General features: G+C 73.1%; 48 protein-coding genes, 1 tRNA gene and 1 pseudogene (2 of these 50 only partly in view). 27 read left to right on the top strand and 23 right to left on the bottom strand.

The genetic code is table 11. The features are described from left to right. Positions 1-93, bottom strand: partial view of an ATP-binding cassette domain-containing protein gene (locus tag Plo01_RS28965; RefSeq protein ID WP_203893882.1) — the start only. The gene continues 852 nt to the left of window position 1, outside the view; the window shows 93 of its 945 coding nt (coding positions 1-93); its start codon is at positions 91-93; the stop codon falls past the left edge of the window. A 122-nt stretch (positions 94-215) separates the two neighbouring features. Here Plo01_RS28965 and Plo01_RS28960 point away from each other — a divergent pair, with 122 nt between their 5' ends. The 3 genes from Plo01_RS28960 to Plo01_RS28950 all read left to right on the top strand — a co-directional run bounded on the left by Plo01_RS28960 (position 216) and on the right by Plo01_RS28950 (position 3,134). Continuing rightward, on the top strand, positions 216-428 hold the full coding sequence (locus Plo01_RS28960; protein ID WP_203893881.1) for a PaaX family transcriptional regulator C-terminal domain-containing protein: 213 nt from the start codon (positions 216-218) through the stop codon (positions 426-428). A 37-nt stretch (positions 429-465) separates the two neighbouring features. After that, entirely contained in the window at positions 466-1,944 is a 1,479-nt protein-coding gene (locus tag Plo01_RS28955; RefSeq protein ID WP_203893880.1) for an acyl-CoA synthetase, read from the top strand. Positions 1,945-2,018: 74 nt separating this feature from the next. Next, positions 2,019-3,134 carry a 5-methyltetrahydropteroyltriglutamate--homocysteine S-methyltransferase gene (locus Plo01_RS28950; RefSeq protein ID WP_239317264.1) on the top strand — a complete coding sequence of 372 codons (1,116 nt, stop codon included), beginning with the start codon at positions 2,019-2,021 and terminating at the stop codon, positions 3,132-3,134. Positions 3,135-3,179: 45 nt separating this feature from the next. On the opposite strand, the gene Plo01_RS28945 is transcribed toward Plo01_RS28950, so the two are convergent. Continuing rightward, entirely contained in the window at positions 3,180-4,499 is a 1,320-nt protein-coding gene (locus Plo01_RS28945; RefSeq protein WP_203893878.1) for an MFS transporter, read from the bottom strand. A gap of 229 nt (positions 4,500-4,728) precedes the next feature. On the opposite strand from Plo01_RS28945, the gene Plo01_RS28940 reads away from it, so the two are divergent. The 3 genes from Plo01_RS28940 (at position 4,729) to Plo01_RS28930 (ending at position 6,453) form a co-directional block, all read left to right on the top strand. After that, on the top strand, positions 4,729-5,247 hold the full coding sequence (locus Plo01_RS28940; protein ID WP_203893877.1) for a pyridoxamine 5'-phosphate oxidase family protein: 519 nt from the start codon (positions 4,729-4,731) through the stop codon (positions 5,245-5,247). Positions 5,248-5,363: 116 nt separating this feature from the next. Further along, positions 5,364-6,035 carry a response regulator transcription factor gene (locus Plo01_RS28935; protein WP_203893876.1) on the top strand — a complete coding sequence of 224 codons (672 nt, stop codon included), beginning with the start codon at positions 5,364-5,366 and terminating at the stop codon, positions 6,033-6,035. 58 nt (positions 6,036-6,093) lie between these two features. Further along, on the top strand, positions 6,094-6,453 hold the full coding sequence (locus Plo01_RS28930; RefSeq protein ID WP_203893875.1) for a response regulator: 360 nt from the start codon (positions 6,094-6,096) through the stop codon (positions 6,451-6,453). A gap of 86 nt (positions 6,454-6,539) precedes the next feature. Here Plo01_RS28930 and Plo01_RS28925 read toward each other — a convergent pair whose 3' ends face one another. The 6 genes from Plo01_RS28925 to Plo01_RS28900 all read right to left on the bottom strand — a co-directional run bounded on the left by Plo01_RS28925 (position 6,540) and on the right by Plo01_RS28900 (position 16,962). After that, a complete protein-coding gene (locus Plo01_RS28925) occupies positions 6,540-8,021 on the bottom strand; it encodes a phytoene desaturase family protein (RefSeq protein WP_239317262.1) in 1,482 nt (493 codons plus the stop codon). Continuing rightward, complete coding sequence (locus tag Plo01_RS28920; RefSeq protein WP_203893874.1) at positions 8,018-9,958, bottom strand: sensor histidine kinase; 1,941 nt, start codon at positions 9,956-9,958, stop codon at positions 8,018-8,020. Before Plo01_RS28920 ends, Plo01_RS28925 begins: the two co-directional genes overlap by 4 nt. 45 nt (positions 9,959-10,003) lie before the next feature. Then, positions 10,004-12,397 carry an ABC transporter permease gene (locus Plo01_RS28915; RefSeq protein WP_203893873.1) on the bottom strand — a complete coding sequence of 798 codons (2,394 nt, stop codon included), beginning with the start codon at positions 12,395-12,397 and terminating at the stop codon, positions 10,004-10,006. Continuing rightward, positions 12,398-14,785 carry an ABC transporter permease gene (locus Plo01_RS28910; RefSeq protein ID WP_203893872.1) on the bottom strand — a complete coding sequence of 796 codons (2,388 nt, stop codon included), beginning with the start codon at positions 14,783-14,785 and terminating at the stop codon, positions 12,398-12,400. Between the two features lie 61 nt (positions 14,786-14,846). Continuing rightward, positions 14,847-15,665 (bottom strand): ABC transporter ATP-binding protein, encoded by an 819-nt coding sequence (locus tag Plo01_RS28905; protein ID WP_239317259.1) that lies wholly within the window; start codon positions 15,663-15,665, stop codon positions 14,847-14,849. Next, positions 15,625-16,962 (bottom strand): adenylate/guanylate cyclase domain-containing protein, encoded by a 1,338-nt coding sequence (locus Plo01_RS28900; RefSeq protein WP_203893871.1) that lies wholly within the window; start codon positions 16,960-16,962, stop codon positions 15,625-15,627. Before Plo01_RS28900 ends, Plo01_RS28905 begins: the two co-directional genes overlap by 41 nt. A 228-nt stretch (positions 16,963-17,190) precedes the next feature. Between Plo01_RS28900 and Plo01_RS28895 the strand changes: the two genes are divergently transcribed. From Plo01_RS28895 to Plo01_RS28885, 3 genes are all read left to right on the top strand, one after another. Beyond that, entirely contained in the window at positions 17,191-18,108 is a 918-nt protein-coding gene (locus Plo01_RS28895; RefSeq protein ID WP_203893870.1) for a cyclic nucleotide-binding domain-containing protein, read from the top strand. Further along, positions 18,105-19,046 carry an MBL fold metallo-hydrolase gene (locus tag Plo01_RS28890; protein WP_203893869.1) on the top strand — a complete coding sequence of 314 codons (942 nt, stop codon included), beginning with the start codon at positions 18,105-18,107 and terminating at the stop codon, positions 19,044-19,046. The genes Plo01_RS28895 and Plo01_RS28890 overlap by 4 nt, the downstream gene beginning before the upstream one ends. A 74-nt stretch (positions 19,047-19,120) precedes the next feature. Beyond that, complete coding sequence (locus Plo01_RS28885; protein ID WP_203893868.1) at positions 19,121-20,104, top strand: diacylglycerol/lipid kinase family protein; 984 nt, start codon at positions 19,121-19,123, stop codon at positions 20,102-20,104. Between the two features lie 50 nt (positions 20,105-20,154). Here the strand turns inward: Plo01_RS28885 and Plo01_RS28880 are convergent, their stop codons facing one another. Then, positions 20,155-20,973, bottom strand: a complete 819-nt coding sequence (locus tag Plo01_RS28880) for a MerR family transcriptional regulator (RefSeq protein WP_203893867.1) — start codon at positions 20,971-20,973, stop codon at positions 20,155-20,157. Between the two features lie 129 nt (positions 20,974-21,102). Between Plo01_RS28880 and Plo01_RS28875 the strand changes: the two genes are divergently transcribed. Further along, positions 21,103-21,843 (top strand): SAM-dependent methyltransferase, encoded by a 741-nt coding sequence (locus tag Plo01_RS28875; protein WP_239317257.1) that lies wholly within the window; start codon positions 21,103-21,105, stop codon positions 21,841-21,843. Between the two features lie 68 nt (positions 21,844-21,911). Then, positions 21,912-22,751 (top strand): SCO6745 family protein, encoded by an 840-nt coding sequence (locus Plo01_RS28870; RefSeq protein ID WP_203893865.1) that lies wholly within the window; start codon positions 21,912-21,914, stop codon positions 22,749-22,751. 103 nt (positions 22,752-22,854) lie between these two features. Here Plo01_RS28870 and Plo01_RS28865 read toward each other — a convergent pair whose 3' ends face one another. Both Plo01_RS28865 and Plo01_RS28860 read right to left on the bottom strand, forming a co-directional pair. Then, on the bottom strand, positions 22,855-24,117 hold the full coding sequence (locus Plo01_RS28865; protein ID WP_203893864.1) for a serpin family protein: 1,263 nt from the start codon (positions 24,115-24,117) through the stop codon (positions 22,855-22,857). Between the two features lie 184 nt (positions 24,118-24,301). Continuing rightward, entirely contained in the window at positions 24,302-24,856 is a 555-nt protein-coding gene (locus tag Plo01_RS28860) for a class I SAM-dependent methyltransferase (RefSeq protein WP_203893863.1), read from the bottom strand. Between the two features lie 56 nt (positions 24,857-24,912). Here Plo01_RS28860 and Plo01_RS28855 point away from each other — a divergent pair, with 56 nt between their 5' ends. Continuing rightward, positions 24,913-25,338 carry a MerR family transcriptional regulator gene (locus tag Plo01_RS28855; protein ID WP_203893862.1) on the top strand — a complete coding sequence of 142 codons (426 nt, stop codon included), beginning with the start codon at positions 24,913-24,915 and terminating at the stop codon, positions 25,336-25,338. Between the two features lie 2 nt (positions 25,339-25,340). Here the strand turns inward: Plo01_RS28855 and Plo01_RS28850 are convergent, their stop codons facing one another. Together Plo01_RS28850 and Plo01_RS28845 are read right to left on the bottom strand one after the other, a co-directional pair. Continuing rightward, positions 25,341-26,426 carry an FUSC family protein gene (locus Plo01_RS28850; RefSeq protein WP_203893861.1) on the bottom strand — a complete coding sequence of 362 codons (1,086 nt, stop codon included), beginning with the start codon at positions 26,424-26,426 and terminating at the stop codon, positions 25,341-25,343. Positions 26,427-26,525: 99 nt separating this feature from the next. After that, complete coding sequence (locus Plo01_RS28845) at positions 26,526-27,332, bottom strand: TetR/AcrR family transcriptional regulator (protein WP_203893860.1); 807 nt, start codon at positions 27,330-27,332, stop codon at positions 26,526-26,528. Positions 27,333-27,403: 71 nt separating this feature from the next. Between Plo01_RS28845 and Plo01_RS28840 the strand changes: the two genes are divergently transcribed. The 5 genes from Plo01_RS28840 to Plo01_RS28820 all read left to right on the top strand — a co-directional run bounded on the left by Plo01_RS28840 (position 27,404) and on the right by Plo01_RS28820 (position 33,064). After that, positions 27,404-28,516 (top strand): ATP-binding cassette domain-containing protein, encoded by a 1,113-nt coding sequence (locus Plo01_RS28840; RefSeq protein ID WP_203893859.1) that lies wholly within the window; start codon positions 27,404-27,406, stop codon positions 28,514-28,516. Beyond that, positions 28,513-29,355 carry an ABC transporter permease gene (locus Plo01_RS28835; RefSeq protein WP_203893858.1) on the top strand — a complete coding sequence of 281 codons (843 nt, stop codon included), beginning with the start codon at positions 28,513-28,515 and terminating at the stop codon, positions 29,353-29,355. The genes Plo01_RS28840 and Plo01_RS28835 overlap by 4 nt, the downstream gene beginning before the upstream one ends. Before the next feature lie 72 nt (positions 29,356-29,427). After that, positions 29,428-31,104 (top strand): RecQ family ATP-dependent DNA helicase, encoded by a 1,677-nt coding sequence (locus Plo01_RS28830; RefSeq protein WP_203893857.1) that lies wholly within the window; start codon positions 29,428-29,430, stop codon positions 31,102-31,104. A gap of 151 nt (positions 31,105-31,255) precedes the next feature. After that, positions 31,256-32,194, top strand: coding sequence for a helix-turn-helix domain-containing protein (locus tag Plo01_RS28825; RefSeq protein WP_203893856.1), 939 nt, complete (start codon positions 31,256-31,258; stop codon positions 32,192-32,194). A gap of 105 nt (positions 32,195-32,299) precedes the next feature. Then, positions 32,300-33,064, top strand: coding sequence for a DNA polymerase subunit beta (locus Plo01_RS28820; RefSeq protein WP_203893855.1), 765 nt, complete (start codon positions 32,300-32,302; stop codon positions 33,062-33,064). Positions 33,065-33,074: 10 nt separating this feature from the next. Here the strand turns inward: Plo01_RS28820 and Plo01_RS28815 are convergent, their stop codons facing one another. After that, positions 33,075-34,061: a helix-turn-helix domain-containing protein gene (locus Plo01_RS28815; protein WP_203893854.1), complete on the bottom strand. Its 987-nt coding sequence runs from the start codon at positions 34,059-34,061 to the stop codon at positions 33,075-33,077. Positions 34,062-34,306: 245 nt separating this feature from the next. On the opposite strand from Plo01_RS28815, the gene Plo01_RS28810 reads away from it, so the two are divergent. Next, positions 34,307-34,840, top strand: coding sequence for a rhodanese-like domain-containing protein (locus tag Plo01_RS28810; RefSeq protein ID WP_203893853.1), 534 nt, complete (start codon positions 34,307-34,309; stop codon positions 34,838-34,840). Positions 34,841-34,891: 51 nt separating this feature from the next. On the opposite strand, the gene Plo01_RS28805 is transcribed toward Plo01_RS28810, so the two are convergent. Continuing rightward, entirely contained in the window at positions 34,892-36,667 is a 1,776-nt protein-coding gene (locus Plo01_RS28805; RefSeq protein ID WP_203893852.1) for an asparagine synthase-related protein, read from the bottom strand. Between the two features lie 64 nt (positions 36,668-36,731). Here Plo01_RS28805 and Plo01_RS28800 point away from each other — a divergent pair, with 64 nt between their 5' ends. From Plo01_RS28800 to Plo01_RS28790, 3 genes are all read left to right on the top strand, one after another. Then, positions 36,732-37,265, top strand: coding sequence for a TIGR03086 family metal-binding protein (locus tag Plo01_RS28800; protein WP_203893851.1), 534 nt, complete (start codon positions 36,732-36,734; stop codon positions 37,263-37,265). A gap of 200 nt (positions 37,266-37,465) precedes the next feature. After that, on the top strand, positions 37,466-38,992 hold the full coding sequence (locus Plo01_RS28795) for a vWA domain-containing protein (RefSeq protein ID WP_239317255.1): 1,527 nt from the start codon (positions 37,466-37,468) through the stop codon (positions 38,990-38,992). Between the two features lie 202 nt (positions 38,993-39,194). Next, positions 39,195-39,267, top strand: a tRNA-Ala gene (locus Plo01_RS28790). A 147-nt stretch (positions 39,268-39,414) separates the two neighbouring features. Here the strand turns inward: Plo01_RS28790 and Plo01_RS28785 are convergent. Together Plo01_RS28785 and Plo01_RS28780 are read right to left on the bottom strand one after the other, a co-directional pair. Beyond that, positions 39,415-40,743: an extracellular catalytic domain type 1 short-chain-length polyhydroxyalkanoate depolymerase gene (locus Plo01_RS28785; protein ID WP_203893849.1), complete on the bottom strand. Its 1,329-nt coding sequence runs from the start codon at positions 40,741-40,743 to the stop codon at positions 39,415-39,417. Positions 40,744-40,754: 11 nt separating this feature from the next. Continuing rightward, on the bottom strand, positions 40,755-42,119 hold the full coding sequence (locus Plo01_RS28780; protein WP_239317253.1) for an endo-1,4-beta-xylanase: 1,365 nt from the start codon (positions 42,117-42,119) through the stop codon (positions 40,755-40,757). A 938-nt stretch (positions 42,120-43,057) separates the two neighbouring features. Between Plo01_RS28780 and Plo01_RS28775 the strand changes: the two genes are divergently transcribed. The 4 genes and pseudogenes from Plo01_RS28775 (at position 43,058) to Plo01_RS28760 (ending at position 47,014) form a co-directional block, all read left to right on the top strand. Beyond that, positions 43,058-43,291, top strand: a complete 234-nt coding sequence (locus tag Plo01_RS28775) for a hypothetical protein (protein ID WP_203893847.1) — start codon at positions 43,058-43,060, stop codon at positions 43,289-43,291. After that, positions 43,288-45,315, top strand: coding sequence for a family 43 glycosylhydrolase (locus Plo01_RS28770; protein ID WP_203893846.1), 2,028 nt, complete (start codon positions 43,288-43,290; stop codon positions 45,313-45,315). Before Plo01_RS28775 ends, Plo01_RS28770 begins: the two co-directional genes overlap by 4 nt. Positions 45,316-45,423: 108 nt before the next feature. Beyond that, positions 45,424-45,540: pseudogene (locus Plo01_RS41420) on the top strand (endo-1,4-beta-xylanase); the annotation flags it as partial. A gap of 88 nt (positions 45,541-45,628) precedes the next feature. Further along, the gene (locus Plo01_RS28760) at positions 45,629-47,014 is read left to right on the top strand and encodes a non-reducing end alpha-L-arabinofuranosidase family hydrolase (protein WP_203893935.1); all 1,386 of its coding nucleotides are present in this window, start codon (positions 45,629-45,631) and stop codon (positions 47,012-47,014) included. A 157-nt stretch (positions 47,015-47,171) separates the two neighbouring features. On the opposite strand, the gene Plo01_RS28755 is transcribed toward Plo01_RS28760, so the two are convergent. Further along, positions 47,172-48,017 (bottom strand): MerR family transcriptional regulator, encoded by an 846-nt coding sequence (locus tag Plo01_RS28755; RefSeq protein ID WP_203893844.1) that lies wholly within the window; start codon positions 48,015-48,017, stop codon positions 47,172-47,174. 162 nt (positions 48,018-48,179) lie between these two features. Next, positions 48,180-48,326, bottom strand: a complete 147-nt coding sequence (locus tag Plo01_RS28750; protein WP_203893843.1) for a hypothetical protein — start codon at positions 48,324-48,326, stop codon at positions 48,180-48,182. A 211-nt stretch (positions 48,327-48,537) separates the two neighbouring features. Here Plo01_RS28750 and Plo01_RS28745 point away from each other — a divergent pair, with 211 nt between their 5' ends. Beyond that, complete coding sequence (locus Plo01_RS28745) at positions 48,538-48,936, top strand: response regulator transcription factor (protein WP_203893842.1); 399 nt, start codon at positions 48,538-48,540, stop codon at positions 48,934-48,936. A 44-nt stretch (positions 48,937-48,980) separates the two neighbouring features. Here the strand turns inward: Plo01_RS28745 and Plo01_RS28740 are convergent, their stop codons facing one another. Then, complete coding sequence (locus Plo01_RS28740) at positions 48,981-50,510, bottom strand: MFS transporter (protein WP_203893841.1); 1,530 nt, start codon at positions 50,508-50,510, stop codon at positions 48,981-48,983. 30 nt (positions 50,511-50,540) lie between these two features. Next, positions 50,541-53,831, bottom strand: a complete 3,291-nt coding sequence (locus tag Plo01_RS28735) for an AfsR/SARP family transcriptional regulator (protein WP_203893840.1) — start codon at positions 53,829-53,831, stop codon at positions 50,541-50,543. 142 nt (positions 53,832-53,973) lie between these two features. Here Plo01_RS28735 and Plo01_RS28730 point away from each other — a divergent pair, with 142 nt between their 5' ends. Further along, on the top strand, positions 53,974-54,612 hold the full coding sequence (locus tag Plo01_RS28730; RefSeq protein ID WP_239317251.1) for a TetR/AcrR family transcriptional regulator: 639 nt from the start codon (positions 53,974-53,976) through the stop codon (positions 54,610-54,612). A gap of 76 nt (positions 54,613-54,688) precedes the next feature. Here Plo01_RS28730 and Plo01_RS41245 read toward each other — a convergent pair whose 3' ends face one another. Next, positions 54,689-55,723, bottom strand: coding sequence for an ABC transporter ATP-binding protein (locus tag Plo01_RS41245; RefSeq protein ID WP_203893838.1), 1,035 nt, complete (start codon positions 55,721-55,723; stop codon positions 54,689-54,691). Then, positions 55,720-56,383 carry the 3' portion of an ABC transporter ATP-binding protein gene (locus tag Plo01_RS41240; protein WP_203893837.1) on the bottom strand. The gene runs 512 nt beyond the window's last position, so only the last 664 of its 1,176 coding nucleotides appear in the window; the start codon falls outside the window, past its right edge; it ends in the stop codon at positions 55,720-55,722. Before Plo01_RS41240 ends, Plo01_RS41245 begins: the two co-directional genes overlap by 4 nt.

The raw sequence follows: 56,383 nt of genomic DNA, 5'->3' as shown, positions 1-56,383 counted from the left end.
GCCGGTCCGGACGTCCAGATCGATGCCGTCGAGCACGGGCTTGTCTTTGTAGGCCTTCCGCAGCCCCGAGGCCGCAATGGCTGAACCGTTCATGGCATTCACGATCGCCGGGCGCGCTGATACCGGGCCGTCGCCGTGCTGACACGGCCGCTGACACGGCCTCCGGCCGCTTTCTCCACCGGATCCAGGCGTGCGACCTGGCCCGCTCGCTGCCCATGCTCACCGAGTGGTTGCGGATCATCAGGACCGATCCGCGGCTGCCCGTCCGCCACCTTCCGCGCGGCTGGCCCGCCGAGAAGGCGCAGCGGGTGTGCCACGCCCTGCACGAGCGGTTCCGCCCGGGGGCCGCGGAGGTCGTGGCCGGTCTGCTCGACGTCGTCCCGGACAATGTTCGGCACAATGGTGACAGCGGTGAGACATTGGCCTAACTTGAGGGCGGGATGACTCGTCCGTCGAGGAGCGCCGATGCGCAATCAGGGACTCGGCTCGTGGCCGGCGCGCAGGGCGAGGATGACGCCGGACCGGACGGCGCTGAGCCATCGCGGCGGCCGGACGACCTACCGGGAGCTGCACGCGGGGGTGAACCGGCTCGCCTCGGCCCTGCGCGATCTGGGCGTACGGCGCGGCGACCGCGTCGCGTACCTCGGGGCGAACCATCCGGCGCTGGTGGAGACCTTCTTCGCGGCCGGGACGCTGGGCGCGGTGTTCGTGCCGCTCAACACCCGCCTGGCCGTACCGGAGCTCGACTACATCCTGCGGGACGCCGGGGCCGCCGTCCTCCTGGCGGGGGCCGAGCACGCGGAGCTCGCCGCGGGTCTCTCCGCCCGGCCGGCCGACCACGGGGAGCTGGCGGCGGCGGGCGACCCCGCCCCGATCGACGAGCCCGTGGACCGGGACGAGGTGTGCCTGATCATGTACACCTCGGGCACCACGGGCCGCCCCAAGGGCGCGATGCTGACCCACGCCAACCTCACGTGGAACACCTTCAATCTGCTGGTCGACGTCCCGCTGGCGCACGACGAGGTCACCCTGATCAGCGCCCCGCTCTTCCACATCGCCGCGCTGGCCCAGACGTTGATCCCCACCGTGCTCAAGGGCGGCACGGCCGTGCTGGAGCCGGCCTTCGACGTGGGGCGGACCTTCGACCTGATCGAGTCGGAGCGGGTCACGGTCATGTTCGGCGTCCCGGCGATGTTCACCTTCCTCGCCCAGTCCCCGCGCTGGCCCGGGGCCGACCTGTCCAGCCTGCGCTACCTGCTGTGCGGGGGAGCGCCGGTCCCCGAGCCGCTGATCAGGATCTACCAGGAGCGCGGCCTGACGTTCCTGCAGGGGTACGGGATGACCGAGACGTCGCCGGGAGCGCTGTTCCTGGGGGCCGAGCACTCCGTCGCCAAGGCCGGCACGGCCGGCGTGCCGTGCTTCTTCTCCGACGTGCGGCTGGTGAGGCCCGACGGCGCGCCCGCGGCCCCGGGGGAGCCGGGGGAGGTCCACGTGCAGGGGCCGAACGTGACGCCGGGCTACTGGCGCCGTCCCGAGGAGACCGCGAAGGCGCTGTCGGACGACGGCTGGTTCCGCTCGGGCGACGTCGGCGTCGCCGACGACGACGGGTACGTCCGCATCTCCGACCGGATCGACGACATGATCATCTCTGGCGGGGAGAACGTCTACCCCGCCGAGGTGGAGGGCGCGCTGTACGGGCACCCGGCGGTGGCGGAGTGCGCGGTGATCGGCGTGCCCGACGGCACGTGGGGCGAGGTCGGCAAGGCCCTGGTCGTCCTGCGCCCGGAGGTGAAGATCGAGCACGCCGACCTGCTGGCCTACCTGGACGGCCGGCTGGCCCGCTTCAAGATCCCGAAATATGTGGAATTCGTCCCCCAATTACCCAGGAACGCCGCGGGCAAGGTGCTGAAGGGACAGCTCAGAACGGTGTACGGAGCACCGTGATCGCCTTCGGCGGGCCCGTCGCGACCGCGGCCGTCCGATGTGGGAGAAGTTCCGATGTGGGAGAAGTGATGCAGATGCGTACCAGACCCCCCTTCCGCGCCGACCACGTCGGCAGCCTGCTGCGCCCGGAGCGGCTGCTGCGGGCCCGGGACGACCACGCCGCCGGGAGGCTCCCCGCCGGACGGCTGCGCGAGATCGAGGACGAGGCGATCCGCGAGGCGGTGCGCAGGCAGGAGGAGATCGGCCTGCGGTCGGCCACCGACGGCGAGTTCCGCCGCGCGTCCTGGCACATGGACTTCATCTACCGGCTGGGCGGCGTCGCCCCGAACCCCGACGAGCGCATCGCCGTGAAGTTCGTCAACGCGCGGGGAGGGCTCGAGTTCACCTCCGCCGCGCTGCGGGTCCACGACCGGATCCGGCTCGACGAGACGATCTTCGCCGACGACTTCGCCTTCCTGCGCGACACGGTCACCACGGCCACCCCCAAGCTGACCATCCCCTCGCCCAGCATGGTCCACTACCGCGGCGGCCCCGCCTCGATCGACCCCGGCGTCTATCCCGACGTCGAGGAGTTCTGGACGGACCTCAGCGCCGCCTACGCCGAGCAGGTCCGCCGGATCGGCGAGCTGGGCTGCGCCTACCTGCAGTTCGACGACACCAGCCTGGCCTACCTCAACGACCCCGCGCAGCGGGCCGGGATCGCCGCGCGCGGCGACGACGCCGAGCACCTGCACCTGCGGTACATCAAGCAGATCAACGCCGCGCTGGCCGCCAGGCCGGAGGGCATGACGGTCACCACCCACATGTGCCGGGGCAACTTCCGGTCCTCCTGGGCCGCGGCGGGCGGCTACGACTTCGTCGCCGAGGCGCTCTTCGGCGAGCTGGCCGTGGACGGCTTCTTCCTGGAGTACGACGACGAGCGGTCCGGCGGGTTCGAGCCGCTGCGCTTCGTCCCGCCCGGCAAGACGGTGGTGCTCGGGCTGGTCACCACCAAGAGCGGCGCGCTGGAGTCCAAGGACGCCCTCAAGCGCCGCATCGAGGAGGCGGCCAAGTTCGTCGACGGCGACCGGCTGTGCCTGTCGCCGCAGTGCGGCTTCTCCTCCACGGTCGAGGGCAACGTGCTCGGTGAGGAGGAGCAGTTCGCCAAACTGGCCCTCATCGCCGAGACCGCCCGGGAGGTCTGGGGCTGACCGGGCGGTCCCACGCGGTCGCCGGCGGGCGGTTCCGCGCCGCCGTCAGGAGGCCGTCCGCGCCGTGGCGGGCTCCTCACTGAGATCCGCCCGGTGGCTCTCCCGCGTCACGAGGATGGACACCGCCGTGACCAGGCAGCACGCGGCCATCACGGCGGAGATGATCACGGTGGAGCCGCCCGACTCCAGGATGGCGGCGAAGGCGAGCGGGGCGAACCCGGCCCCGGTGGCCGCGATCTGGTAGCCGAGCGAGGCGCCGGTGTAGCGGGTCCTGGTGGCGAACATCTCGGCGTAGAGGGCGGCCAGCGGGCCGTACATGGCGGGGTGCGCGAGTGACTGGCCGAGCACGACCGCGACCGTGAGCAGGGCGGCCGATCCGCTGCTGATCAGGGGGAAGAGCGCGAAGCTCAGCAGGGCCATGGCGACCGCGCCGCCGAGCACCACCGGGCGCCGGCCGACGCGGTCGGACAGGGCGGCGAAGGCCAGGATGGCGACCACCGCGAGGGCGGAGGACAGGGTGAGGGCGTTCAGCACCGTCGGCCGGGTGAATCCCGCCTCCTCCACCGCGAAGGAGATGACGAAGGTGGTGATGGTGGCCTGCGTGACGAAGGCCGCGAAGCCCACGCCGACCGCGAGCGCGAGGGTCCCGGGCCGGCGGCGGAACACCTCCACCACCGGCATGCGCTCGACCCCGCCCCGCCGGGCGCGGGCGAACACCGGGGTCTCCTCGACCTTCAGCCGCACGAACAGGCCCAGCGCCAGCAGCAGGATGCTGAGCAGGAACGGCACCCGCCAGCCCCAGGACAGGAACTGCTCCTCGGTGGTGACCGCGGCCATGAGGGCCAGGACCAGCGAGGAGACCACCATGCCGCTGGGGGCCCCGGCGTTGGTGAACCCGGCCCACAGGCCGCGCCGCGAGGTCGCGTGCTCCGCCGAGATCAACACCGCGCCGCCCCACTCGCCGCCGATCGCGATGCCCTGCACGATCCTCAGGAGCACCAGGAGGACCGGCGCCAGGAGGCCGACCTGGCCGTAGGTCGGGAGCAGGCCGATGAGCGTGCTGGCCACCCCCATCATGGTCATGGTGATCACCAGCATCCGCTTGCGGCCCAGCCGGTCGCCGAAGTGGCCGAACAGGATGCCGCCCAGCGGCCTGGCCAGGTAGCCCGTGGTGAAGGTGCCCAGTGCGGCGACGGTCCCGACGCGCGGATCGAGGTTGGAGAAGAAGACCTGGCGGAAGAAGGTCGCCGCCGCGGTGGCGTACAGCAGGAAGTCGTAGAACTCGATCAGGCTGCCGAGGTAGCTGGACAGTACGGCCCGCCTGAGCTGGGTGGCTGACGGCTGGAGTGCGTGAGTGTCTGACATGGCGGTGCCCTGTCTGTCAGGTGGCCGGCGCCGGACGGCCACGCGTATGGCGCACATCACAATGTTGCCCAGAAAGTTAAGCAATTTAGTGACTGCCGTCAATGGAGTGCCGAACATGCGGTGCCGTCAGAAACATGACACAGGGTGTCGGGTTTCAGGTGGAGCATGGCTCCACCGGCCGGCGCCGACGGCAGACGCGGGCCGGGCGTACGGATAGACAAGGAACCCCATGCGCGAAACGCCAGAAGAGCTCGAAGAGCTCCAGACCCTTCTCGACGCCTCCCTCTCCCGCTCCACCCCGCACCTCCGCTCGATCGTCGGCGGGCGCACCCTGACCGCGGAGCAGCTCACCCGGATCCTGACCGGCATGCGCACTCTCGCCCTGTCCACCGTGACGGCGAAGGGCGAGCCGCGGATCAGCGGCGCGGACGGGCATTTCCTGCACGGCAGGTGGCACTTCGGCACGGCGCGCGGCGCCGCCAAGGCGCGCCACCTCGCCGCCCGCCCGGCCGCCAGCGTCGCGCACATGCGAGGCGAGGACCTGGGAGTGTTCACGCACGGCACGGTGGAGATCCTCAACCCCCGGGACGGCGAATCCGCCGCGGACTGGCCGGACCTGCTCGCGTACTTCAAGGACTTCTACGGCCACGACGCCTTCGACTGGGACGACGACGTGGTCTACTACCGGCTGCACCCGCACTGGATGACCGTCTACGCCACCGATTTCGGCAAGCTCACCGCCGGGTGACCCCGGACCCGGCGTCCCGCGCTCCTGCGGACCGCGGCGACCCGGCGGCCGTGCACTCTCGCACCGGGACGGCGCCGGCCGATGCGCACGGTCCACCGAGCGGTTACGCTGCCCGGGTGACTGTCCGGGTCGTCATCGCCGAGGATTCCCTGCTGGTCCGCGAGGGCGTGCAGCGGGTGCTCTCCCGTCACCCCGACATCGAGGTGGTCGCCGAGTGCGCCGACCTGCCCCAGCTGATGGGCGCGGTGGAGGAGCACGGCCCGGACGTCGTGGTGACGGACGTGCGGATGCCCCCCACCTCGACGGACGAGGGCATCCAGGCGGCGACCCGGCTGCGGCGCAGCCACCCGCGCACCGGCGTGGTGGTGCTCTCCCAGTACGCCGAGCCCGCCTACGCGGCGCCGCTGCTCGCCGAGGGCAGCGCGGGCCGGGCCTACCTGCTCAAGGAGCGGGTGGGGGAGCCCGGCCAGCTGGTGGAGGCGGTGCTGGCGGTGGTCAGGGGCGGCTCGGTGATCGACCCGGTGGTGGTGGACGCCATCCTGGCCGACTCGCTGCGCCGCAAGGCCTCCCCGCTGGCCTCGCTCACCCAGCGGGAGCTGGAGGTGCTGGCCCAGATCGCGCAGGGCAGGAGCAACGCCGCCGTCGGCCGGGCGCTGTTCCTCAGCGAGAAGTCGGTGGAGAAGCACATCAACGTGCTGTTCGCCAAGCTCGGCCTGGAGGCCGCCCCCGAGGTGAACCGCCGCGTGCTCGCGGTCCTGCTGTACCTGTCGGAGCGGCAGGCGAAGTGAGGCAGCGGTAGGGATAACACCCCTGGCGGACCGGCGGCCGGCGGGGCACCCTGAGGGGGTGGTCGAGGTGTTCATCGTCGATGACCAGGGCCCGTTCCGCGCGGCGGCGAGGAGGCTGGTGGGGCTGGTCGCCGGCTGGAGGGTCGTCGGCGAGGCGGTGTCGGGGGAGGAGGCGCTCGCCCGGGTCGCCGAGGCCAGGCCGGAGGTGATCCTGATGGACATCAACCTGCCCGGCATCAGCGGCATCGAGGCGACCCGCAGGATCGTGGACGAGCACCCCGGGATCTCGGTCGTGCTGGTGTCCACCTACGCGGCCGAGGACCTGCCGCCGGAGGCGCGCACCTGCGGCGCCGCCGGCTACATCCGCAAGGACCACCTGACGCCGTCCCGGCTCCGCGAGTTCCTCCCCGCCGCCTGACCGGCCTTCCCGCCGCTCCGCCGGTTTCCCCGCCGCCGGACCCGGAGCCCCCGCCGGTCTCCCCGCCGCCGGCCCGGCCCTTCCGGCTAACCGGCGCGCAGGGCCAGCCGGGCGGCCTGGTAGCCGCCCATCCCGTGCACCCCGGGGCCCGGCGGGGTCGCGGCCGAGCAGAGGTAGACGCCGGGCAGCGGGGTCCGCCAGGGGCGCGCCGAGTACACCGGGCGGCCCGCGAACTGGCGCACGTCGGCGAGGCCCGCCCCGATGTCGCCGCCGACGTAGTTGGCGTTGCGCTCCTGCATGGCGGCGCAGTCCAGGGCGTGCCTGGCCAGGACGCGGTCGCGGAAGCCGGGGGCGAAGCGCTCGATCTGGTCCTCGATCGCCGCGGTCATGTCCACGGCGGAGCCGTTGGGCACGTGGCAGTAGGCCCACAGGGTGTGCCGGCCCTCCGGGGCGCGGGACGGATCGGCCACGCACGGCTGCACCAGCAGCACGTACGGCCGCGCGGGGTGGACGCCCCGGGCCACCTGCGCCTCGCTGAGCGCGATCTCCTCCAGCGTGCCGCCCAGGTGGACCGTGCCGGCCCGGCCGACCGCCGGATCCTTCCACGGCACCGGCCCGTCCAGGGCCCAGTCCAGCTTGAAGACGCCGGGCCCGTACCGGTAGCGGGCCAGGCGGCGGGCGTAGCGCGGCGGCAGCCGGTCGCCGGCCATGGCGAGGAACTGGCGCGGCGTGACGTCCAGCAGGACCGTGCGCGCGGGCGGCAGGCCGGCCAGGGAGGTCACCCGGTGCCCGGCCACGGTCTCGCCGCCCAGCTCGCGCAGCCGGTCCACCATCAGGTCGGCCAGCCGTTGCGAGCCGCCGCGCACCACCGGCCAGCCCGCGTGGTGGGCGAGGGCGGCCAGCGTCATCCCGAAGCCTGCGGTGATGGGGGAGCGCAGGTCCAGCATGGAGTGGGCGGCCATCCCCGCCAGCGCGGCCCGCCCCGGGACGGTGCGGAAGGCCAGCCGGGCCAGCACCGTCGCCGGTTGCGCCCCGAGCACCCCGAACCGGGCGGCGGCCAGCGGCGCCCGGGGCAGGCCGAGCGGCGCCAGCAGGGTGTCCACCAGCGGGTCCCCGGCGCGGGCGGTCGCCCCGATCACGGCCTGCCAGGCCCGCCCGTCGCGGCCGAGTCCGGCGGCGGTCTGCGCCGGGTCGCGGTGCACCAGCACGGCGGAGCCGCCGTCGAGCGGGTGCGCCACCGGGAGCGGGGCGTGGGCGAAGTCGACGGGCAGGGCGAGCGAACGGAACGCGGCCGAGACTGCGGCCATCGGCAGCGCCGTCGCGCACACGTCGTGCGTGAACCCCGGCAGCGTCAGCTCCTCGCTGCGCAGCCCGCCGCCGAAGCGCTCCGCGGCCTCCAGCAGCAGGACCCGGCGTCCCGCCCCGGCCAGGGTCAGCGCCCCGGCCAGGCCGTTCGGCCCGGAGCCGACCACCACCGCGTCGAACCCGTCCGCCCTCATGTTCGCGTCCCCCTCCCGCCGCCGGAGCCGTTCCCGTTCACCCTTCCACTCCCGTCCCGCCGTCGTCATGTCCTCCGCGCCGGTCTGAGCAGCGGCACCTCCCCCCGGATCCGGGTTCCGGCGCCGGGGCGCGACTCCACGGCGAGCCTGCCGCCGATCGCGCCCAGCCGGTCCCGCATGTTGACGAACCCGTGTCCCCGCTCCTCCACCGTGAACCCGACGCCGTCGTCGGCCACCTCGAAGCGGAGCGAGGAGTTCGCGACCGACACCTCCACGGTGACGGCGGCGCCGTCGCCGGCGTACTTGCCCGCGTTCTGCATGGCCTCCAGGCAGCAGAAGTACACCGCGGCCTCGATCTCCTCCGAGTACCGGCCCGGCAGGTCCACCTCGACCGCGCACGGCAGCGGCGAACGCCTGGCCGCCGAGTTCAGCGCCTGGCCGAGGCCGTGGTTGCGCAGCAGCGGCGGGTAGATGCCGTGGGCCAGTTCCCGCACCGCCGTGATGGTCTGCTGCACGTCCTCCCGCAGCTCTCCGAGGAGGGCCTTGACCAGGTCCGGGTCCTCGTCGGCCAGCTCGGTGGCCAGTCCCAGCTTCACCGAGAGCGCCACCAGGTGCTGCTGGGCGCCGTCGTGCAGGTCCCGCTCGATGGCGCGGCGGGCCGCGTCGGCCGCGGTCACGATCCGCAGCCGGGACGCCTGGAGCTCCTCGTTGCGCCGCCGCAGCTCGTCCAGGGACGCCTGGAGCGCCGAGTCCAGGCGCATGTTGTGCAGCGCCAGCCCGACCTGGCGGGCCAGCTCGACCAGCACCCGGTCGTCCTCCTCGGTGTACGGCAGGCCGTCGCCCGGCCTGCGCACCATGATCAGCCCGAGCAGCTCGCCCAGGTGGGAGACGGGCGCCACCCTGATCGGCGTCCCGTCCGGGTGCCCCGCCAGCAGCCCGGGCAGCCAGATCGCCAGCCAGCCGGCGCCGGACACCCGCGTCCTGCCCACCACCACCCGCTCCCGCTCGTCCAGCTCCAGCCGTTCCTGGGGCCGGTCCGGCACGCTCACCGCGCGAGTCAGGATGCCGTCCGATCCCACCCACACCTCCGCCCCGGCCTGGCCCAGCGTCGCCCGCAGCGACTCCGTGAGCTGGAGCAGCAGCTCGTCGAACGGCACGGCGCGGCTCATCCGGGCGCCGAAGGTGGCCAGCAGCTCCTCGGGCGGCACCTCGGCGCGCCCGATCAGGGAGTGCGCGGTGGCGGTCATCCGGGCCCGGAACGGCAGCGCGAGCACCGCCACCACGCCCGCCGCGGCCATGCCGGCCAGCAGGATGTCCCGCTCGCCCTCCTCCGGGACGCGGCCCAGCCCGATCACCATCACCAGGTACACCGCGGCGATCATGGCGGTGAATCCGGAGACCACGACCGCCTCGGTGAGCGCCCGCTCCCCGGCCCGGGCGGTCGCGGGCAGAGCGCCCAGCGTCACCCCCAGCGGGATCAGCGACAGCGTCGCCAGCACCCAGGGCAGCGGGTCGGCCGGGACGCCCATCAGCAGCCTCAGCGAGAGCAGCACCGCGGTGGCCGCACCCGCCAGCAGCGCGGTGGCCGCGGTCCACTGCAGCGCCGCGCGTTCCCGGGCGGAGGCGCGCATGCAGCGCAGCGCCATCGCCGGGCCCGCCACGGCCGCGCAGCCCGCGAACGCCAGGCCGAACCGGAGCCCGGAGCCGGGGTCGCCGTCCCGCAGGAGCAGCGCCGTCCAGACGCCGCCGCCGAGCAGGACCGCACCCGCCGCCAGCCGCCGCCACGGCGAGCCCAGCCGCCCGCCGGGCAGTTCGAGCGCCAGGCAGAACCAGCCTCCGATCACGACCGGGACCGCGGCCGTCCACGCCGCCGCGGCCGCCTGGGCCGCCGCGAGCAGCCCGGCGCCGCGCGCCAGCGCGCGGGCGTCGTGGCGGGGCGCCAGGACCAGCGCGACGGCCGCCCACGCCACGGCCAGAGCGACGGCCACCGCCGAGGCGGCGCCCATCACCCCGCCCTCCCCGTACGGCCGCTCCTCGGGTTCACGGTGTCATCACTCCGTCCTCAGGACGTCGCCGAGCCTGAGCCGGGCCGCGAGGCGCCCGGGCCAGGCGGCGAGCAGGTTGGCCGTCACGATCGCGACCGGGCCCACCAGGAGAAGGGCCCAGAAGGCCACCGGCGGGTGGTAGAAGAGGGGCGCGTGGTGAGCGACGGTCTGCCACAGGGCGCGGCCGAGGGCCAGGCCGAGGGGGATGCCGAAGATCAGGCCGGTCAGGGCGATGAGGGTGGCCTGGACGGTGACGATCCAGCGGGCCTGGCGGCGGGTCAGGCCCAGGGCGCGCATGACGGCCAGTTCGTGGCGGCGGCGCCGTACGGCGGTGGCCAGGGCGTGGCCGACCGCGCCGACCGCCAGCAGCGCCAGGAACCCGGCCAGCAGCACCGGCAGTACCTCCACGTCCCTGATCTCGGCGAGTTCCGGCGGCGGTTCCGTCGCCTCGAACACGACCTGCAGCCGCAGACGCCCGGCCTCCGACTGGAACCGCGCGGCCGTCGCCTCGGGGTCGGCGCCCGGGCGCAGCGCGACGTGCGCCATGTGGAACTTGAAGGTGTCGAACAGGGCGTCCCACGCCCGGGCGGTCACGTACGCGCCCTCGGCGTAGCCGTTGTGCGAGCCGATCGGCACGAAGCCGACGCCGGTCACGGTGAACCCGCGGGCCGTGCCGTCCTCCCCGGCGAGCGATACGGCGTCCCCCACCCCGGCCTTCAGCAGACGGGCCGTGTTCACCGCGAGCATCACCTCGTGGTCGGCGGCTGGCATCCGGCCCTCGCTGACGACCGTGGGGATCGGCCGTCCCACCGGGGCGTAGGAGTACGTGCTGACCGCGATCTCCCCGGACTGCGCCACCGCGTTGCGGCCCTCGTTGACCCCGATGACGTCGCGGTCACCGGCCAGCCAGGGCAGCACCCGGTCGGCGCCGACGCCCCGGCCGCCGAATCCCAGGTAGACGTTGACCTGGTGGGTCTGGCCGTAGCGGGCCGGGTTGCGCCCGGCGTCGGAGACGCCTGCGGCGAAGGTGAGGGCGGCCAGCACCCCGAGGACGCCGACGACCGCGCCGAGCAGGGCGGGGCGGACCGGGACGGCGCCGCGCCCGCGTCCGCGTCCGCGTTCCAGGGCGAAACGGGCGCCGACCACCACCGGCACCGGCAGTCCGGCCCGGGCCGCGCCCGTCGCCACCGCCGACGGCCGCGCCGCCGGACGGGAGCCGCGCAGGGCGATCCAGGCCGACCCCGCCGCCGCCAGGGCGGCCAGGGCGGTCACGGCCAGCCACCCCGGGGCCAGCACCAGCCAGTCGGCGTCCAGGCCCGGATAGGGTTCGCCGAGCGCCGCCATGCCGATCGGCATCCAGTTCGAGGCCGCGAACGCCCCCGCCACGCCCAGCCCGGCGCCCGCGGCGGCTGCGACGGCGGGGGCCAGCGCCGCCGCCGTGACGGTCTGCCGGGGGGTGAGCCCGACCGCGCGCAGCGACTGGAGCTCGGCGACCGCGGCGGCGCAGTAGCGGGCCATGGACTGGCCGATCAGGATCGCCGCCGCGGCGAGCGCGGCGAGCGCGAACGCCAGCAGCGACAGCGCCTCGAAGGCCAGCACCTGGTTGATGTGCTCCAGTTCCTGGCCCATGTCCCAGACGTCGATGTTGTTGTCGCCGGTCGCCCGGGCGAGCTCCTGTTTGAACGCCGGGATGCCGTCCGTGCCGTCGTGCAGCCGGACCAGCGCGTTGATGTTCACGCTCTCCCGGGAGCCCATGATGTTGGCGCGGTACTCGGTGAACATGCCGTACGAACCGAGGGCGAAACCCTCGCCGTCCACCTGGTCGGAGAACCACATGGACCGGATGACCCCGGTGATCCTGGCCGGGAACCGGGGCCCGGCGGGCCGTATGGCCGCCGGGTTCCGCATGGGGTCGTCCATCTGTTCCGGGCTGGGCATCAGGACCGTCACCGTGTCGCCCACCTGGAGGTTCCACCGCTTCAGGAAGTAGGGCGAGACGGCCAGCTCGTCGGTGCTGTGCGGGGCGGGCAGCCGGCCCTCCAGCACGAGCGGCCTCTCGATGGTGCGCCAGCTCTGGTCGTCGGCGATGGTCGGCAGCCAGTCGGTCATCGATCCGCCCGGTATGCCCTCTATGTGGAAGCCCGACAGGGCGAACGTGGCCACCGCCTCCACCGTCGGCAGGGCGCGGATCCTGTCCCAGTCGAAACCGGCCTGGTTGGGCAGGACCACCGCGTGCCCGGGCAGGGTCTCGGCGAGCAGCCGCTCGGCGGAGGACATCCCCCGGCGCGCCCCGGCCACCGACGCCAGCACGGTGGTCGTGGCCAGGGCCACCAGCAGGGCCAGCACGATCAGCGAGCGCCGGCGGCGGCGCAGTTCCAGGCGGAGCCAGATCGCGGTCATCTACTCGCTCCTCAGGACGTCGGCGACGCGCAGCCGGGCGGCGGTGCGGCCCGGCCAGGCCGCGAGCAGGGCCGCGGTGAGCAGGGCGGCCGGAGCGATGAGGACCAGCGTCCACAGGGCGGTCGGCGGGTGGTGCAGCAGCGGGGTGTGCTCGGCGACGGCCCGCCACAGGACGCGGCCGAGGGCCAGACCGAGGGGGACGCCGAAGATCAGGCCGGTCAGGGCGATGAGGGCGGCCTGGACGGTGACGGTCCGCCCGGCCTGGCGGCGGGTCAGGCCCAGGGCGCGCATGACGGCCAGTTCGCGGCGGCGGCGCCGTACGGCGGTGGCCAGGGCGTGGCCGACCGCGCCGACCGCCAGCAGCGCCAGGAACCCGCCCAGCAGCACCGGCAGCACCTCCACGTCCCTGAGCTCGGCCAGCTGCCTCGGCGGCAGGACCGGTCCGGCTTCGACCGGGATTCCAGCTTCGGCGGTGGCCGCGCCGATCCGCTCCGCGGCGGCCGCGGGATCGCTTCCGGGGTGGAGCAGGATCTGCACGATGCGGTACTTGAAGGAGCCGAACAGCGAGGTCCATCCCGCGGATGTGAGGTAGGCGCCCTCGTCGTACTCGTTGTGCGGGCTCATCGGCACGAAGCCGATCCCGGTGACGGTGAACGCGCGGGTGCCGCGCTGCCCGGTGAGCGACACCCTGTCCCCGACCCCGGCCTCCAGGCGGCGGGCGGTGCTCACCGCCAGCACCGCCTCCGCGTCCGAGGCGGGCATCCGGCCCTCGACGAGGACGGCCGGCACCGCCCGGCCGACGGGCGCGTGGCTGAAGACCGGGACCGCGACGTCTCCCGCCTGGGCGACCGCTATCCGGCCGTCGTTGATCCCGGCGACCTCCGGCACGGCGGCGATCGCGGAGAGCGTCCGCGACGGATCGTCCCCCTTGCCGTTGAGGCCGATCATGGCTTCGAGCTGGTGGGTCTGGCCGAACCTGACGGGATTGCCCGCGGCCTCCGAGACGCCGGCGGCGAAAGTGAAGCTGGCCAGCACGCCGAGCACGCCCACCACCGCTCCCAGCAGCGCGGGACGCACCGGGACCGTGCCCCGGCCGCGTTCCAGGGCGAAGCGGGCGCCCAGCACGGCCGGCACCGGCAGGCCGGCCCGGGCCGCGGCCGTCGCCACCGCCGACGGCCGTATGTCGGCCGGCCGGGGACCGCGCAGCGCCCGCCACGTGGACACGGCGGCGCCGAGAGCGCCGAGTGCGACCGCGAGCAGCGCCCCCGGGGCCAGGACCCACCAGTCGGCGTCGAGCCCCGGGGCGGGTTCGAGGTCGGCGGCGATGCCGATCGGCGTCCAGTGCGAGGCGGCCACCGCGCCGGCCAGCCCCAGCGCGGCGCCCGCCGCGACGGCGGCGAGCACGGGAAGGGCGGCCGCGGCCACCGCCTGGCGCCGGACGAGGCCGACGGCGCGCAGCACCTGGAGCTCGGCCGCCGCGGCCCAGCAGTACCGGGCGATGGACTGGCCGGTCAGCACGGTGGCCGCGGCGAGCGCGGCCAGCCCGAACGCGAGCAGGGACAGCGCCTCGTAGTCCAGCACCTCGCCGATGTGCCGGACGTCCTCGGCCGCGTTCCACACGTCGATGTCGGAGCGTCCGGTCACCCTGGCCAGGTCCTCCTTGAACCGGGACAGGGACCGGGCGTCGGTGCCGCCGGCCAGCCGGACCAGCGCGTTGACGAACAGCTGCTCCCGCCCGCTCCCCATGAAGTTGGCGCGGTAGCGCTGGAACAGGGCGGCGGAGACGAACGGGACCCCGCCCTGCCCGATGTGGTCCCGGAACCAGGGGGAGCGGACGATCCCGGTGATCCGCACGGTGATCCGGGGACCCTGCGGCACCGCGAACGCCGCGTCCGGGACGCTGCGCAACTGCTCGGCGGAGGCCAGGCGGAGGGCGAGGGTGTCGCCGGGGCCTCTGCCGTAGGCGTCGGCGAACCGGGCGGACACCGCGATCTCGTCCGCGCGCCCGGGGGCCGGCAACCGGCCCGCGAGCAGCACGGGGCGCTCGATGGTGTGCCACATCTCGGTGTCGGAGGGGCCGGGGATCCACACCGGCAGCGGGCCGCCCGGCAGGTCCTCGACGTGGAAACCGGAGACCGGGAAGGTGCCGACCGCGATGACGCCGGGTATGGCGCGGACCCGGTCCCAGTCGAAGCCCGGCTGGTTGGGCAGCACCACGGCGTCCCCCGGCAGCGTCACGGCGCGCAGCCGGTCCATCGAGGTGTGCCCGCGGCGGGCCCCCGCGGCCGCCGCGAGCACGGTGGCGGTGGCCAGGGCGACCAGCAGGGCGAGCACGATCAGTGAGCGCCGGCGGCGGCGCAGTTCCAGGCGGAACCAGATCGCGGTCATCTCCTCGCTCCTCAGCGGGTCGGCGGCGCGCAGCCGGATCGGGAACCGGAGCGCGCGGGGATCACGGGGTGTCGATCTTGCCGTCGCGCATCCGCACGATGCGGGAGGCCCCCGAGGCCACCTCGGCCGAGTGGGTGACCATGACGATCGTCTGGCCGTCGTCGTGCAGCCGCCGGAACAGCTCCAGCACCTCCAGCCCGCCCTCGCTGTCCAGGGCGCCGGTGGGCTCGTCGGCCAGGAGCAGGGTCGGCCGGTTGACCAGGGCCCTGGCGATGGCGAGCCGCTGGCGCTGACCTCCGGACAGCACCGCGGGCACCTGGCTGACGCGGTCGCCCAGGCCGAGCAGGTCCAGCAGGTCGCGGGCGCGGGACTCGGCGGCCCGGCGGCGCATCCCGCCCAGCACGCCCGGCATGACCAGGTTGTCCAGCGCGGACACCCCGTCCAGCAGGTTGAAGAACTGGAACACGAAGCCGATGTGGTGGCGGCGGAAGCGGGCCAGCCAGTCCTCGTCCCGGCCGTCCACCCGTTCCCCGGCCACCTCGACGCCGCCCTCGTCCACCCGGTCGAGACCGGCGATGACGTTGAGCAGGGTCGACTTGCCGCAGCCCGAGGGGCCCGTCACCGCGATGAACTCGCCCGCGGCGACGTCCAGGTCGAGCCCGCGCAGCGCGCGCACCGGCGCCAGCTCGGCGGCGAAGGTGCGCCGGACGCCGCGGATCCGGACCGCGGGGCCCGGTCCGGACCCCACCCCGGACTCCGCCCCGAGGGCGGTCGCGAGGTCGGGCCCGGCGGTGACCCCGGCGGTGACCCCTGCGGTGACAGGGCCCGGCCCGGCCGTCTCAGTGGTCGCCAGATCCTGTCGGGTCGGTTCGGTGGTCATCGGGGGTCTCCAGGAGGTGGTAGGCGGTGACGGGGGTGGTGCGGCCCTTGACGACGCGGGAGCCGAGCGGTTTCCACGGCCAGGCGTCCCCGGCCGCCCGCACCGTGCTCTCCGCGGCCACCGTGCCGTACGGCCGGGCCAGGTCCTGCATCCGCTGGGCGAGGTTGACCGTGTCCCCGACCAGCGTGTATTCGAGCCGTTCCTCGCTGCCCAGCAGGGCGGCGGCGACCTCGCCGGAGCACAGCCCGATGCCCAGGTCGAACGGGGCGGCGCCGCGCGCCGCCCACTCCCGGTTCAGCTCGCGCTGCCGCAGGTGCATGCCGGCGGCGGCCCGTACGGCCCGCGGGCCGTGGTCCTCCAGCGGGGAGGGGGCGCCGAACACGGCCATCACCGCGTCCCCGACGTACTGCATGACGGTGCCGCCGCCGCTGAGGATGGCGGCGTTCATGGCACGCCGGTGCGCGTTGAGCTGACCGGCCAGCACGGCCGGGTCGGTGCGTTCGGCGATGGCCGAGTAGCCGCGGACGTCCGACATGAGCACGGTGACGACCAGCCGCTCGGTGTGCTCGCCCAGGCCGCTGCGGAGCCGCTCGGCGACGCCGCTGGGCAGCAGCCGCGACAACTTCTCGCCGTGCTCCTCGCGCCGCAGGATCGCGGTGTGCAGCATGCGCAGCCGGCGCAGCGCGCTCTGCCGTCCCACGCTGGCGTCCCGGGCCAGGCCGAGGAAGAGCCGCTCGATCGCCGCGTTGACCGCCTCCGGCGGCTCGCCGCGGGCGGCGGCGACGGCCTTCACCGAGCGGCCCTCCGCGATCTGGCCCAGCAGGTCGTCGTCCTCGGCCGACAGCTCGCCGTCGGCGCGGGCGGGGGAGAGCAGCTCCCGCACGATCACGGGGTCGAGCATCGATCCCCCGGCGGCCACCTCGCGGATCGCCCGGCCCAGCAGGCCGGAGTCGGCGACCCTGTCCTTCAGCAGGTAGGCGTAGCCGTCGGCGCCGCCGGCCAGCAGCCCGACCGCGTACTCGGGGTCGTCGTACTGGCTGAGCACGACCACGCCGGTGCCGGGCAGCCGCCCGCGCACCTCCCGGGCCGCGTCGATGCCCTCGTTCTGGAAGGTGGGCGGCATCCGGATGTCGGTGACCAGGACCTGCGGGCGCAGCTCCACGGCCCGGGAGACCAGCTCGTCGTAGTCGGCCGCCACGCCGACCACGTCCAGGGCGGGATCCCTGGACAGCAGCGCGCGCACCCCTTCGCGGACGATCAGGTTGTCGTCCGCGAGCAGCACGGTGATGCGTTCCACGATCCGAATGTCCTCCTTCCGGCATACCCGGCCAAGAGGGCTGAGCCCTACGGGCGGGGGGTGCTAGCACCCCCCTGACCCGGTGGGCAGCGCCCTTCGGGCAGGGCCGGTCCGCGGCCTAACGTCGAGGCGAATCGAGCCGAAAAGGAGGCGGCGATGCGTATCGAATCCCATGCGACGTCCCTGTCTTGGATTCCGTCCGAAGCGGTGAAGGGTTACACCCGGACGATGTTCGCCGCAGGAATCTCCCACTACGACTCCCCGCCGCCCGACGTGCTCGACGATCTGGAGGGGATGCGCGACGCCGACGCCTACCGGTTCGCCAACCGCATCCACGCCTGGGCCGAGTTCTCCGGGGGACGGCCGGTGGACTACGGCGTCGAGGGCGGCGTGGTCATCGGGTCCACCACGGTCCGGCTGGGCAGGCTCGGCGCCACGTTCGCCGCCGTCCCCCTGCCCGATCTGCGCGCCCCGGCCGAGACGGGCGACGGCTGGGTGCGGTTCACCCAGACCGCCGGCGGCCGTACCGCGCTGCCGTTCCCCCGCACCCTCGCCAGGGCGCCGTTCGTCCGCTGGCAGGCTCCGCTGGTCTGGACGACGCTCTCGCTCACCCTGCACGCCGACGGCCGCTCGGCGGTCGGACTCGTCGGGGCCAGCCCCTTCCCCCGGCACTGGGTGTACGACTCCGCCGACCGGCTCTGCCTCAAGGCGGGCGTGGCCGACTTCAAGGCGTGGGCGGGGCAGATCGCCACCCCCTGGGGCGCCGAGGACTCCCCGGTGGTGGTCACCGCCGCCGAGACGGCGCTGGAGCGGGAGCTGTCCACCCGGCTCATGCACGGCGGGGCCAGGCCGGTCGTCCGCGAGCTCCGCCAGGGAGAGGTCCTGGTCCGCCAGGGCGATCCGGGCGACTCCCTGTTCCTGCTGCTGGACGGGGTGGTCTCGGTGGACGTGGGCGGCGGCGTCCTGGCCGAGCTGGGGCCCGGCGCGGTGCTGGGCGAGCGCGCCCTGCTGGAGGGCGGGAGCCGTACCGCCACGCTCACCGCGGTGACCCCCGTCCGGGTGGCCGAGGCCCCGGCCGACGCGATCGACCGGTCGTTCCTGGTCCGTCTCGCCGAGGGCCACCGCCGCGAGAGGTCCGGTCTGTGAGGGTGGCGCTGCTCGGCGTGCGGGGGTCCACCCCGGCCCCCGGCGCCGAGTTCGTCCGGTACGGCGGCCACACCAGCTGCGTCGCCGTCATCCCGGAGCACCCGCCCGCCGGCCGCGCCGCCGGGCGGGACCGCTGGGCGACGTCCGCCGGATGCGCCGGGATCCCGGCCGTCCTGTCCGGTCGCGGGGAGCCCGCGCCCGTCCTGGTGCTGGACGCCGGGACCGGCCTGCGCGAGCTGGGCCGCCACCTGGACGGGGCGCCGTTCCGCGGCACGATCCTCCTGAGCCACCTGCACTGGGACCACGTCCAGGGCCTGCCGTTCAGCCGCTCCGTCGACCATCCCGGCGCCCGCGTCGACCTCGTGCTGCCCGGCGTCCCCGCGGAGCCGGCGGAGCCCGAGGCGCTGCTGGCCGGGGCGATGTCCCCGCCGCACTTCCCGATCACTCCGGGCGGGCTGCTGGGCGCCTGGCGCTTCCTGCCGGCGACGGCGGGGCCCCGGCGGATCGGCGGCTGCACGGTCACCCAGGCCGAGATCGTCCACAAGGGGGGCGTCACCGTCGGCACCCGCGTCGAGTGCGACGGCGTCTCCCTGGCCTACCTGCCCGACCACGCCCCGCAGTTCGGCTCGGCGGCCGCCGAGGAGCTGGCCTCCGGAGTGGACCTGCTGCTGCACGACGGCCAGTTCCTCGCCTGCGAGCAGGACGTCGCCGACCGGTACGGCCACGCCACCGTGCCGGACGCGGTGGCCTTCGCCGCCCGCTGCGGCGCCCGCCGCCTGGTGCTCACCCACCACGCCCCCGGCCGCACCGACGACGAGCTGGACGCCCTGGCGAAGGAACTGGCGGGCGTCGCCGAGGTGGCCCGCCAGGGCGACGTCCTCACCGTCGGCGGGGGCCGTCCCGGCCCGGCGCGCCCGCCCGGTCCGGGGCGCGACTGATCGTCCGGCGTTTGGATCTTGCCGGCCGGGGCAGCCGTTGGTCATCGCGGGACGGATGGCTGCGGGAGGTCACCATGACGAAGAAGCAGGGGAAGGCCGGCACGGTGGCCGTGATCGCCCACCAGCGCAAGTCGCTCGGCGGCGGTCTGGACGAGCTGCGCCGCCTCCTGGCCGACGAGGGCGTGGACGAGCTGCTCTGGTACGAGGTGCCCAAGAGCAAGAAGGCGCCCAAGCAGGCGAGGAAGGCCGTGAAGAAGGGCGCCGACCTGGTCATCGTGTGGGGCGGCGACGGCATGGTGCAGCGGTGCGTGGACGCGCTCGCGGGCTCCGGCACGCGGGTGGGGATCATCCCCGCCGGTACGGCCAACATGTTCGCCAAGAACCTCGGCATCCCCGAGGACCTGCCGGAGGCCGTGCGGATCGCCTTCCACGGCGAGGACCGCAAGCTCGACCTCGGCAGGGTCAACGGCGAGCACTTCGCGGTGATGGCCGGGGTCGGGTTCGACGCGGAGATGATCAAGGACGCGGACCGGGGGCTGAAGGACCGGATGGGCCGGGCCGCCTACTTCTGGACCGGCCTGCGGCACGTCCGCGGCGAGCTCGTCACGATGCAGATCAAGATCGACGGGACGCCCTGGTTCGAGGGCGAGGCCAGCTGCGTGCTGTTCGGCAACGTGGGCACGATCACCGGCGGCATCGAGGCGTTCGACGACGCCCGCCCCGACGACGGCTGGCTGGAGGTCGGCGTCACCACGGCCAGCGGGCCCATCCAGTGGGCCCGCACGCTCGGCCGGATGAGCGTGAGCCGCTCCGACTCCTCGCCGTTCGTCCGGATGACCCGCGCCCGGAAGGTCACCGTCAAGCTGGGCAGGGCCATGTCCTACGAGCTGGACGGCGGCGCCAAGGGCACGGTCACCCGGCTCAAGGCCGAGGTCGTCCCCGGCGGCCTCGTCCTCCGCGCCCCCCGGCCGGCCCCCGCCGAGGAGGAGCCCTCCCGGCCGGCCCCCTCCGGGGAGAAGGCCGGGACCGGCCGGGAGCCCGCGGTCACGAAGGCGTGACCGTCATCTGCGGCCCGGTCACGAAGGCGTGACCGTCGTCCGCGGCCCGGTCATGCGGGGGTGACCGTCATCTGCAGCTCGGTCACCCACTGGCTCCGGTCCTCCGGGCAGTCGAGGTAGACCTCGCGGGCGAGGCCGACCACGCGGTAGCCGTTCTCCTCGACCCACTGGGCGAGGACCTGGAAGCTCGGGCCGACCTCCTCCATCGGGCCCCGGTGGAGGATCGTGGCGGCCGTCTCGATCGGCGGCAGGTCCACGATGGCGAAGTCGTGCTCCCGTTCCGGGGCCGCCGCGACCTCCATCCCGGCGCGCACGATCACCTTGCCGTCCTCCTCGGCCTCGTAGCAGGCGATGCCCGGACCGGTGGTCACGACCCCGGCGCGCTCCAGCCGCGCGCACAGCTCCTGGTAGAGCGGCTGGATGACCGGGCCGATGTCCTCGCTCTCGTAGCTCGCCGCCACCGCTCTGAGCTCCGCGACCCGGACCGGGGCGACCCGCTTGACCAGGACTTCCTCTGTGCTCATGAGACCCTCCGTCTCGATGGCCCGGAGCCTCGCCTCGACCCGGAGCAGCCGGGCGGTGTCCGCCGCGATGCGCTCCTCCAGCTCCGCGCGGCGCAGCCGTACCATGCCGTGCAGCTCCTCCGGGCTCACCTTCTCCTCGATGATCGAGGCGATCTGGTTCAGGGTGAAGCCGAGGTCCTTCAGGGCGATGATGCGATTGAGCCGCGAGAGCTGGGCGGCCCGGTAGAAGCGGTAGCCGCTGGCCGGGTCGACGCGGGCGGGCCGCAGCAGCCCGAGCGCGTCGTAGTGGCGCAGCATCCGCACCGACACGCGGCCGAGCTGGGCGAAGTCTCCGATGCTGAACATGATGCTTCCAGGTGTAGGGCCTCACACGGTGTCAGGGTCAAGGCTCCCGGAAGGCGGGGGCGGCGGGGAAGGGGCGGGCGCGCGGATAATCGGTTGGCGCGAGGACGCCGGCGGAGCAGCATGGCGGGCATGTCACTGCGCTTCCACGAGATCGCCGAGGGCGGTCACCGCATCCTCAACCCGTTCACCGACGACAAGCTGGCGCTGCTGGGCGAGGTCGCCCGGCTCCGCCACGGCATGCGCCTGCTCGACCTGTGCTGCGGCAAGGGGGAGATGCTCTGCCGCTGGGCCCTGGAGCACGGGATCGAGGGGGTGGGGGTCGACATCAGCGAGGTCTTCCTGGACGCGGCGCACGAGCGGGCGGTGGAGCTGGGGGTGGCCGGGAGGATCCGGTTCGAGCGGGGCGACGCCGGGGCCCACCCGGCCGAGCCGGGCTCCTTCGACGTCGTGTCGTGCCTCGGGGCGACGTGGATCGGTGACGGGGTGGAGGGGACGGTCAAGCTGATGCTCCCGGCGCTCAAGGAGGACGGGATCCTCCTCGTCGGCGAGCCGTACTGGATCTCCGAGCCGCCCGCCGGGGCCTACGAGGCGTTCGGCTTCGGGCCGGCGGACTTCACCTCGCTGGCCGGGACCTTCGACCGGTTCGAGGCGGCCGGTACGGAGGTCCTGGAGATGGTCCTGGCCGACCCCGGCAGCTGGGACCGCTACGTGGCGAGCCAGTGGTGGACGCTGAGCGACTGGCTGCGCGCCAACCCCGGCGACCCCGAGGTCGAGGAGGTGCGCGCGTTCCTGGAGCGCTGCCGCAGGTCGCATGTGGAGTACGGCAGGCGGTACCTCGGCTGGGGCGTCTTCGTGCTGCGCCGCCGTTGACGGTTACCGACGGGTAGAAATACCTTCTAGACATACATTCTAGAAGTTGCGGATCCCGCGGAGGAACGATGACCGACGTCCAGCTCGCCCGGCAGTCCTGGCGCCGCCTGGAGCCCCTCCACGGGATGATCTACTTCGTCCCCGAGGCCGCCGAGCGTTACGCCGCGCTCGGGCTCGACAAGCACGCGGGCTACTTCGCCTCCCGCGCCGCGGCCTTCGGCGCCGCCTCGCCCGAGCTGGTCATCGCCACCTTCTACAACTTCTGCCCGGCGCTCGTCCGCAAGGCGCTCCCGGCGGCCTGGGAGAGCACGACCCCGGAGAAGGTCCTGCGGGCCCGCTACGACGCCGCCGACGCGGCCCTGCGCCGGGGCGGGATCCACGAGCTGCCCGGCCTGGCCGAGACGGCGGCGCTGGCCAGGCGGGCGGCCGAGCGCGCCTGCGAGCACCCCCAGGGCCGCCCGCTGTTCGCCGCGCACGCCGCGCTGCCCTGGCCGTCGGACGACCCCCTGCTGGAGTTGTGGCACGCCCAGACCCTGCTGCGCGAGTTCCGGGGCGACGGGCACGTCGCCACCCTGCTCGCCGAGGGGGTCGGGCCGCTGGAGGCGCTGGTCCTGCACGGCGCCGCCGGCTCCGGCCTGCCCGTGATCTTCCTGAAGATCAGTCGGGCCTGGCCGGAGGAGGAGTGGCTGGCGACCGAGGAGCGGCTGCGCGAGCGCGGGCTGCTGGCGGGCGACGAGCTGACCGCCGAGGGGCGGGCGCTGCGGCAGCGGATCGAGGACCGCACCGACGAACTGGCCCTGCCCGCCTACGCCGCGCTCTCCGACGACGAGCTGGCCCGCCTGGCCGAGCTGGCCCGGACCTTCGGCCGCGGCGTGGTGAACGCGGGCCTGCTGAACGTCGGCGGCTGACCCGCGGCGCCGGTCACGCCCGTCCGGCGCCGCGGGTCAGGTCCGGGCCGGTCACCCGATCGCCGGCGGGACCGGCCGGTCCGTCACGGTCAGTCCGTCACGGTCAGTCCGTCGCGGTCGGGTCGGCGACCTGGCCGATGAAGAGCGGCACCCGCGTCGGCAGGTGGACGATCGCGAAGGCGAACGGCCGGTCGGCGCGGAGCTCGGCCTCGGCGGGCGGCGGAGCCGAGACGGCGAAGGCCAGGCCGGTGACGGCGGCGGCCTCGGTGCCCCACTCGTCCACGGTGATGTTCACCTTGTGCGCGGCCTGCTGCAGGAAGAGCCCGTCGGAGATGCCGGAGTAGCCCGTGCTCCTCAGCCCGAGCCCCGCCAGCGACTCGCCCAGGTCCAGGCCGGTGGAGAAGTCCCAGCGGGGCATGACGACCCGCACCCTGGTCTTCTTCAGTCCCCCGGCCGTCTCGGTGAGCGCCTCGGGGGAGAGCCGGTCGGCGGGGGAGCCGCCCGCCTGCGGGAGCAGGATCCACATGGCCAGCCCGCTCTCGGCGTAGGGCAGCTCGACGGCCTGCCAGCCGGGCCCGCTCGCGTAGCCGAACGCGGCCTCCTGCCGCATCAGGGCCGTGTTCACCGTCGTGCCGTCGGCGCGGGTGAAGACGGCGTTCTCCTCCGGCGGGTCGGTGAACGGGGTGGCCCAGTCCGCCTTCAGGTAGAGGGCGTTGGCGATGACCAGCTTCGTGCCGGGGTCCAGCCGGTCGAACACCTTCTTGATCCGTCCGGCGGTCTGCTTCTCGGCCCAGGCGTCGATGACGTCGGAGGCGTTCCCGGTGAAGTCCACCTGGCGCGCGCCCGCGCCGTACTTGGCGGCGAGCGTGCGCAGGAACTCCTGCTTGACCGCCAGGCCGTCCTGGACGAACAGGCCGCTCGCGAGGCTGACCACCGGCGGCTCGGGCTCGCCGCCCGCGTCCTGGGCGTCCCGCACCGCGTCCCGGTCGGGGACGGGCGGCGGCCCGTCGATCGTGGTGATCACGCGGGACAACGTGTTGAACGCCGAGTGCGGTCCCTCGGACGGGAAGCCGAAGACCTCGTCCAGCTCGGCCCCGGTCGCCCGGTCCGCGCCCGCCCTGGCCATGCCGTAGGCGTAGGCGATGCTCAGCGGGGACAGCACGGTGTTGGTCCCGGGCTCGGCGACCGCGGTGAACAGCGTGTGGCCGAAGGCGGCCAGGGCCGGCTGCAGGTTCCTGACCGGGGCGCCGTCCGGGGTCTCCCGCTTCACCCCCTCGGCGGTGATCACACGGGCCGCGGGCTCGCCCCCGCACGCGGCGAGGGCGGCGACGGCCAGCAGGCCGAGAGCGAACGCGCGACGATTCATGCCCTTCAAACGTCCGCGGGGGGCCTGCGGTTCACCGGTCCGCGGGTTCACCGGTCCGCGGGTTCACCGGTCCGCGGGTTCGACGGGCCCGCGGGTTCGACGGGCCTGCGGGTTCGACGGGCCTGCGGGCCGTACGGCTCACCGACCGTGCCGCTCGCGGGCCGCCCGGCCGGACGTCAGGACGTCAGATCGCGTACCCGGCGAAGGCGGGGAACGGCAGCAGGGCGCGCACCAGCGTGCGCCGGATCGGCCGCCCGGGGAAACGCTCCCGTGCCGCCGCCGCGAGCCCCCGGGCGGAGACGAACCGGAAGTCGTAGATCCACAGGGGCGCCTCCGGCTTCAGCACCCGGGCGAACTCGGCCACGGCCCGGTCCACCCGATCCCAGTGGTGCATGCTGAGCGTCGAGACGACGAGGTCGAACGCGCCGTCCGGGTAGGGCAGCGCGGCGACGTCCGCCACGTCCAGGGCGACCCGGTCCTCCAGGGAGGCGTCGCGCACGTGGCGGCGGCCGATCGCGATCATGTCCTTCGACAGGTCCATGCCGCTCAGGCGGAGGTCCGGGCGGAGCCGGGCGAGCTCCAGCAGCAGGTGACCGGAGCCGGTCCCCGCGTCGAGGACCGCGCCGTCCCGCGGGGCCGCGTCGGCGATCTCCCGGCAGATCTTGCGGAACAGGGGGCGGTTGAGGCGGGCCGCCCGCCGGTCGTAGCGCTCGCCGCTCCGGCCCTCGAAATACGACATCCCATCACGTCCTCTCCGATGTTGACCTTCGCCCCAATCTGCAGGTTAATGTGAACATGAAGTCAAGTGTCGCGGAGACGGTCGAGATCGGCGAGCTGGCGGGCCGGTACGGCCTGGCGACCCACGTCCTGCGCCACTGGGAGGCGATGGGCCTGCTCACCCCCGCCCGCCGGGCCAACGGCCGGCGCCGCTACGGGCCCGAGGACGACGCCCGGGTCGCGCTGATCGTGCGCGCCAAGGAGGCCGGGGCCTCGCTGGAGCAGATCCGCGAGCTGGTGACCGCGGGCGACGGGGCGCGCAGGCGGGAGATCCTCGCCCGGCACCGGGCCGAGCTGGCCCTGCGGATGGATCGGCTGCGCACCTCCATGGAGATGATCGAGCACGTGCTGGCGTGCCCCGCGGAGGACTTCTTCGAGTGCCCGGAGTTCCGGCGCATGCTCACGGCGGGCGAGGTCCCGTGCGAGACCCACTGCGAGGGCTGAGATCAGTGCCCGTCCGCCGGGCGGGTGAGCGGGGGGAGCGCGGCGAGGGCGGTCTCGCGGTCGGTCCCGGTGGCTTCGAGGAGGTCGACGACGATGGACCGGAGCTGGGCGATCATCGCGGCGGTGGAGAAACCCGCGAGGGCGGTGGGGACGCCGTCCAGCCGGGCGGCCGCCTCCATGATCGCGGCCCTGGCCCCGTCGGGCGGGTGACCGGCGGCCAGCTCGTCGCGGAGGGTCAGGACGGCGGCGGCGAGCTCCCGCAGGACCGGGGAGAACGAGGCGGGCGGGGTCTCGCCGGCGTGCAGCGCGGCCACGGCGCGCCGGACGAGCACCCGGGTGTTGCGGAGCGCGCGGTCGACCGGCGGGGCGGCCGTCTCGTATCTTCCGAGCCGCGTGCGGAGCCGCCGCCGTAGCGGGGCGATGGTCGTCATCTCCTTGCCCGTCTTCAGGGCGTCGTCGAGGTCCTCCACCGCCTGCTGCGTCCCCCTGACCTCCTCCAGCGTGTCGGCGGCGCGTTCCGGGTCGCGCTCCGCGACGGCGTCCGCGGCGCCGCGGAGGGCGGCGGCCAGGGCCTCCAGCACGGCGGCGGCGTGCCGGTGGACGATGGCGGCGGGACCGGTGGGCAGCAGGGCGACGGCGGCGATGCCCAGCGCCCCGCCGACCATCGCGTCGACCATGCGGTCGAGGCCGCCGACGCCGGTGGGCGGCAGCAGGGTGGCGACCAGCACCGCGGACGATCCCGCCTGGAGGACGATCAGCGACCCGCTGTCCAGCAGGACCGCCGCGCTCATCGCCAGCGCGACGACGAGGGCGATCTGCCACGGCCCGGAGCCGATCTGGAGGATCAGCAGGTCGCCGATCCCCACGCCGAGGCTCACCCCGGCGACCAGTTCGGCCAGGCGGCGCACGCGCTGGCCGACGGCCACCCCGATGCAGATCACCACGGCGATCGGCGCGAAGAACGGGCGGCCGTGGCCGAGCACGTCCTTGGCCACGACCCACGCGAGCGCGGCGGCGACGGCGCACTGGGCGATGGACGGCCCCATGAGCGCCAGCCGTTCCAGCCGGCCCCGCACATCGACATTCATGATCCCCCCGGGTGCCCGGGGCGGATCCCCCCGGGCGATGCCTTCCCGCCGTCCGGCGTCACGTGCCGTCCCGCGCCGCGCGATCCCGTACGGCCGGCGTCACGTGTCACCGGGCGTCGCGCGATCCCGCACGGCCGCCGCCACGTAGACCTCGACGCCGTCCAGCACGCGCTGCAGGCCGAACTCGAAGCCGTCGTCGTCGTTGTCGGGGGAGAACACGCCCGCGTCGGCGACGCGCCTGAGCGTCGCGAAGCGTCCGTCGTCCAGGAAGCGCATCAGGAACGGCCCCTGCGCCTGCCAGAACTGCTCGTCGCTGACCCCGGTGCGCTGCGCGGCCTGGCCCGCCTCCACGATGAGGCGGGCGAACCCGGTCACGTAACCGTCGACGAGCGTGATCACCTTCATCATCTCGAACGCGTCCAGGCCGATGCCGTCGAGCAGGCGCAGGGCGACCTCCAGCCCTCTGATGGAGCTGGGGCCCAGCACCGGCCGGGCCTGGGAGACCTGGAGGATCCACGGGTGGCGCAGGTGGAGCGCCAGCGACCCGCGGGCGATCTCCTCCAGCCCGGCGCGCCAGCCCTTGGCGCGCAGGCGTCCGGCCTCCTGCCCGGGATCCTGCCCGGGATCGAGGTCCTCGCCGTACACCGCGTCGAGCATGAGGTCGACGAGTTCGGCCTTGCCCGGCACGTAGCGGTAGAGCGACATGGTGCCGACCCCGAGCGCGGTGGCGATCCGGCGCATGGAGAGCGCGGTCAGCCCCTCGGCGTCGGCGACCTCGATCGCGGCCTTGACGATGCGCTCCACGCTGAGCCCGGGTCTGGGTCCGCGCGCGGGCCGTTCGCCGCCGCCCCACATCACTTTGAGGCTGAACGACAGGTCTCCGCGGCCGCTGTATTCCGTCGACATCTTGCGCTCATCATAGGACTGCGTATGCTGTACGCATAACTTCGTACACCGTACCCAGTAAGGAGGCCGTCATGGCCCCGAGCGGAGCGGCGATCGTCGCCGAAGGACTGCGGAAGGAGTACAAGCAGACCAGAGCCCTCGACGGGTTCGACCTGACCGTCCCCGAGGGCTCGGTCTGCGGGCTGCTCGGTCCTAACGGGGCCGGCAAGACCACGGCGGTGCGGATCCTGTCCACGCTGCTGGAGTTCGACGGCGGCCGGGCCGAGGTCGCCGGGTTCGACGTCGTACGGCAGGCCGCGCAGGTGCGCTACCGGATCGGCGTGACCGGGCAGAGCGCGGCGGTCGACGAGATCCTCACCGGCCGGCAGAACCTGGAGATGTTCGGGCGGCTCTACCACCTCGGCGCGGCCGAGGCCCGCCGCCGGGCGGACGGGCTGCTGGAGCGGTTCGGGCTGGCCGACACCGCGGGCAAGTCGGTCAAGCACTACTCCGGCGGCATGCGCCGCCGGCTCGACCTGGCGGCCAGCCTCATCATGGCCCCCCAGGTGCTCTTCCTCGACGAGCCCACCACCGGCCTGGACCCGCGCGGCCGCATCGAGGTGTGGGAGGCGATCCGCTCGCTGGTCGCCGGGGGCACCACGGTCCTGCTGACCACCCAGTACCTCGAGGAGGCCGACCGGCTCGCCGACCGGATCGTGGTCCTCGACCGGGGCCGGATGATCGCCGAGGGGTCGCCGGAGCGGCTCAAGTCCACCATCGGCGGCGACCAGCTCGACCTGGTCGTCGCCGACGCCGCCGAGCTGGCCGGAGCGGCGCGGATCGTCGCCGGCGTCTGCGGGGCCGAACCCGAGGTCCGGCCGGACACCCGGGGGATCACCGCCCCGGTGCGGCACCGCACCACCGCCCTCGCGGCGACCGTCCTCGTCGAGGCCGTCCGCGCCCTGGACGACGCCGGGATCGCGGTGGAGGACATCGCCCTGCGGCGGCCGACCCTGGACGAGGTGTTCCTCCGGCTCACCGGGCACCGGGCGGAAGCCGGCGGGGAGGGCGCGGAGCTCGCGGAGCTCGCGGAGCTCGCGGGCGGGCGCCCGGCGCCCGGCGGCCGCGGGGAGGAAGGAGCGGGATCCGGGGGAGCGCGCGCGGCGTCCGCCGGCCGCCGAGTGGAGAAGGAGACGACCGTATGACCACGACCGCACCCGCCGCGCCGGCCCGGCCGATCCCGGCGTCCGCCCTGTCCCGGGTCCGCTGGACGATCGCCGACAGCTGGACCATCACCCGCCGCTACCTGATCCACTGGGTGCGCGAGCCCTCCTACATCGTGTGGGGGCTGATGTATCCGATGGTCTCGGTGCTGCTGTTCGGCTACGTCTTCGGCAGCGCCATGGTGGTGCCGGGAGGCGGCGACTACCGCGAGTTCCTGCTGCCGGGCCTGTTCGGCATGACCATGATGTTCGGCATCGGCAACACGATGATGGGCGTCACCACCGACGCCGACAAGGGCATCACCGACCGGTTCCGGTCGATGCCGATGGCCCGCTCCGGGGTGGTGGTCGGCCGGAGCGCGGCCGACATGATCAACTCCCTCATGGACCTGGTCATCCTGGTCGGCTGCGGCCTGATCGTGGGCTGGCGGGCGCACGGGACGATCGGGGAGACCCTGGCGGCGGTCGGCCTGTTGCTGCTGCTGCGGTTCGCCTTCATCTGGGTCGGCATCTACATGGGGCTGGTGGCGAAGAACGCGGAGCAGGCGGGCAACTTCTACGCGCTGCTCTTCCCGCTCACGATGATCTCCAACGCCTTCGTCGCCCCGGAGATGATGCCGGGCTGGCTCGGCGCCGTCGCCGCCTGGAACCCGCTCTCCTCCACGGTCGCCGCGGTCCGCGAGCTGTTCGGCAACCCCGGCCTGGGAGGCGACTCCTGGATCGCGCAGAACGCGACGCTCATGGCCGTGGTCTGGCCCGTGGTGATCGTGGCGATCTTCGCGCCGCTCTCCGCGCGCCGCTACCGCAGAGCCAGGCGCTGATCACTCCGACTACGGCCCTGATCCGGGGGTACCTGGTGGACCTGGCCAGGGCCGCAGTCGGAGGGAACGGACATGGGAAACGGATCCGGATCACGGACGGGACGGCTGCGCGCCGCGGCCCGCAAGGTCTTCCCCGGATCGCGGGCGGGACGGCTGCGCGCCGTGGCCCGCGAGGTCTTCGGCTGGGAGGACCTGCGATCCGGGCAGATCGAGGCGATGAGCCACCTGGTGGGCGGCGGCGACGCGCTCGTGGTCATGCCGACCGGCGGCGGCAAGTCGGCCGTCTACCAGGTGCCCGCCCAGCTCCTCGACGGCCCGACGGTGGTCGTCTCGCCGCTGATCGCGCTGCAGCGTGACCAGGTCGCCGGGCTGGCGGAGCTCGGCGCGGGCGGGGCGGTCGCGCTCAACTCGGCGCAGACCGGCGGCGACGACCCGCTGGAGGCGGTGCACGCGGGCCGCGCCGAATTCGTCTTCCTGGCCCCCGAGCAGCTCGCCAAGCCCGAGATCGTGGAGCGGCTGCGGGCCGCCCGCCCCTCGCTGATCGCGATCGACGAGGCCCACTGCGTGTCCGCCTGGGGCCACGACTTCCGCCCCGATTACCTGCGGCTCTGCCAGGTGATCGAGCGGCTCGGCCACCCGCCGGTGGTGGCCCTGACCGCCACGGCGACCCCGGCGGTGCGCGAGGAGATCGTGGCGGCGCTGGGCCTGCGGGACGTCCGCCAGGTCGTGCGCGGCTTCGACCGGCCCAACCTGGAGCTGGAGGTGCGCCGCTTCGTCGCCGCGGACGAGCTGCGGCAGGCGCTGGTGGACGAGGCGGCCTCCCGCGCCGGACTCGGGCTCGTCTACGCCGCCACCCGCCGGGCCACCGAGGAGTACGCCGCCGCGCTGCGGGAGGCGGGGCGGCGGGCGGAGCCGTACCACGCGGGGATGCGGGCGGCCGACCGGCACCGCGTCCACGAGATGTTCCGCGACGGCGAGCTGGACGTCGCCGTGGCGACCTCGGCGTTCGGCATGGGGATCGACAAGCCCGACGTGCGGTTCGTCCTGCACGCCGCGCCGCCCGAGTCCCCGGACTCCTACTACCAGGAGATCGGCCGCGCCGGACGGGACGGGGAGCCGGCCGCGGCGGTGCTGTTCTACCGGCCCGAGGATCTGGGGCTGCGCCGCTTCTTCACCGGAGGACGGACCGACGAGGAGTTCCTGCTGCGCGTCGCGACGCTGCTGAACGAGCACGGCGGCACGGTCCGCGCCCGCGAGCTCCGCGAACTGCTCGGGGTGGGCGCCGCCCGCCTGACCCGGGCGGTGAACCTCCTGGAACGCGCCGGGGCGATCGAGGTCACCGGCCGGGGCGACCTGCGCGGGGCCGCCGGGGGCCCGGACCCCGCCCGCGCCGTCGAGCGGGCCGCCGAGCTGGAGGAGATCCGCCGGCGCGTCGACGCCTCCCGCGTCGAGATGATGCGCGGTTACGCCGAGACCACCGGCTGCCGCCGCCGGTTCCTGCTGGAGTACTTCGGCGAGCCGTACGAGCGCCTCTGCGGCACCTGCGACACCTGCCGGGCCGGCGAGGCGGAGGCCCCCGACGACACCGGCCCCTTCGCGATGCACGCCCGGGTACGGCACAGCGAGTGGGGGCCGGGCATGGTGATGAGCCGGGAGAACGACCGCGTCACCGTGCTGTTCGACGAGGTCGGCTACAAGACGCTGCTGCTGGAGGCCGTCGAGCGCGAGCGCCTGCTGACGCCCGCCTAGCCGGGCCGTACGACCGGGACTTCGACCGGCACCGGGCCCCGGACGTCACAGCCGGCGGCGAGCCGTTCTCGCCGGACGGCGTGCGCCCGCGGAACCTGCGGCACCTGCGGGGCTTGAGTCTCCAGCCGGTGGAAGGTCCAGACTCGGCCGTATGGACGACGACGGCCCCGAGCCGCTCACCATCGGACGGCTCTCCGAGCGCACCGGGATGCCGGTGCGCACCATCCGCTACTGGTCCGACGTCGGCGCGCTGCCGCCGGCGGGCCGTACCGAGGGCGGCTACCGCCTCTACGACGCCGCGTCCGTGGCCCGGCTGGAGCTGATCCGCACGCTGCGGGAGCTGGGGCTCGGACTGGAGGACGTGCGCCGGATCCTGGAGCGGGAGACCACCGTCGCCGCCGTCGCCGCCGTTCACGTCAAGGCGCTGGACGCGCAGATCCGCACGCTGCTGCTACGGCGCGCGGTGCTCGGCACCGTGGCCAGGCGGCGGTCCGGCACGGAGGAGACGAAACTGTTGAACGATCTCGCACGGTTGTCCGCCGACGAGCGCAGGCGGATCATCGAGGACTTCGTGGCCGAGGTCTTCGGCGGCGTGGACGCCGATCCGGACATCGTCGATCCGGATATCGGGGCGCGGACGCGGCACACGGCCGTGGACCTGCCCGACGATCCCACCCCCGAGCAGGTGGAGGCATGGGTGGAGCTGGCCGGGCTGGTCCGGCGCCCGGACTTCCGGCGGCGGATGCGCGACATGGTGGAGAACGACACCCGGGAACGCGCCGGGGAGGGGCCGCAGCGGGAGTCGGAGGCGTCCGTGTGGTTCGCCAAGAAGATCGTCCGGCTGGTGGGGGAGGCGCGGGAACGCGGCGTGACCCCGGACTCGCCCGAGGCCGCGGGCGTCCTCGACCGGCTCCTGGGAGACATGGACGAGGCGGGGCGGACCGCGGTCCTGCGGCGGCTGGAGACGGGCGTGTACTCCGAGGCCGAGCACTACCGCCGGCTGGTGGCCGTCGTCAGGGGCCGGCCGCCCAAGCCGTCCCACGGAGAGGACTTCGCCTGGCTGGCCGGCGCGCTGCGCGCCCGCGCCTGAACCGGAGCTGCGCGTCCGCTCTCGAGGGCGACGCCCCGCTGTCCCGTGCCTGAACCGGCGTTCTTCCCGCCCGCTCCCGGACGGAGCCGATTACGATCACCGGGCATGACCGCGCTTCCCGCAGAAGTCCTCGCCGTCACCGACCGCTACCTCGCCCTCGCCGACACCCATGCGCCGGGGCTCGTCGACGGGTTCTACCTCGTCGGATCGCTGGCCCTCGACGACTACCGCCCCGGACGGAGCGACATCGACTTCGTCGCCCGGATGTCCGCCGAGCCCACCGGGGAGCAGGTCGCCGCCCTCGGCCGCGCGCACGCGGAGCTGGCCCCGCCGATGCCCTTCGACGGCGTCTACGTGACGGCCGCCGACCTGCGCGACGACTCCGGCCGGTGCGGCGCGCGGCCGTACGCCTTCGAGGGGGCGTTCAAGGTCGGCGAGTGCTTCGAGACCAACCCCGCCGTCTGGCGGACCCTCGCCCAGTGCCCCGTCGTCCTGCGCGGTGGGCCCCCGCACGTCCACACCGACCCGGAGCGGCTGGCCGGGTGGACCCGCGGCAACCTGCGCGATTACTGGCGCGGCTGGCGCGAGCTGATCGCCGTGAGCACCCCGGAGCAGGTCGACGACCACTCCGTGGTGTGGACCGTGCTCGGCACGACCCGCCTGTGCCACACCCTCGCCACCGGGCTGGTCACCTCCAAGAGCGGCGCGGGCCGGTGGGCGCAGGAGGAGTTCGGCCCGCTCCCGATCCTCGCTGAGGCGCTGCGCCTGCGCGCGGGGGACGGCTCCGCCTACCCCGGAGCCGCCGAGCGCCGTCAGGACCTGCTCGACTATCTGGACGGGCTCTTCGCCCGTTTCGAGATCGAGCCGTGAGGGCCGCCGCTCACGCCGAGGGGCGGAAGGCCCTGCGGTAGGCCGAGGGGGAGGTGCGCATCGCCCGGGTGAAGTGGTGGCGGAAGGTCACCGGGCTGTCGAAGCCGACCGCGGCGGCGATCTCCTCGACCGGCGCGGCGGTGGACTCCAGCAGGGCGAGGCTGGCCGCGACCCGCTGGGAGATCACCCAGCGCAGCGGGCTGGTCCCGGTCTGGCGGCTGAAATGCCTGATGAAGGTGCGCTGCGACATGTGCGCGACCCTCGCCAGATCGGCGACCGCGATGGGCCCGGCCAGGTGGTCGAGGGCCCAGGCCATCGCGGCGGCCACCGCGTCGTCGTCCTCCACCGGGGCGACGGCCGCCTGGACGAACTGCGCCTGCCCGCCCTCCCGGTGCGGCGGGATGACCAGCCGCCGCGCGACCGTGTTGGCCACGCCCGGCCCGTGGTCCTTGCGCACGAGGTGGAGCAGCAGGTCGAGCCCGGCCGCGCTGCCCGCGCTGGTCAGCACGTCGTCGCCGTCCACGTAGAGCACGTCCGGATTCACCCGCACCCGGGGGAACCTCTCCTGGAGCAGGCCGGCGTACTTCCAGTGGGTCGTCGCCTCCCGCCCGTCCAGCAGCCCGGCGGCGGCCAGCGCGAACGCCCCCGAGCAGATCGAGACGACCCGGGCACCGCGGTCGTGCGCCGCCCGAAGCGCGGCCGTCACCGCCGGGGAGACCCCGCCCCGCACATCCGGAACCCCCGGGACGATCACCGTGTCGGCCGCGGCGAGAACGTCCAGGCCGTGCTCGGCGCGCATGCTGAAGCCGCCCACGACCCGCAGGTCGTCGCGGGTCTCGGCGCAGACGGCCAGCTCGTACCAGGACGCGTCCAGCTCGGGACGGGGAATGCCGAAGATCTCCACGACGCACCCCAGCTCGAAGGGAGCCATGCCGTCGAAGGCGAGCACGGAGACGGTACGGCGCGCGGCGCGCGGCACGGGGAGCGGGAGCAGCATGGCGAAATCTTAGCGATAAGCGGCATTCACGCCACTGTTGAGCGCCCACCGGGTCCGGGCACCATTTCTTCCGTCACCGCCGCTCACGAGTGACCGGCCCCGCCAGACGAGCAGATCCGCCCGACCCGACCGGCCCCGCCAGACGAGCAGATCCGCCCGACCCGACCCGAGCGATCCGACCGATCCAGCCGATTCCCGCCCGAACTGACCGATCCGACCGACTCCCGACCGAGAGGCCACCCGAGATGTCCGCCACCCCCGCTGTCGCTCCTGCCGCCCCCGCCGTTCCCGCCGCCTCCGCGGCTCCCGCCGTCCCCGTCTCCGGCGCCGTCGCCGCGGTCCCCGCCGCGGACAACGCCGCCGCGCTCGCCCACTTCGCCGCCCGGCTGGCGTTCGAGACCGACGTGTCCGACGTCGCCGCCGACCTGGCCGCCGGGGTCCCGGGCATCGTGGTGATCGACTCCCGCAGTGAGGAGAGCTGGAACCAGGGCCACATCGAGGGCGCCGTCCACCTGCCCACCGCCCGGATCGCCGCCCGCGCCGCCGAGGTGGTCCCGGCGGGGGCGACCGTGGTGACCTACTGCTGGGGCCCGGGCTGCAACGGCGCCACCCGCGCCGCGCTGGAGTTCGCCAAGCTCGGCTACCCGGTCAAGGAGATGCTGGGCGGCTTCGAGTACTGGGCCCGCGAAGGCTTCCCGATCGAGACCGCGAGCGGCGTCTCCCACCGCCCGATCGACCCCCTGACCGCCCCCGTCTCCGGCATCGCCTGCGCCTGCTGATCACCGCGCCCCAGCCGATCCCGGGACGGGCTCACGACTCCCGGGACGGGCTCACGACGGGATCGGGACGTGGACCGGGTCGAGGCCCTCGGGGGCCTTGCCGGGGTGGACGCCGCTGAGCATGGAGGCCACCGTGTACAGGTGCCAGGCCGTACCCGGCTTCTTGACCACCGGGTCGGCGAAGAGCTTGCGCACCTCGTCCGGCTTCACGATGGGGGCCAGTAGGTCGAGGTGGTCCAGGACGTGGTCGCGGAGCACGGCGCTGAGCGTCTCTCCCGGACTGGTCCGCCAGCTCCAGCCGCCCCCGGTCTTCGGCGCGGTGAGGAACTCCGGCCTGCGCTGCCAGGGGTAGTACTTCCGGTCGGCGGTGAAACGCCACGGCTTGCCCTCGATCGGCACGTTCCGCAGCCGCGGGGCGAACGTCGTGATCAGCTCGTGGATGACCTCCTCCGACAGCCGCCACGACTGGTCGAGGCTGAGCGCGGCCCGGACCACCCGGTTGTCGAGGAACGGGCGGACCGGGTCGCCCCGGCGCAGCGAGCCCGCCCGCGCGCTGGCCTGCCAGCGGCCGACCTTGTACCAGACGTACATGTGGTCGAGCGCCTCCATGGCGTCGGCCCGCTCCTGCCACGGCCGCGCCAGCTCGCGCGCGTGCTCGTTGGCGGCGTCGGTGAACAGCGGGACGTCCTTCAGGAAGAAGGTCGTGTCGATCCTGCGGCGCAGCGCCTTGGGGCTCAGGTCGCTCTGGAGCAGCAGCAGGCTCCCGGCCCGCAGGGTCTCCCCGCTCTGCCCGGACATGGTCGGCTTGGCGCTGTAGGGCAGGTAGGTGACGATCGACTCGTAGGCCGAGGTCATGCCCTCGCAGGTGCGCAGCGTCTCGTAGGCGCGCATCAGCGGGTGCTCCACCACGACCGCGTCCTTCTTCTCGGCGCGGGCCGGGGGGATCACCGTGTGCTCGACGCCGAGCGCGCGGGCGATCATCCTGGCGATCACCACGTCCGGGTGGTCGTCGAGCCCGTTCGTCGTCGCCCGGAACGGGACGCCGGCGGCGTGCAGCAGCGCCGCCAGGACACGGGTGTCCCGGCCGCCGGTCAGCGCCAGGTTCACCGGCTCGCCCGCCTCGCGCAGCGGTGCGACGGTGGCCAGCAGCGCCTCGGCCAGCTCCCCGATGAGCGCCTTCTTCCGGCGGCCGGAGGCGGGCGCGGGCCCGGCGGCGGGGAGCGGGGTCTCGGTGACCGTACGGCGGCCGCCCCGGACGGTGATCGTCGCAGACGGAGGCAGCGCGCTCACCCCGGCGTAGGGCGTCTCGTCGGAGACGAAGAACCCCTGGCGGATCATCGTCTGCAGGGCGAGCACGTCCCACTCGACCCGGTCGCCGCCGCAGGCCAGATGGACCAGGAGCGCCCGGCTGCCGATCACGTGGAGCTCGGGGGTCTCGGCGTGGAAGACCGGGCAGACCCGGTTGATCGCGGTGGCGGCGGAGAGCTCGTCCCCGGTCGCCCGGAACACCGAGAAGCACCCGCCCACCGCGTCGGTGCGGAGCCCGGCCGCGTGCGCGAGCCCCTCCACGTCCCGGGGCTCGGCCAGGTGGCCGTTGATCCCGGCCGCCCGATCGGCCCCGGTGACCAGCAGCGGAGGCTGCCGGGAATCGTCGGGCTCGTTGGTCCAGGCGAACAGGGAGATGCTGGGGCGGTGCCACTCGCGACCCCGGATGACCTCGGCGGGGACCGGGAAGGCGGCCTCGATCGCGCCCCTGACGGTGTGCAGCACCGCGTCGGGAATCGCCGCGGCCGGGTCCTTGGCCGCCAGGCCGAGATAAACGCGCATGGTCATGGATCTTATGTCGCGTTTCTTTGGGACAAGACGGAACGGGAAAGGAATGATTACCCGTATGAACGAGATGTTGTCGCGTGCTGCCGACCGTACGGTGGACGTGGTCCGCGGGATCCGGGAGGACCAGTACGACCTGCCGACCCCCTGCTCCGAGTACGACGTCCGGACTCTGCTCGGTCACCTGTCCTGGGTGGCGCTGCTGTTCGAGGCGCTGGCCCGCAAGGAGCCCATGCCGCCCGAGGACAACGAGCCCGATGCCCTGGAGACCCGGGTACGGGGCATGGTCGAGGGCTGGTCCCACCAGGAGGCGTTCGAGGGGGAGAGCCCCATGATGCAGCTCCCCATGACCGTGGTCTTCCAGATGGGCCTGGGCGACCTGGTCTTCCACGGGTGGGACCTGGCCCGGGCCACCGGGCAGGACTACGAGGTGGACCCCGACACCGCCGAGGCCATGCGGATCTACGTCGAGCAGATGGCGCCGATGGCGCGGCAGAACGGGGTCTTCGGCGACGAGGTCGCCGTGCCGGAGGACGCCCCGGCGTTCGACCGGGCCCTCGGGCTGACGGGACGGGACCCGGCCTGGAAACCCTGATCACGCGTCGGGCACGGTTGGCGCTCGCTTGGGTCAAGGACTGAGCCGGTTCCGCGAGGGCGTCGTCGTAGGGGATGACACGCATCCTACGGAGGCGCGACATGAAGACTTCCCCCCAGACATGTCACCGGACAGGCCCGCGGACCCGACCGCGGACACGGCGGACGCAGCGGGCGCGTCCGATCCTCATCGCTCTCGCCGTGATCGCCCTGTTGCTCTCCGCCGTCGCCTGCGGCGGCGGAGGGATGGACGGCGGGGACACCAGACCCGCCGACGGACCGGCGAACCAGGGCCGGGGCGCGCCGTCCCCCGACGGGGGCGGGCGTTACGCCTCCGGGCAGAAAGACGCCTCCACCGGCCGGGAGGACGAGGAAGCCCCCGCCGCCGGGGAGGACCGGGCCGCCGCCGAGCAGGAGGACCGGGACACCACCGCGGAACAGGTGTCCACGTTCGCCCTCGACGTGGACACCGCCTCCTACGGTTACGCCAGGCGGACCCTGCAGGAGGGCCGCATGCCCGACCCGGCCCACATCCGCCCGGAGGAGTTCGTCAACTCCTTCCGGCAGGACTACGAGGAACCCGGGGACGACGGTTTCTCCGTCCACCTCGACGGCGCCCGGACGCCCGAGAACGGCACCGCCCTGCTCCGGGTCGGCCTGCAGACCCGCCGGGACGACCCGGAGGCCCGGCGTCCGGCGAGCCTGACCTTCGTGGTGGACGTGTCCGGCTCGATGGCCGAGCCCGGCCGCCTCGACCTGGTCAGGGAAGCCCTGCACAAGCTCGTCGACCAGCTGGGGCCGGGAGACCAGATCTCGATCGTCACCTTCAGCGACGAGGCCGAGCTGGTCCTCCCGATGACCCCGGCGACGGATCGGGAGACGCTGCACGGGGCCGTGGAGCGGCTGGCCGTACAGGGCTCGACGAATCTGGAGGCGGGCCTGACCACCGGCTACGCCGAGGCGTCCCGCGCGTTCCGGTCGATGGCCACCAACCGGGTCATCCTGCTCTCCGACGGCCTGGCCAACACCGGCGAAACGAGCTGGCAGGGCATCCTGGACCGGGTCGCGGAGTCCGCGGGCAGGCAGATCACCCTGCTCTGCGTGGGCGTCGGCCGGGAGTACGGCGACCGGCTCATGGAGCAGCTCGCCGACAACGGCGACGGCGCCGCGGTGTACGTCAGCTCGGTCGAGGACGCGCGCAAGGTCTTCGTCGAGCGCCTGGGCACCACCCTCGACCTGCGGGCCCGCGACGCCAAGGCGCAGGTCGTGTTCAACCCCGCGGTGGTGGAGTCCTATCACCTCATCGGCTACGAGAACCGCGCGCTGGCGGCCGAGGACTTCCGTGACGACGCCAAGGACGGCGGTGAGATCGGCCCCGGCCACTCGGTGACGGCCCTGTACCGGGTACGGCTGCGCAGCGGCGCCTCCGGCCAGCTGGCCACCGCGACGGTGCGCTGGCAGGACCCCGACACCCGCCGGCCCGCCGAGGCCGGCAGGTCGCTGGAGACCCGGGCCCTGGCCGGGTCCCCCTGGGAGGGGACCTCGCCGAGGTTCCAGGTGGACGTGGTGGCGGCGACGTTCGCCGAGTATCTCCGCACCCGCGAGCCGCTCACCGGCGTCGGCCTCCTGGACCTCCCCGGGCACGCCACCCGCCTGGCCGCGGCGACCGAGGACCCCATGGTGACCGAGCTGGCCGACCTGATCGGCCGGGCCACGGCACTCGGTTAAGAGCGCCGGCCACGACCTGGCACCACCCGGCCGGGCGGGATCCCGGGGTCTCATCGCGGACGGCTCCCGCGATGAGACCCCGGGCCGGTTCCTCCCGGAGCGGGAACGCCGGTCAGGATCGGCCCGACGGTTACGGGGTGCGGGCCGTTGTCCTATACACTGGCGGGGTGCCGCAGGGGTGAACGCCGCGACGGGCACATAAGGGGCTATGGCGCAGTTGGTAGCGCGCTTCCATGGCATGGAAGAGGTCTGGGGTTCGAATCCCCATAGCTCCACCCACGTCGCGTCACTCCACCACCGCCCGTCAAGGGCGGTGGTGGAGTGACGCCGAGGTCCTTTCAACGGCGGTGTCCTCCGGGATGCCGCCGTTTCGCGTCTCTGAGAGGGCGGTTCGCGAGTTGCCGCCCGGACCGGGGAGTGCGTCAGGTGGTGCCCAAGGTCCATCGTTGGTTGTCGCCGCCCCAGCAGGAGTAGAGCTGGAGGCGGGTGCCGTTGCCCGTCCCGGCGGCGTCCAGGCACAACCCCGACTGCACACCGGTGATCGTCCCGTCCGGGTTGACGCGCCACTTCTGGTTGGCGCCACCCCAGCAGGAGTAGATCTGGATCCGGGCCCCGTTGCCGGTACCCGCCGCGTCGAGGCATTTGCTGCCGAAAACGCGCAGCTCCTGGGATGAGGTGAGGGTCCACCGCTGGTTGGTGCCGCCATGGCAGTCCCAGAGCTGGAGCTGCGTGCCGTCAGCGGTGCTCGAGTTCGGCACGTCCAGACAGCGTCCGGAGGCGACGCCCCTGATCTGGCGGCTACCGGCAGGGGTGGGCGTCGGTGTGGGCGTGGCGCCGGTGCTGTCGAGGCCGAAGAACCGGATCGCGTGGACGGCCATCCCGGGGTGCGGCAGGTTGTGCCCGGCTCCGCTGATGGTGTAGGCCTCGACCTGGCCGGACCCGTAGATCCTCCGCGTCCAGCCCGCTTGCGGGCTGGTGGTCGAGGTGGGAGTCTGGCTCACCCCGTGCACGTTGGTCCACTGGTCGGCCTCCTTCTGCAACATGCTGAAGTTCAGCACGTCGTCCGCGGTGCCGTGCCAGGCCATCAGCCGGGGCCGGGGACCGGTGTAGCCCGGGTAGGCGTTGCGGACCAGGTCGCCCCACTGCTGCGGTGTCCGGTCGCTGCAACCGGGTGGGCCGAGGCAGCCGAAGGGCACACCGGCGAAGGGGGCGCCGGCCTTGAAGACGTCGGGATAGGTGGCGAGCAGGTTGACGGTCTCCATCGCGCCGGAGGAGAAACCGGTGGCGAACACCCTCGCGGAGTCACCGTTGTGGCGCTGCACGACGTAGTTCACCATCGACACGATCGAAACGGGGTCACTGCCGCCCCCGTGCCGGAGCGCTTCGTTCGACCACACGTCGAAGCAGTTCGACAGGCCGTTGGCGCTCTTGTTGGCCTGCGGATAGATGACGATGAAGCCGTACCGGTCGGCCAGGGACGCGAACTCCGTCTGCTGGTGGAAGTGGGTCGCCCGGCCGTTGCAGCCGTGCATCGCCACCAGGATGCCGGGGCGCGCGGCCACGTTGTCGGGGACGTAGAGATGCATCTGGAGGTTGCCGGGGTTCACTCCGAAGTCGCCGATCTGGGTCAGCGTCGCCGCCCTCGCCTTGGGTGCCAGGGCGACGAGACCGGCCAGGATGGTGATCACCACAGCGGCCACCGCGGAGATCACCGTCCCGGCTCCGATCGGCACCGGCTGGTGCCGTCTCATGATCCGACCCCCTAGCCCCGGTTCCAGGTCCACTTCTGGTTGTTGCCGCCCCAGCAGGAGTAGAGCTGGAGCAGGGCGCCGTTGCCCGTTCCGGCGGCGTCCAGGCACAACCCCGACTGCACGCCGACGATGGAGCCGTCTGAGTTGAGGCGCCACTTCTGGTTGTTACCGCCCCAGCAGGAGTAGATCTGCACCTTGGCGCCGTTGCCGGTTCCGGCGGCGTCCAGGCACTTGTTGCCGTAGACGCGGATCTCCTGTGCGGAGGTGGAGGACCACTGCTGGTTGGAGTTGGAGTGGCAGTCCCACAGCTGGAGCTGCGTGCCGTCGGTCGTCGTGGCGTTCGGCACGTCCACGCACCGCCCGGATGCCACCCCCCGGATCTGTCCCGAGCCACCGGGGTTCTGCGTGGGTGTCACGGTCGGCGTGGGTGAGGGGTTCGGGTTCGCGTTGTTGAGCGCGTTCAGGACGGAGTTGTACGCGGCCTTCTTGTTGCCGTTGCCGTCGAAGAGCAGCGGGCTGGCGCCGGCGCCGAGCCAGGAGTCGCTGTCGCGGACTCCCCAGACCGTGATGCCGGTACAGCGCGGCACCGCCAGGCAGTCGTTGACGACGTTGGCGTAGGTGGTGGCCGAGCCGCCCTGGATGTCCAGCTCGGTGATCTGCACGTCGACGCCCAGGGCCGCGAAGCTCTGGATGGTCGTGCGGTAGTTGCTGTTGTAGGGGCTGTTGCTGTTGAAGTGCGACTGCAGGCCGACGCAGTCGATCGGCACGCCGCGCTGCTTGAAGTCGCGGACCATGTTGTAGACGCCCTGCGTCTTGGCCCAGTTCCAGTTGTCGATGTTGTAGTCGTTGTAGCACAGCTTGGCGGACGGGTCGGCGGCCCGCGCGGTACGGAAGGCCACCTCGATCCAGTCGTTGCCGGTCCGCTGGAGGTTGGAGTCGCGCCGGCCGCCGGAGTTGCCGTCGGCGTAGGCCTCGTTGACGACGTCCCAGGCGTAGATCTTGCCTCGGTAGTGGCTCATCACGCCGTTGATGTGGTTGATCATCGCCTGGCGGAGGTCGCCGCCGGAGAGCGCCTGCATCCAGCCCGGCTGCTGGGAGTGCCAGGCGAGGGTGTGGCCGCGTACCCGTTTGCCGTTCTGCACCGCCCAGTTGTAGACCCGGTCGCCGGCGCTGAAGTTGAACTGCCCCCGGTTGGGTTCCGTGGCGTCGATCTTCATCTCGTTCTCGGCGGTGATCATGTCGAACTCGCGGTTCGCGATCGTCGTGTACGTCTGGTCGCCCAGCCTGCCGGCGGCGATGGCCGTGCCGAAGTACCGGCCGCTCTGCTGGGCGGCGGCGGCCAGCGTGCTCGCCGCCGCCTCTGCGGGAACTGCCACTATCAGCGCCGCGCCTACGACACTCGCGACGCTCACGGCTCCCACGAGGCCCCGGACGGCGCCGAGACGTTTGTACGCGGATGAAGGTAAAGCCTTCATGCCCATGCCTGACTCCATAGTGAGATCACGGAAGAGGGACATGCGGCAACCCGGCGAACGACGCCGCGCCCCGGATCGCGGGCGCACACCACGGTGGCGTCATGACCGGCGGCCCCGCCGATCACCACATCAGACGGAGCCGACCGCATCGGAGATCAGTGTGGAAACGCAACCGAAACATGTCAACACCTAAGCGAAACTTTCGGAATGATCGACTCGGAACCGATGATCGAGAATCGATGCACTGGAGTCGTAAGATGCCGGTGCGGAGCAAGATGGTAAAAATCCTCCGATATCGACAATGAAAATTTCACACCATATTCGCAAGTTGCGAACAAGGGAGATTGCCTGTACAGGCGAGCGATACCTGTCCGGCGCGGCCGCGCACGGGCCGCAGCCCTCTTGACGGCGTCTGGGTCCGCCGTATTTACTCGCCGCCATCACCACCAAGACGGCGGGGTGTCGAGAGGAGGGTCGCACCGCACATTGTTAGCGCTAACATGGATCCCCGCCCATGGGACGCGCAAGGTCGTCAGGCCTGGGCGACACCACACGCCCAAGGCCGCTCCGTGTACGTCACTCTGCCTTCGCGTGCGAGGCGATCCCTCGTCGACGCCGGACGGGACCGTTGGATGTACTCCGCGACAACGCGCTCAACGGAGTAGGTGGCACCAGATCGCGCAGCTCTCCGCGGGATCTCTCCAAGAGGGAATGTTAGCGATAACACTTGTCCGGGGACGGTGTCTCCGCACCGACGACCACAGGCACCCCCGAGATGCCGACCCGCTGAACGCATGACCGGCAGCCGGTCACCACCCCCCATCTCCCAGGAGCCCCGCATGTCTTTGAGCTGTCGTCAGTTCTTCCAGGCCACAGGCGCGGCCGCCGCGCTCACGGTCACCGGCCAGACGGCCGGCGCATCCCCCGCCCTGGCCGCACCGCCCTCGGTCAGAGCTGAGATCGGTGGCAATGCGCTGCGGTTCCGCAACGTGCGCAACGGCAGGGTGCTCGGCGTCGAGAACATGTCGACCGCCGACAACGGCTCGAGCGACAACCTCTGGAGATTCCTGTGAGGCGCGTGCTCCCGGCTCTCTCGGCTCTGCTCTTCCTGGGTGTGTTCCTCACGGCCCAGGAGGCGTCGGCCGCGACGGTCGACACCAACGCGTGGTACGTCCTGGTCAACCGCAACAGCGGCAAGGCCCTGGACGTCTACAACCTGTCCACCGCCGACGGCGGCCGGATCACCCAGTGGACCCGCAACGACGGCAACCAGCAGCAGTGGCAGTTCGTCGACTCCGGCGGCGGCTACTACCGGCTCAAGTCCCGCCACTCCGGCAAGGTGCTGGACGTCTACAACTTCTCCACCGCCAACGGCGCCGGCGTTGTCCAATGGGCCGACCACAACGGCACCAACCAGCAATGGAGACTCGCTGACTCGGCCGGCGGCCACGTACGACTGATCAACCGCAACAGCGGCAAGGCCCTGGAGGTCCAGAATGCCTCCGCCGTCGACGGCGCCAACATCGTCCAGTACGACGACTGGGGCGGCGGCAACCAGCAATGGCAGCTCGTGAAGGTCGGCGGCACCCCCCAAAACCCGGGTGGGGCCTACACCAACCCGGTCGCCTGGCAGGACTTCGCCGACGGCGACATCATCCGGGTCGGTGACGCCTACTACTACTCGGCCTCGACGATGCACTACTCGCCGGGCGCGCCGATCCTGCGCTCCTACAACCTGGTCGACTGGGAATACGCCGGACATTCGGTCCCGAGACTCGACTTCGGCTCCGGCGCCTACGACCTCACCGGCGGCCGGGCGTACGTGAAGGGCATCTGGGCCTCGACCCTGAACTACCGGCCCGGCAACGGCACCTACTACTGGATCGGCTGCGTCGAGTTCAACCGGACCTACGTTTACACCGCCTCCGCCGTGGACGGCACGTGGACCAAGCGCTCGCAGATCAACAACTGCTACTACGACGCCGGCCTGCTGATCGACAGCAACGACACCATGTACGTCGCCTACGGCAACGGCACCATCAGCGTCGCCCAGCTCTCGGCCGACGGGCTCAGCCAGGTGCGCGCCCAGCAAGTCTTCCAGACCCCGAGCAGCGTCGGCACGCTGGAGGGCGCCCGCTTCTACAAGCGGGGCGACTACTACTACATCTGGCTGACCCGCCCGGCCAACGGCCAGTACGTGCTGCGCTCCACCTCGCCGTGGGGTCCGTACGAGATGCGCCAGGTCCTGCTGGACATGCCCGGCCCGATCTCCGGCGGCGGCGTCCCGCATCAGGGCGGGCTCGTGCAGACCCAGGCCGGCGACTGGTACTACATGTCCTTCGTCGACGCCTACCCCGGCGGCCGGGTCCCGGCACTCGCCCCGATCACCTGGACCAACGACTGGCCGACCGTGCAGACGGTCAACGGCGGCTGGGGCGTGAGCTACCCGCGGCCGAACATCCAGACCAACCGGACGGTGGCCTCGATGATCGGCCCGGACACCTTCACCTCGGGCAGCCTCGGCCACCGGTGGGAGTGGAACCACAACCCCGACACCAGCCGCTTCTCCACCGGCAACGGCCTGCGCCTGCAGACCGCCACGGTCACCGGCGACCTCTACAACGCCCGCAACACCCTGACCCACCGCATCCAGGGCCCGTCCTCGACGGCGACGATCGAGCTCGACTACTCCCAGATGGCCAACGGCGACCGCGCCGGTCTGGCGATGCTGCGCGACCAGTCGGCCTGGATCGGCGTCAAACGCGACAACGGCGCGTACCGGGTCGTGATGACCAACAGGCTGACCATGAACAGCTCGTGGCAGACCACCGGCACCGGTACCGAGGCGGCGAGCGCGAACGTCTCCGGCGGCCGGATCTGGTTGCGGGTCGGTGCCGACATCCGCCCGGGTCCGGGCAGGCAGGCTCGCTTCTCCTACAGCACCGACGGGACGAACTTCATCAGTCTCGGCCCGGCCTTCACGTTGAACAACGCCTGGCAGTTCTTCATGGGCTACCGCTTCGGAATCTTCAACTACGCCACCCAGTCCCTCGGCGGAGCGGTCACCGTGCGCCGCTTCGACCTCACCACCCCCTGACAGAACACGTCGGCACAGGAAGGAGCTCAACTCGGTCACCGCCGAGAACGAGGTGGAGCGGGACGCCACCGAGCCGTTCCGGAACTCCTTCACCTACCCCAACACGACCGGATTGTGAACCACGCGGTCGGGCGCGGCGTGAAGATCCGCGGTCGCGCCCTGCTGTGGCACGCGCAGATGCCCGGCTGGGCGCAGGGCCCTGTCCGGCGCGACCCGATCCGTTGAATCGGATGAATCGGAGCACATTGTGAAATCCAGATCCCTGGCCGTCCTCGCGACGGTCGCCACCTTACTGGCGAGCCTGTTCGTCGCCATGCAGGTTCAGCCCGCCAACGCGGCCACCGTCGACACCAACGCCTGGTACGTCCTGGTCAACCGCAACAGCGGCAAGGCCCTGGACGTCTACAACCTCTCGACCGCCGACGGCGGCCGCATCACCCAGTGGACCAGGAACAACCAGAACCAGCAGCAGTGGCAGTTCGTCGACTCCGGCAACGGCTACTACCGCATCAAGTCCCGCCACTCCGGCAAGGTGCTGGACGTCTACAACTTCTCCACCGCCAACGGCGGATCGATCGTCCAGTGGGCCGACCTCAACGGCAACAACCAGCAGTGGCGGCTGGCCGACAGCCCAGACGGCCATGTGAGGTTCATCTCGCGCCACAGCAACAAGGCCCTGGAGGTCCAGGGCGGCTCCACCGCTGACGGTGCCAACATCGTCCAGTACGACGACTGGGGCGGCGCCAACCAGCAGTGGCAGCTCGTCAAGGTCGACGGCGGCAACCCCGGCACGTGCGATCTTCCGTCGACGTACCGCTGGACATCGACGGGCCCGCTGGCGCAGCCGAGGTCGGGCTGGGTCTCGCTCAAGGACTTCACCATCGCCCCCTACAACGGCAGGCACCTCGTCTACGCGACGACGCACGACACGGGAACGAGATGGGGTTCGATGAACTTCGGCCTCTTCACCAACTGGTCCGACATGGCCTCGGCCAGCCAGAACGCGATGTCTTTCTCCGCTGTCGCGCCCACGCTTTTCTACTTCGCCCCCAAGAACATCTGGGTGCTCGCCTACCAGTGGGGCAGGACCGCCTTCTCCTACCGGACGTCGAGTGACCCCGCCAACCCGAACGGCTGGTCGTCCGAGCAGGTGCTCTTCTCCGGAAGCATCTCCGGCTCCGGAACGGGACCCATCGACCAGACGCTCATCGGTGACGGCACGAACATGTACCTGTTCTTCGCCGGCGACAACGGCAAGATCTACCGGGCTAGTATGCCGATCGGAAATTTCCCGGGGAGTTTCGGCACCACGTCGACGGTGATCATGAGTGACACGACGAACAACCTGTTCGAAGCCGTTCAGGTCTACAAGCTCCAGGGCCAGAACCGATACCTCATGATCGTCGAGGCGATCGGCTCGCAGGGTCGCTACTTCCGCTCGTTCACGGCCACCAGTCTGAACGGTTCGTGGACACCGCAGGCCGCGACGGAGGGCAATCCCTTCGCCGGCAAGGCCAACAGCGGCGCCACCTGGACCAACGACATCAGCCACGGGGAGCTGGTCCGCAGCAACCCCGATCAGACCATGACGGTTGATCCCTGCAATCTGCAGTTGCTCTACCAGGGACGGAGCCCCAACTCCGGCGGCGACTACGGCCTCCTGCCCTACCGGCCCGGTGTGCTGACACTGCAGCGCTGACGGCGTGACGCGGGTCCGGCCGGGGTGGACGACCCGGCCGGGCTCATCTCCCGTGAGGCGCAGCCCGGGCGGGCAACACCCGGCCCACCACGGACGCGCTGCACGGGTGGGTTCACCGATCGATACGCGTCGCCGTACCCGCTCTCAGCCTTAGAACTCACTCGTCTGGGAGATCACCGGCGTCCACCGCGTTCGATGGGCGGATCGGCCAGGCCACCTGGGTGAGCAGGTCGGCCTCGGCGGTCACGGCCGGGTCGTTGAGGTAGGTTTCCCGGGGCGGCCCGGCGATCTCGTGGCCGTGCTCGGTGATCCAGGCGGTCAGGGCGCGATAGGCGGGGGTGATCTCGTCGTGGCGGCCCCGGTGGGTGGTGGCCGCGGCGGTGACCGCGGCCCGCCGGTCGACCCGTACGGGAGAGGCCGCGGCGACGGGTGACGTGATCGGTATGCAGATCTCGATGTCGCCGTCGTTGTCGGCGTCGATGACATCGTGGAGCACCAGGAAGGGGGCGCCGGCCGGGTGCTCGCCGGCTTGCGTGAGGACCTCGACGAGGACGCCGAAGCCCTCGGCGACCCTTGCGCCGGCGCCGGTCAGATCGGTGTGGCGGCGCACCGAGGCCACGGTCTGCGCGGGCAGGGTTTCGACAGTGATCGTGTAGTTCATGAGGCTCTCCTCGCCGTCGATCAATCGGGTGATGGCGGCCAGCATGCGGTCGTGGCGATCGCGCTGCGCCCGCAGGCGTCGCCGGTGCGCGGACAGCAGGACGGAGACGTCCGAGGGGGAGGCGGCCAGCACCCGCTTGATCTCCTCGATCGGCATGTCGAGCGCCCGCAGCCTGCGGATCGTCTCCGCCTTGTCCGTTTGGCTGAGCGCGTAGTAGCGATAGCCGTTGGAGGCGTCGACCTTCGCCGGCCGCAGCAGGCCCAGCTCGTCGTAGAGGCGCAACGCCTTGACCGACAGCCGGGTCATGGCCGAGAACGCACCGATCAGCACCAGCTGAGCCATCGTCAACCCCAATCGCATCCTGGTCCGCTCACCGTCGTCTCTCCCCCCGGGGGAGGGTCAACCTGAAGCAGGTTGAGGAGATCCCGTCCGATCGCCTCGATCGGACGGGATCTCGCCGTTCACCGCGAGAGACCCGGGATCCGGCTCGGCGCGGCCGGGCCTTCACGACGTGTGGTGTGCGACGGGTGAGGGCGTGCGCACGCCACGGACGATCAGATACAGCATGAGGCCGAACTCGGCGGCGGCGGTCGGGAGCGAGACGACATCGCGGACCAGCCCGGGCACGTCGGGCAGCGCGAACGCGATCAACCGGATCGACGCCCCGCGGCCGGCACGGCCCCGTCATCGGCCGGGCTCGGCCTCACCGGCCTGGCGGAGCGGGTGCGCCTGGCCGGTGGCGAGCTCGAGTACGGCGAGCGGCCTGACCGGTCGTTCGCGGTGCACGCGAGGCTGCCGTGGCCGGCGTGACGAGGGTGCGGGTGATCGTCGTCGACGACCCCTGGTGCGGGCCGGGCTGCGGATGATCCTCGACGACGCGCCCGACATCGACGTGGTGGCCGAGGCGTCGGACGGCCGGCAGGCGCTCGACGTCGTCGCACGCGAGCGGCCCGACGTCGTCCTGATGGACATCCGGATGCCCCACATGGACGGCCTCACCGCCACCCGCAGGCTGCGCGAGCGCTCGGCCGCTGCTCTCTCCCAGCGTCACGAGCCGCCTCATCGCGACCGTCACCAGGCCGGCCGACGGCTCGCGGCGGCTGAGGGGCTCGCGAACAGCGAGATCGCCGACTCGCTCCACATGGGCGTCGCGACGGTCAAAACGCACGTCGGGAACGTGTTCGCCAAACTGGAGGTCACCAACCGCGTCCAGGTGGCCCGCTACGTCCACGATGCCGATCTCGAAACCCCGCCCGCCTGACCCGGCCGGGTCAGGCGGAGCTCCGCGGCGATCTCCCCGGGGATTCACGCGTGGGCGGGCTCGGCGACCTCTTCGGGGATCTCCTTCGGCACGCCCCGCAGGGCGTACAGCGCGGCCGCCGAGAGCACCAGCAGGATGCCCGCGCCGGTGAGCACGGTCGTCTGCATGCCGTCGACGAACGCCTGGCGGGCCGCCGCGGTGAGGGCGGAGGCGAGGTCCGACGGGAGCGTCGCGGCGGCGCTCAGGGCGGCGCTCAGAGTCTCCCCGGCCGGTACGGCGACGCCGGCGGGCAGACCGGCGGGGAGGGTGAGGCCGGCGCTGTAGGCGCTGTTCAGCACGGTGCCGAGGACGGCGATGCCCAGGGCGCCGCCCATCTCGGTGGCGGTCTCGGAGATGGCGGCGGCCGCGCCCGCCCGCTCCCGGGGCGCGCTGGCGATGATGGTGTCGTTGACCACGGCGAAGGTCAGGCCGATGCCCGTGCTGGTGATGATCATCGCGACGACCAGGTAGGCGTAGTCGAGCTCCAGGCCGGTCCGGCTGTACAGGGCGAACCCCGCGGCGGCCAGGGCCATGCCGAGCGCGACCACCCCGGCCCGGCCCAGCCGGGAGATCAGCGGAGCCGCGGCCGCCCCGCCGATGCCCGCCCCCACCCCGCCGGGCAGCCCCGCCAGCCCCGCGGTCAGCGGGGACCAGCCCAGGACGAGCTGGAAGTACTGGGCGAAGATGAGCGACATCGAGAGCATCGCGAACATGGCGATCATCGCGGAGCCGACGGACGCGGAGAAGGCGCGGTTGCGGAACAGCCGGACGTCGATGAGCGGCTCGGCCAGCCGGGTCTGCCGCCGGACGAACACGGCGAGCGTGACGACGCCGAGCACGGTCGCGACGATCACCGGGGCCTGGCCGACGCCCCCGTGGGCGGCCTCCTTCAGCGCGTAGATGAACGCGATCACGCCGATGACGGAGAGCGGCACGCTCACCGGGTCGATCCGGCCGGGGTTCGGGTTGCGCGACTCGGGCAGCACGGCCAGGCCGGTCAGCAGGATCACCAGGACCACCGGCACGTTGACCAGGAACACCGACCCCCACCAGAACTCGTTCAGCAGCGCGCCGCCCACCACGGGACCCAGGGCGAAGCCCGCCGCGCCGATGCTGCTCCAGACGCCCACCGCGGTGGTCCGCTCCTTGGAGTCGGTGAACACGTTGCGGATCAACGAGAGCGTCGAGGGCATGATGGTGGCGCCCGCCACGCCGAGCAGCGCCCGGGCCGCGATCAGCAGCTCCGCGTTCGGCGCGTAGGCCGTCACCAGGGAGGCGGCGCCGAACGCGGCGGTGCCGATCAGCAGCAGCCGCCTGCGGCCGATCCGGTCGCCCAGGTTGCCCATGGTCACCAGCAGTCCGGCCAGCGCGAAGCCGTACACGTCGGCGATCCACAGCAGCTGGGGCGCCGACGGGTTCAGGTCCGCGGTCAACATGGGCGTGGCCAGGTGAAGCACGGTCAGGTCGACGGAGAGCATCAGCATGGCCAGGCACGCGATCACCAGCGTGCCCCACTTGCGGGAGTCGTTTCTCATGACCACAGCGTCGCCGGCGGTGCTGACCGATCACTCACCGAGCGCTGACAGCTGCTCGCCGATGACGGTCAGCGCCGGCTGCGGCGGGCCGCCGAGAGCGCTCCTGTCCCACCGGACCAGTCGGGAGCCGCGCGCGCGGGCGGCGTCGCAGGCGGTCTCGCCGATCCGGTCGCGGCACCACGCGCTCACCCGGGCCACGTCGGGATCCCCCGCGAGCTGGGAGCCGCGCAGCGCCGCGCCGACGCCGAGCAGCAGCGCCGCCCGCTCGGCGTCGTCCTTCAGCATCGCCACCCCCGCCAGGCCCTCGGCGACGCGGGCCGTCACGGCCATGTTGCGGTCGCCGGACCCGACCGCGAGCGCCCGTCGGTGACAGGCGAGGGCCTCGGCGGCGTCGCCCTCCGCCACGGCGATCCACCCGAGCCCGACGTACACGAGCAGGCGCGTCTGGTCGGCGTCGAACCACCCCGCCGAGCACTTCTCCAGGGCCGCCTCGCACCGGCGGCGCGCCTCGCGCAGGTCGCCGCGGAAGCGGGCGAGCTCGCCGAATCCGAGCCACGCTCCGGCCACCAGCTCCCAGGCGCCGGCCTGACGCCCGAGCTCCTCCACCCGCTCGTAGTCGTCGCGGGCCCCCTCCAGGTCCCCGTCCCGCGCCCGGCCGTCGGCGCGGCGCCGGAGCAGCTCGGCCACGTCGATGGTGGCGCCGATCTGCTCGGCCAGGCCGAGTGCCTCGTCGGCGAGCGCGACGGACCTGGCCCGGTCTCCCCGCCAGTCGGCGAGGTCGGCCATCCCGGAGAGCGTCTGCGCCAGGCCCCAGCGGTCACCGATGGCGCGGAAGTCCGCGAGGGCGATGGCGAAGTCGTGCTCGGCCGCCACCGGGTCGCCCTCGAAGAGCTGGAAGTAGCCCCAGCCGAAACGGCTGATCGCCCGCATCCAGGGCTCCATCTTCAGCTGCTCCCACCGGTCCATCAGCCCCAGGGCGGTCTGCCGCTCCGGAGGGCCGGCGACCATCGCCCACAAGACGCTGACGAAGGGCTGCCGGGGCATGGCCTCCCGCTCGGTCATGATCTTCTGGGTGGCCGCCAGATGCGCGTCCAGCTCGGAGCCGTGGTCACCGCCCGCGGCGACGGTCATCACGCATAGCGCGTACTCGTCGGCGAGATCCGGGGGCGGGACGGAGCCGATCATCCTCAGCAGCGCGCGGGCCGGCGCCACGCCCTCGCTGCGCAGCCCGCGCAGCCACCAGTAGCAGACCAGGGCCGACATCAGCCGCAGCGCGCGGCCGACGTCGGCGTCCCCGACCGTACGGCGCAGCGCGGCGTGCAGGTTGTCCCGCTCGGCGTCCAGCCGGGCCAGCCACTCCAGCTGCTCGGCCCGGCGCAGATGCGGGTCGGCGGTCTCGGCGAAGTCCAGGAAGTGGTCGGCGTGCGCCCGGCGCAGCCGCTCGGCCTCCCCGGCCGCGGCGAGCTGCCCGGCGCAGAAGGCGCGGATCGTCTCCAGCATCCGGTACCGGCCCCCGGCCACCTCCACCAGCGACTTGTCCACCAGCGAGGCCAGCACCCCGTCGGTGTCGCCCACCGCGCACACCCGCTCGGCCGCCGCGAGCGTGGCCCCTCCGGCGAAGACCGTCAGCCGCCGGGCCAGCGCGCGCTCCTCGTCCTCCAGCAGCTCCCAGCTCCACTCCACCACCGCGCGCAAGGTGCGATGCCGGGGCTGGGCGGTCCGGCTGCCGCGCGACAGCAGCCCGAACCGGTCGTCCAGCCGGGACACCACCTCGTCCAGGGTCAGCGAGCGCAGCCGGGCCGCGGCCAGCTCGATGGCCAGCGGCAGCCCGTCCAGGGCGCGGCAGATCCGGGCGACGGTCGGGGCGGCGGCCGCGTCCAGCGTGAAGTCCGGCCGCACCGCCCGTGCCCGCTCGGCGAACAACCGCACCGCGGCGGCCTGCTCCGGGGCCTCGCCCGGCTCGGGCAGGGCGAGGGGCGGGACGGGACGCAGGCTCTCGCCGGTGATGCCCAGCGCCTCGCGGCTGGTGGCCAGGATCCGCAACCGGGGGCAGGCGCCCAGCAGCCGGTCGGCCAGCGCGGCGGCCGCGTCGATCACGTGCTCGCAGTTGTCCAGGACCAGCAGGACCTCCCGGCCGGTCAGTGCCGCGACCAGCCTCTCCACCGGGTCGGGCGCGCTCGGCTGCGCGCCCGCCCCGGTGAGCACGCCGGTCTCGTGGACGCCGAGGGCGCCGAGCACCGCCTGCGGCACCTCCGTCCCGCCGCCCAGGGGCGCCAGCTCCACGAAGCAGGTGTCGCCGGGATGGTTCCCGGCGGCCTCGGCCGCCAGCCGGGTCTTGCCGGTGCCGCCGGGCCCGGTGAGAGTGACGAGCCTTCCCCCGCGGAGGAGGGCGCCGATCCGCTCCAGCTCCTCCGCCCGGCCGATCAGCGGGGTGAGGGGGGTGGGCACTCCCCGCCGGGAGACCGCGGGCGGGGACGGGGCTTCCGGGGGCGCGGGGGACGGGCCCGCCGGGGTTTCCGGCAGTGCGGGGGACGGGGCTTCCGGGGGTGCGGGGGACGGGTCCGCCGGGGCCGCCGCCTTCAGGGAGGGGTCGGCCCGCAGGATCGCGAGGTGGACCGCGGCCAGCTCGGCGGACGGGTCGGCGCCGAGCTCCTCGGCGAGCCGTCTGCGGCAGTCGTCGAAGACGGCGAGCGCGTCGGCCTGCCGGCCGGAGCCGTACAGCGCCCGCATGAGCTGACCGGCCAGCCGTTCCCGCAGGGGGTGGGCCCGCAGGAGCTCCCGCAGCCGCGGCACGAGATCGCGGTGCCCGCCGAGCGCCAGTCCGGCCTCCGCGTGGTCCTCGGCGGCGGTGACGCGCAGCTCCTCCAGCCGTACGGCCTGCGCCGCGGCGAAGGGCGCGTCTCCGGCGTCGGCCAGGGCCGGGCCGCGCCAGAGGCCGAGCGCCTCGTCGAGGGCGTCGGCGGCCCGCAGATGGTCTCCGGTGGCCAGGGCCGCGCGTCCCGCGGCGGCCAGCCGTTCGAAACGGTGGACGTCGACGTCGTCGGGGTCGACGGCGAGCAGGTAGCCCGCGGGGTGGTGCGTGATGAGCCCGCCCCCGTCGCCGAGCAGGCGCCGCAACCGGGAGACCAGGGCCTGGAGCGCGCCGCCGGGGCCGCCCGGCGGGGCTTCGCCGTACAGGCCGTCGACCAGCCGCTCGGCGGCCACCACCCGGCCCGCGTCCAGGAGCAGCATGGCCAGCAGGGCGCGCAGTCTCGGCCCGCCGACCGTGACGGGCCGCCCGCTGAGCCGGACCTCCAAGGGCCCCAGAACGCCGAACCACACAGGGTGGATTCTCTCAGGCGACGGGAGATCGCACGTCGCCTCCGGGGCAGGGGGGCCTTTCTCCGCCGGCCCCGCTAACGCGATGCGAATCGCATTAGTATGGCCATGTCGGACGGTGCCCACTGACGTGACGGAGACGGCCGTGTCGGAGACGCCCATCAAACGTCCCGGCGGACGCAGCGCCCGCGTCCGCGCGGCCGTACTCGACGCGACCCTGGCCGAGCTGACGGGCCGGGGATACGACGGGCTGACCGTGGAGGCCGTGGCGGTCCGCTCGGGGGTGCACAAGGCGACGCTCTACCGCAGGTGGGGCGGGGTGGACGGGCTCGTCGCCGACGTGCTCTCCCGCTCGGCCGGGCAGCCCTGGCAGGTCCCCGACACCGGCTCGCTCCGGGACGACCTGCGCGCGATCACCCATGAGGTCTACGCGGGCTTCACCGATCCCGGCCACGGCGTCACCCCCCGGAACGTGATCCTCGCCGCGCTCCGTTCCCCCCAGGGGCGCCAGGCGCTGACCGCCTTCTTCGAGGCCCGCCACGGGCAGGCCGCCGCGGTGGTGACCCGGTCGGTGGCACGCGGGGAGACCCCGGACGGAACCGACGGGGCCGACGTCGTGCGCACCGCCTGCGCCCCGCTGTACTACCGGCTGTTCGTCACCGGCGAGCCCCTCGACGAGCCCGCGGCGCACCGGGCCGCGGAGGCCGCGCTGGCCGCCGCCCGGGCCGGGGTCTTCGTGCCACGGCGTCCCGGCCGGGAGGACGGCTCCGGAGACGCGCGGTAGCGCCCCGGGAGGACGGTCCAGGAAAACGCGGAGAGCCGTGCGGGAGGGCATCCCGCACGGCTCGTCCGGTGGTGGGTCAGCGGCTGACGACCTCGGCGAAGTGGCAGGCCACCGGGTGGCCGTTGCCGCGGTCGACGAGGGCCGGCTCCTCGACGGCGCAGATCTCCTGAGCCTTCCAGCAGCGGGTGCGGAAGCGGCAGCCGCTCGGCGGGTTCAGCGGGCTGGGCACGTCACCGGTGAGGATGACGCGCTCGCGGGCCCGCTCCTCCTTCGGGTTGGCCATGGGGGCGGCCGACAGCAGCGCCTGCGTGTAGGGGTGGGCGGGCCGGTCGTAGAGATCGTCCCGGGGACCGGTCTCGACGATCTTCCCGAGGTACATCACCGCGACCCGGTCGGAGATGTGGCGGACCACCGACAGGTCGTGCGCGATGAACACGTAGGCCAGGCCGAGCCGGTCCTGCAGGTCCTCCAGCAGGTTCACCACGCCGGCCTGGACCGACACGTCCAGCGCCGAGACCGGCTCGTCCAGGATGAGCAGCTTCGGCTCCAGCGCCAGCGCGCGGGCGATGCCGACGCGCTGGCGCTGGCCGCCGGAGAACTCGTGCGGGTACCGGTTGCCGTGCTCGGGACTGAGCCCGACCAGGCGCAGCAGCTCGGCCACCCGCTCCGGGCCGCCGTCCTTCCACCGGTCGTGGACCTTCAGCGGCTCGGCGACGATGTCGTTGACCGGCAGCTTCGGGTTGAGCGAGGCGTAGGGGTCCTGGAAGACGATCTGCATGTCGCGGCGGACCGGCCGCATCTGCTTGGCCGACAGGCCGACCAGTTCCTTGCCCTGGAAGCGGACCGAGCCCGCGGTGGGCTGGTGCAGCTGGAGGATCGCCCGGCCCGTCGTGGACTTGCCGCAGCCGGACTCGCCCACCACACCGAGGGTCTCACCCGCGTCGACGTGCAGGGACACCCCGCTGACGGCCTGGACCTGGGCCACCACCCGGCGCAGGAAACCGCCGCTGCGGACCGGGAAGTTCATCACCAGGTCCTGGACCTTGAGCAGGTGGTCGCCCGTGTCCGGCTCGCGCTGGGGCGCGGGCGTCTCCTCGGTCTTCACACTCATGCCACGGTCTCGCTCTCGGTACGGAAGAACACGGTGGGGTCCTCGGCCGCGGCCAGCTTGTCCCAGTGGTGACAGGCCGCGAAGTGCCCCCCGCTGTCGGTCTCGGCCAGTTGCGGCTCCTCGGTCCGGCAGATGTCCGTGGCGAGCGGGCAGCGCGGCGAGAAGGGGCAGCCGGTCGGCAGGTTGATCAGCGACGGGGGAGTGCCCTTGATCGGACGGAGCCGTGACCCGCCGCCCTCCAGCGACGGGATCGAACCGAGCAGGCCCGCGGTGTACGGCATGCGGGGCTCCTCGAACACCGGGTCGGTGTCGCCGAGCTCGACGGGGCGCCCGGCGTACATGACCAGCACCCGGTGGGCCATGCCCGCGATCACGCCCAGGTCGTGCGTGATGAGCACGATGGCGGCGTTGACCGCGTCCTTGACCTCCAGGAGCTTCTCCAGGATCTGCGCCTGGACGGTCACGTCGAGGGCCGTGGTCGGCTCGTCGGCGATGATGATGTCCGGGTTGTTGATGACCGCCATGGCGATCATCGCGCGCTGGCGCATGCCGCCGGAGAACTCGTGCGGGTAGCTGCGCAGCCGCGCCTCGGCCTGCGGGATGCCGACCAGGTCGAGCATCTCCCTGGCCCGGGCCAGCGCGGTCTTGCGCGGCATCAGC

This window comes from Planobispora longispora (assembly GCF_016863135.1).
GTDB lineage: Bacteria > Actinomycetota > Actinomycetes > Streptosporangiales > Streptosporangiaceae > Planobispora > Planobispora longispora.
This window is presented reverse-complemented; position numbering and strand designations above follow the sequence as displayed.

Bases quoted from the DNA above. Each gene is read 5' to 3' on its own strand.
- Plo01_RS28960 (WP_203893881.1), top strand. From the start codon at position 216: ATGCTCACCGAGTGGTTGCGGATCATCAGGACCGATCCGCGGCTGCCC.
- Plo01_RS28955 (WP_203893880.1), top strand. From the start codon at position 466: ATGCGCAATCAGGGACTCGGCTCGTGGCCGGCGCGCAGGGCGAGGATG.
- Plo01_RS28950 (WP_239317264.1), top strand. From the start codon at position 2,019: ATGCGTACCAGACCCCCCTTCCGCGCCGACCACGTCGGCAGCCTGCTG.
- Plo01_RS28945 (WP_203893878.1), bottom strand. From the start codon at position 4,499: ATGTCAGACACTCACGCACTCCAGCCGTCAGCCACCCAGCTCAGGCGG.
- Plo01_RS28940 (WP_203893877.1), top strand. From the start codon at position 4,729: ATGCGCGAAACGCCAGAAGAGCTCGAAGAGCTCCAGACCCTTCTCGAC.
- Plo01_RS28925 (WP_239317262.1), bottom strand. From the start codon at position 8,021: ATGACGACGGCGGGACGGGAGTGGAAGGGTGAACGGGAACGGCTCCGG.
- Plo01_RS28920 (WP_203893874.1), bottom strand. From the start codon at position 9,958: ATGGGCGCCGCCTCGGCGGTGGCCGTCGCTCTGGCCGTGGCGTGGGCG.
- Plo01_RS28915 (WP_203893873.1), bottom strand. From the start codon at position 12,397: ATGACCGCGATCTGGCTCCGCCTGGAACTGCGCCGCCGCCGGCGCTCG.
- Plo01_RS28910 (WP_203893872.1), bottom strand. From the start codon at position 14,785: ATGACCGCGATCTGGTTCCGCCTGGAACTGCGCCGCCGCCGGCGCTCA.
- Plo01_RS28905 (WP_239317259.1), bottom strand. From the start codon at position 15,665: ATGACCACCGAACCGACCCGACAGGATCTGGCGACCACTGAGACGGCC.
- Plo01_RS28895 (WP_203893870.1), top strand. From the start codon at position 17,191: ATGTTCGCCGCAGGAATCTCCCACTACGACTCCCCGCCGCCCGACGTG.
- Plo01_RS28885 (WP_203893868.1), top strand. From the start codon at position 19,121: ATGACGAAGAAGCAGGGGAAGGCCGGCACGGTGGCCGTGATCGCCCAC.
- Plo01_RS28880 (WP_203893867.1), bottom strand. From the start codon at position 20,973: ATGTTCAGCATCGGAGACTTCGCCCAGCTCGGCCGCGTGTCGGTGCGG.
- Plo01_RS28875 (WP_239317257.1), top strand. From the start codon at position 21,103: ATGTCACTGCGCTTCCACGAGATCGCCGAGGGCGGTCACCGCATCCTC.
- Plo01_RS28870 (WP_203893865.1), top strand. From the start codon at position 21,912: ATGACCGACGTCCAGCTCGCCCGGCAGTCCTGGCGCCGCCTGGAGCCC.
- Plo01_RS28865 (WP_203893864.1), bottom strand. From the start codon at position 24,117: ATGAATCGTCGCGCGTTCGCTCTCGGCCTGCTGGCCGTCGCCGCCCTC.
- Plo01_RS28860 (WP_203893863.1), bottom strand. From the start codon at position 24,856: ATGTCGTATTTCGAGGGCCGGAGCGGCGAGCGCTACGACCGGCGGGCG.
- Plo01_RS28855 (WP_203893862.1), top strand. From the start codon at position 24,913: ATGAAGTCAAGTGTCGCGGAGACGGTCGAGATCGGCGAGCTGGCGGGC.
- Plo01_RS28850 (WP_203893861.1), bottom strand. From the start codon at position 26,426: ATGAATGTCGATGTGCGGGGCCGGCTGGAACGGCTGGCGCTCATGGGG.
- Plo01_RS28845 (WP_203893860.1), bottom strand. From the start codon at position 27,332: ATGTCGACGGAATACAGCGGCCGCGGAGACCTGTCGTTCAGCCTCAAA.
- Plo01_RS28840 (WP_203893859.1), top strand. From the start codon at position 27,404: ATGGCCCCGAGCGGAGCGGCGATCGTCGCCGAAGGACTGCGGAAGGAG.
- Plo01_RS28835 (WP_203893858.1), top strand. From the start codon at position 28,513: ATGACCACGACCGCACCCGCCGCGCCGGCCCGGCCGATCCCGGCGTCC.
- Plo01_RS28830 (WP_203893857.1), top strand. From the start codon at position 29,428: ATGGGAAACGGATCCGGATCACGGACGGGACGGCTGCGCGCCGCGGCC.
- Plo01_RS28825 (WP_203893856.1), top strand. From the start codon at position 31,256: ATGGACGACGACGGCCCCGAGCCGCTCACCATCGGACGGCTCTCCGAG.
- Plo01_RS28820 (WP_203893855.1), top strand. From the start codon at position 32,300: ATGACCGCGCTTCCCGCAGAAGTCCTCGCCGTCACCGACCGCTACCTC.
- Plo01_RS28815 (WP_203893854.1), bottom strand. From the start codon at position 34,061: ATGCTGCTCCCGCTCCCCGTGCCGCGCGCCGCGCGCCGTACCGTCTCC.
- Plo01_RS28810 (WP_203893853.1), top strand. From the start codon at position 34,307: ATGTCCGCCACCCCCGCTGTCGCTCCTGCCGCCCCCGCCGTTCCCGCC.
- Plo01_RS28805 (WP_203893852.1), bottom strand. From the start codon at position 36,667: ATGCGCGTTTATCTCGGCCTGGCGGCCAAGGACCCGGCCGCGGCGATT.
- Plo01_RS28800 (WP_203893851.1), top strand. From the start codon at position 36,732: ATGAACGAGATGTTGTCGCGTGCTGCCGACCGTACGGTGGACGTGGTC.
- Plo01_RS28785 (WP_203893849.1), bottom strand. From the start codon at position 40,743: ATGAGACGGCACCAGCCGGTGCCGATCGGAGCCGGGACGGTGATCTCC.
- Plo01_RS28775 (WP_203893847.1), top strand. From the start codon at position 43,058: ATGTCTTTGAGCTGTCGTCAGTTCTTCCAGGCCACAGGCGCGGCCGCC.
- Plo01_RS28760 (WP_203893935.1), top strand. From the start codon at position 45,629: ATGCAGGTTCAGCCCGCCAACGCGGCCACCGTCGACACCAACGCCTGG.
- Plo01_RS28755 (WP_203893844.1), bottom strand. From the start codon at position 48,017: ATGGCTCAGCTGGTGCTGATCGGTGCGTTCTCGGCCATGACCCGGCTG.
- Plo01_RS28745 (WP_203893842.1), top strand. From the start codon at position 48,538: ATGATCCTCGACGACGCGCCCGACATCGACGTGGTGGCCGAGGCGTCG.
- Plo01_RS28740 (WP_203893841.1), bottom strand. From the start codon at position 50,510: ATGAGAAACGACTCCCGCAAGTGGGGCACGCTGGTGATCGCGTGCCTG.
- Plo01_RS41245 (WP_203893838.1), bottom strand. From the start codon at position 55,723: ATGAGTGTGAAGACCGAGGAGACGCCCGCGCCCCAGCGCGAGCCGGAC.